Source organism: Actinomadura sp. WAC 06369 (genome assembly GCF_003947565.1).
Lineage (GTDB): Bacteria > Actinomycetota > Actinomycetes > Streptosporangiales > Streptosporangiaceae > Spirillospora > Spirillospora rifamycini.
On sequence record NZ_QHJN01000001.1, the window covers coordinates 1 to 57,163 of the forward strand.

Genomic DNA, 57,163 nt, shown 5'->3' on the forward strand with positions numbered 1-57,163 from the left:
CCCCCACCCATTCGGCCGCGTAGCCCAGCGCCGCCGCCGCGCCCACGGCCCCCGCCGCGCGCCCGGCGCCCAGGCGGGACGCGGCGAAGCATCCCGCGCCCGCCGTCAGCAGGCCCACCACCGGTCCCGTCCAGCGCACCGGATCCGGCCGCACCCCCGACGCGACCTGCGCCGCCACCATCGACGCCAGGCAACCGGCGCCCGCCGCCGCGAAGCGGCGCCCCCCTCCCCCGGGACCTGCGGCCCGAACACGACGCCGCGCCACCACCTCCGCGCCTCCCCTCCGGAGCGAACCGCCGCGGCGCCGCCCGTCCCGCCGCGGGCTCCGCACCGGCGCGCGTTCGCGTTGGCCCAGGCGAACGGTCCGCACGATCGTCGCGCTACCCACAGCGACGCATCCCACACGGAGGGCGCCGGGCGTGCCGGGCCGAGCAGGCCGATCGCGCTTCGACCGATCGCGCGGACCGGACGTTCTCGCTGCTCACGGCGTTGGAGCGGGGCCCGATAAATCGCTGGCACCCGCCGGGAGGCCGTTGGTACCGTGGCGGCCGTTCGTCCGATCCGCCACCGGGCCCGCCGGCCCTAGAAAAGAGACTTTGTGTCCCGGCCAGCGCCGAGCGCGCTTCGCTGCACCGCCTGACCAGGCGTCCGTCCCGTCCCGCCGTCCGTCCCGGACGGTGACCGGACCCGGACCTCAGGCGCTCTCACCCGGCCCGCACATGAACGGGGCCGGGTGCAATGTCGAGGCCGCTCGGCCTGCTCTTGCTGTCGTTCCAGACTTCTCAGCAAGGGGTATCCCGGGTGTCCAGAACCACTTCGCACAACAACCTGCTCGGCACTTTCACCTGCGTGCGGTGCGGCCTGACCGTGTCCTCCGCCGCCGCCGACGGCACGCGCCGCAACCACTGCCCGTCGTGCCTGCACTCACAGCACGTTCACGACCACGTCGAAGGCGGCCCCAGCGACTGCCGGGGCAGGATGTCGCCGATCGCCATCGCCGTGCTTCGCACCGGCGACTGGACGGTCATCCACCGGTGCGTGCTCTGCGACGAGCTGACCTCCACCCCCGTCTGCGCCGACGACAACCAGCTCATCCTGATGCGCATGGCCGTGCGGCCGCTGGCGCAGCCGCCGTTCCCCCTCGAAGTCTTCGCCGATCTGTGAAGCGGAGAGGAGCGGATCGACCATGCCGAGACGAGTACGCGACCACGGCGAGCGCGCGGGGACCGCACGGCGTCCGCAGCGGCGCAAGGACGTCCTGCACCGCCGGGGCGGGCACCGGGCGAACGCCTTCCGGTGCGCGGGCTGCCGGCTGGAGGTGCCGCCGGACGCGCCCGGCACCACGCACCGCAACCACTGCCCGAACTGCCTCGCCAGCCTGCACGTCGACCGGCGGGTCCCCGGCGACCGGGACGCGGACTGCCGCGGCCGGATGGACGCGCTGGGCGTGTCGGTGCGGCCGGACGGCGAATGGATGATCATCCACCAGTGCGCGTCCTGCGGGGAGCTGAGCGCCAACCGGATCGCCGGCGACGACAACGCCCTGGCCCTGGTGCGCCTGGCCCTCAGGCCGCTGCGGGACACCGGCGTCGCCCACCGCGCGCTGCTCGCGCTGTGAGCCGGCGGCCGTCCCGGCCGCCGGGGGCGCCGCGGGCCGTGAGCGGCCCGCCCTAGCGGGAAGGCCGGCGGGCCGGACTCCACGAACCCGGGGTCCGGCCCGCCGCGTCCTCACCCACGACGACTTCCACCCCGTCGATCTCCTCCATGCGGGCCAGGCCGATCCGGACCGGTAGACCGCCCGCAACACGCGTGGCCGCCGCTCCGGCTGGGAAGGTGATCGTTATGACCTCCGGAGATGCGCCCGACGGGAAAGCCGCCAAGAAATTCGCCCGGATGCTCCTGCGCGCCTGCCACGACGCCAGGATGGCCGACCCCACCGCCGAGGTGGCCGCTCAGATGCTCGGGGTCAACGGCTGGACGAACCTGGTGATCCGCCCCGCGACCTCGGAGTTCACCCGATGGCTGACGGCCCAGGGGCTGGCCGGCGACGGCCCGAACGGCACGGTGGTCATGCCCTTCAACGGCAGCCGGGCCCAGGCGGCCGCCCTCGCCCGCACTCTCACCGGCCGGATGCCCGGCGTGACCAACGTGCGCGTCACCGACGGCACCCCGCCCTGGCCGTCCTCCTACCACGCCCGCCTCGCGCAACTCCAGGACGCGAACGGCACCCAGCACCAGACCGGCGACCCGATCAACAATCACGGGTGATCGGGCGGGACGCACGGGGGCCGCCGGCGCGGGGTTCCGCGCGTCAGCCCCGGCCGAGGACGCAGAACTCGTTGCCCTCCGGGTCGGCCAGCACCGTCCACGGGACCTCGCCCTGACCGAGGTCGACGTCGCTCGCGCCGAGGGTCCGCAGCCGGTCCACCTCCGCCGCCTTGCCGTCGATCGGGTCCGGCAGGAGGTCCACGTGGATGCGGGACCGCGCGGACGGGCCGCCGTCCGTGCGGCGGAACTCCAGGTACGGCCCGACCCCTTCGGCGGAACGCAGTACCGCGCGGTCGTCGGTCACCTCGTGCGGCGTCCAGTCGAGCGCCCGGTTCCAGAATTCGGACACGGCCCGCGGGTCGGCGCAGTCGACGACCACCGCGGCGACCGGGCCGGTGTCCCGGTAGGTCTCCCGGGGCTCCGCCACGGTGAACACGTTGCCCTCCGGGTCGGCCAGCACCGTCCACGGGACGTCGCCCTGACCGAGGTCGACGTCGGTCGCGCCGAGCTCCCGGAAGCGCGCGACCAGCTCCTCCTGGTGGGCGGCGGAGGCGGTGGCGAATTCCAGGTGCACGCGGTACTTCACCGCTTCGGGGTCGGGCACTTTGACGAAGTCGATGTAGAAGGCCGCTGGGTCCGGCCACTCGAAGCCCTCGGGCTCGAGATTGGTCACGCCGGGGCCCTCGCTGGAGACCTTCCAGCCGAGGGCCTCCGCCCAGAACCCGCCGAGGGCCGAGTCGTCTCCTGCCTTGAAGTTCACCTGAACGAGTCGCAGCATGCCGATGATCATAAGCCCAGGTAGGAGGGCTCCGGGCACGGCGCGAAGGGCTGGGAGCCCGGACCGGGACCGATGCACGTGGTGGCCGCGCCCATGAGGAGCAGGATCAGGACGAGCATGCGCCTGCGACTCAGCCGGCGCCCGCTGAGCCGCCGCGTGGCGCGCACGAGGCCGCGCGGGCCCGCCCGTCCAGAGGACGGGCGGGCCCGCGGTGAGCTCCGGCGGCCTCCCCTACAGGTGGTCGCGCGGGATGCGGAGGTTCCAGTCGTCCGAGTGGATCCGGCGGTCGTTCTCGTAGCCGTCGAGCTGCGCGTGGACGTGGAACTCGTCCTCGGTGCAGGTCAGGACCGTGCGGGTGACCGTCCGCGTGTCCCAGTCCCCGCGGCGGAACGTCATGGTGGAGACGACTTCGCCCTCGGCGGACGTGAAGTCGTCGGCCACCCAGCCGTACCGCTGGTCGACGCGCCGGCCGACCTCCAGGTCGAGGGAGTCGAACCGCTGGACGCCGCCGTCCTTGACGACCTCCAGCGCCGACTCGTAGCCCACCAGGTCACGCGAGACCCGCCACTGCTGGTCGCCCGGGCTCACCTGCGCGGTGCGCAGCGGCGGCGCGCCTTCCGGCTCGTCGAACGGCCGCATCGACACCTCGTCGGACTCGGCGACCGGCCGCACCGGCAGGATCAGCCGGCTGCCGCCGGTGAACACCGAGAGCCTGGCCTGGCGCGGCGGCGGCCACGCCAGCGGCCAGTACGAGGTGGACAGCGACAGCCGGACGCGGTGGCCCGGCGGGAACGCCTGGGCGACGCCGTTGAGCCGGACGCGCACCCGGTAGCGGCGGCCCGGTTCCACGGGCTCGGGGTCGTCGTCGCCGTCCCGGTGCGTGAGGTTGAGCAGCCCGTAGGTGACGCGGGTGGCGCGGCCGTCCGGCGCCACGTCGGAGAGCCGCGCGGCGATCATGGCGACCGGTTCCGAGGCGGCCACGTCGAGTTCGACGACGGGACCGCCGAGGATCTCGCAGCGCTCGGTGAGCACGTCGCTGTCGAAGACGAGCGAGCCGCCGTCCTCCTCACGCTGGTCGTAGGGCAGGTCGGGCGGCGCGCTGTAGGAGCACCACTTGCCGGCGAACTGCCCCACCGACAGCGGCGACTGGATCGTCAGCTCCTCCACGGGCGCCTCCTCCCCCGGACGGGCGATCCGGTGCGGGGCCAGCGGCAGCGCGTCGCGCCGGACGTGCGGCGACGGCCACGAGGGCTCCCCGACCCAGCGGCCGGGGCGCTCCTCGTAGGAGGTGGACGGCGGCACGCTGTCCTGCATCCAGGTGCGCAGCATCGGCTCGTCCATCACGTCGTTGTCCTCGTCCTTCAGCCACCGGTCCCACCAGCGCACGACCTCCTGGAGGAAGCCGATGGCCGGGCCCGGCTCGCCCAGGTGCGGGTACCGGTGCGACCACGGGCCGATCAGCCCCTTGCGGGGGACGTCGAGGTGCTCCATCAGCCGGAACACCGCGTTCGAGTACCCGTCGGCCCAGCCGCATACCGCGAACACCGGGCACCGGACGGCCGGGTAGTCCTCGCAGACCGACGCGCGGCGCCAGTAGCCGTCGCGGCGCTGGTGGCCGAGCCAGTTCTCCAGCCACAGGCCGCTTCCCTCCAGGCGCTCCTTCCACATGTCCCGCCAGCGGTCGCCGACCAGCGCGGGGTCGGGCGGGCAGGTGGTGTAGGCGAACATCGTGGACGCCTCGGCCAGGTTGTCCGACAGCAGGCAGCCGCCCATGTAGTGCATGTCGTCGGCGTACCGGTCGTCGGTGAAGGAGGCGATCACGATGGCCCGCAGGCTCGGCGGCCTGCGGGCCGCCACCTGGAGTGAGTTGAACCCGCCCCAGGAGATGCCCATCATCCCGGTGCGCCCGTCGCACCAGGGCTGGTCGGCGAGCCAGGCCAGCACCTCCTCGGCGTCGCGGTGCTCCTGGTCGAGGTACTCGTCGGTGAGCACCCCCTCCGACTCCCCCGTGCCGCGGATGTCGACGCGCACGCAGGCGTAGCCGTGCCCCGCCATGTACGGATGGTGGATCGAGTCCCGCACCGCCGTGAGGTCGCGCTTGCGGTACGGGATGTACTCCAGGACCGCCGGCACCGGTTCGTCGTCGGAAACCACGGGACGCCAGAGCCTGGCCGCCAGGCGGGTCCCGTCCGACATCGGGATCCACAGGTGCTCCTCTTCCTTCACCGCCCACGGCAGTGCGGTGACCTCACGCATCGCTCCCCCCAGGTCGCTTCGTTCCCTCGGTCGTGCCTTGTCTCATCCGTCGTCCGGACCGCCGTCGTCGAAGACGAACCCCAGCGCCTTGACGCACCGGTCGTACTTGTCCTGGAGCTCCTCCTCGTCGGCCGCGGCCACGCTGATGTGCGCGAGCTCGTGGCTGTAGCTGTCCTCCGCCTGCGGCGCGTCCGACAGCCGCTGCCCCACGTCCACCAGGGGGTGGATGCTCACCCCCGCGATCTCCCGCTCGGCCCGCGCGATCTCCTCCGCGCCCGCCCGGTCGCGGACCACGCCGTCGGAGAAGCGCCGCAGGTACCACTTGGCGGCCAGCGCGTAGGGGCCCTTCCGGTCCGGCAGGCTCGGATCCCTTCCCAGCGCGAGGCTGAGCATGCAGTGGTGGTTGGGCATCCCGTCGACCTCCTCGAACAGCCGGGCGTGCGACTGGGAGTGGCGCGGGTTGATTTCCAGCAGGCCGACCTCGCCCGTCTCCGGGTCGCAGAAGTACTCGATGCTGAACGTGGAGTTGTCCAGCCCGACCTGCGCGATCACCCGCGTGGAGACGTCCTCCAGCTTGCGCTGCATCTCGGCCGGCAGCCGGGACGGGTACTGGTGGCGCAGGAAGCTGGACCTGCCGGGGTAGGTGATGGAGTCGAGCAGGCCGTAGACCTCGATCTCCCCGTCGCGGACGTACCCCTCGACGGCGGCGCGGGCGCCCGACATCGCCTCCTCCGCGAGGCACGCCTCCCCGCCGGCCTCCGCGATCTCCGGCGGCAGGTCGAGCAGGCGCAGCACGTGGTCGAAGGGCCTGCCCAGCCGGCCGATGCCCTCGCGGATCCGCGCGACCGCGTCCCGGAACTGGGCGTCGTCCGCCACGTGGAAGGCCAGTTCCGAGGACACCGACTTCACCGGCTTCAGCCACATCGGGTACCGCATGCCCTCCGGCGGCCGCTCGGCGTCCTCGAGGTCCAGCAGCGCGAACCGCGGGTACGCGTCGGTCACCTTCCGCTGCTCGAGACGGCTCCAGTACTTGTGCTCGCACTTGACCACCGCCTCCAGATCCGGCCCGCGCAGCCCGAACCGGCGGGTCAGGATCGGCACCATGGTGCTGACCGGGAAGTCCCAGTAGCCCACGATCGCGTCGACGCTCCCGTCGAACTCCTCCAGCCGCCGCTGCGCCTTGTCGAGCAGAGCGGCGATGTCGATGTCGCCGTGCAGCAGCTCCTCCGGGCCGAGCAGGGGGTGGAACCGGTACTGCTCGGCGTCCGGGACGTCGAGCAGGGTGTCGAAGTTGTCCTCTTCCAGGCCGAGCACAAAGACGTTGACGGCTTCCATCCAGGGGGACCTCCTCGCTTTCGTCATGGCGAAGTTGCCTCCAGGCAAAGACCCAAACGTGGGCGGCGCCACCCACCGCCGTCCGAGCCCGGCGCATGGAGCGCTCGGCCGCGACGCGCGCACCCGGCAAGTCCGATCCCCCGGACGGACGCGAAAGATCGAAATCGGCGCCCCTTTCCCGATATCGTCGGGCGATGCAGCGGGCCGGGGGGATCGAATTGGTGGCGGCCGGAACGCTCGTGGGGGCGATCGGCCTCGGCCTGGTCGCCGCGGGGACGGGGACCTTCCTGGAGACCCGGACGTTCACCCGGATCGAGTGCGGTTCCGTCTCGGTGGAGAGCGGTACCGTCCGGCACTGCACGGGCGAGAGCCCCGCTCAGGCGACCGCGAACGACGCGGCCCGGCGGGACGCCGCGACGGCCGCGCTGCGCGCCCAGCGGGACGGAGAACCGCGGCGGCGCACCCGGTTGGCGTTCGTCGACCGGGACGGGCGGCGCGACCCGCAACAGGTCACCGCGTCGCGGGTGGGCGGCCAGTGGATCGCCCACTCCGACGGCCTGGTGCGCACGGGCACGGTGGTGGCGATCGCCGGGTGCCTCGTCCTCCTCGTGGGCCTCTACCGCGTGCGCCGAGGCTGACCGGCGCGTCCGCCCCGCCGGGGAGCGGACCCCGTCCGCACGCCTGACCTGCGCCGTAACGGGAACGGTCACCGGCATGGACATCGACCTCAGCGGACGGACCGCGTTCGTCAGCGGCTCGACCAAGGGCATCGGCCGCGCCATCGCCGCGGGGCTGGCACGGGCCGGAGCGACCACCGTCGTCAACGGACGATCGGAGCGGAGCGTCACCGAGGCCCTCGACGCGCTGCGTTCGGAACTGCCGGGCGCCGACCTGCGCGGCGCGGCGGCCGACGTCGCGACGGCCGAGGGCGCCCAGGCGGTGCGTGACCAGGTGCCCGACGTCGACATCCTGGTGAACAACCTCGGAATCCTCGGCGCGCATCCCGTCCTCGAGATCGACGACGACGAGTGGCGGCGCTACTTCGAGACCAACGTGCTGTCGGGGGTGCGCCTCGCCCGCCTCTACCTCCCCGGCATGATGTCGCGGGGCTGGGGACGGGTGCAGTTCATCGCGAGCGACTCGGCGGTGGCGATCCCCGAGGAGATGGTGCACTACGGCGTGTCGAAGACGGCGCTGCTCGCCGTGTCGCGCGGTTACGCCAAGGCCGTCGCGGGCACGGGCGTCACGGTCAACACCGTCCTCGCGGGCCCGACCCACACCGAGGGCGTGGAGGACTTCGTCTCGCAGATGGTCGGGGACGACCTGCCCTGGGACGACGCGCAGCGCCGGTTCATGGTCGAGCACCGCCCGAACTCGCTGCTCGAGCGCCTCATCGAGCCCGCGGAGATCGCCAACATGGTCGTCTACCTCGGCTCCGCGCACGCCTCCGCCACCACGGGTGCGGCGGTACGCGTCGACGGCGGCTACGTCGACTCGATCCTGCCCTAAGGCGTCTCCACCGGAAGGCGGTGCGGTCGGCTCGTCCCCATCCGCACGGCGGCCGGTTTCGTCCTCACCGCCACCGCCCTCGTCTTCGCCGGAACCGCCGCCACGGCGGCGGGCTCGTTCCCCGACCCCGCGCCCGGTGGCCCGATGCGGCCCCACGAGCCGGACGTCACCGGCCCCCGCAACCTGGACGGGATCACGGCCCGGGCCACCCGGAACGCGGGACGCAGCGTCACCGTCGCGTTCGACCGCCGCAGCCGGACGGCCCAGGACACGGTGCCCGCCGCCGCGCGCCGGTTCGTGTTCCTGTTCGACCGCTCGATCACCTTCACCCCCGAAGCGTTCCCGACCTGCGCGCGGACGACCATCGACGCCGAGGGCGTCCAGGCGTGCCCGCCGGGCTCCCGGGTCGGCTCCGGCCGTTCGACCGCGTTCGACGGATCCGGACAGGACGTCCTACTGTTCAACAGCCGGGTCGACGGTGTGCCCGGCGCCCTGGTCGTGATCCCGGAAGCCGGCATGATTCTGGAGCAGACCTTCGCACGGGCCTCGGCGCCCTACCGCCGGACCCACCGCTGGACACTGGACGAGATCGTGCCGCCCACGCCCGTCCCACCGGGGTCGGCACGCGGGAACGGCCCGCTTCGAGCTCTCCTTCGACGCCACCCGCATGGTCGGCGGCCGCCCGGTCGGCTTCGCCGAGACCACGGCACGCCCCGGCGCACGCCTCCGCTTCGGCCTATGGAGCGGCGCTGGCCCGGGCGGACAAACCGGGCCACCATGTTCTCGCGGTGGGGTTCGCTGCAGCGGACGTGGCCGAACTGCTGACCGAAATTTCCGACGGCGGTGGCGGTGCGGCAACCGGCGGCGTCTCGGAAGTGCTGGCCCGGAGGGAGCCGTTCCCGCACGACGGCGACCTGCGTCTCGGCTTCGAACCGGTCGGCTACGACCATCGCTGGCACACCTGGACCTGTCTGGGCGGCCTCGTCGACGACGTCCGACGGGCCACCGGCGTCCGGCCCGGGCGATGGGGGCTCATCCAGGACGAGGCTGAAGCGCACCGGGCCGCTCAATGGCTCACCTGGTCGGGCAACGGCGCCCCCAAGGTGTACGTCTGGACGGCCGCGCTGCTCGCGGACGTCCGGTGAACCCCGGTATCGGCGGGTTCGTGACCTGTTCGCGTCGGCTGAAGCGGTAGGGGCGCTCCATCATCAAGGGCCTCCCCCACTCCCGAGCCCGCCTTCGCCGTCTCCCTGCGCAGGGGCGGAGGTGCGGAGTGCGCGGGTGCGGTTCACTTCGGCGAGCCGGTGGACGACCGAGGCCACGGCGCGCGGCTCCTGCGGCTCACCGAATCCAGGACCGCGACCGCGTCCTCGCGAACCGGGTTCCAGATCTCGGCGCGGAGTTCGGCGTGCCGGTCGGACACGCCGATGATCTGGGCGCGGCGGTCGTCGGTGCTCGGCCTGCGGGTCGCGACCGCGTCGAACAGGGCCTCGGTCTCCGTGTGCAGCTCACGGATCGCGCGCAGGACACCGGGCACGCCGGGCCGACGTCTCACCTTGCCGCGTGCCCCCTTCGCGGTGATCAGTCGCGGTGATCAGGCGTTTGTCTCGCGGGTGAGGCCGAGCAGGCGGGCGGCGTTGCGCTTGAGGATCTTGGGACGGACGCCGGGTTTGATGTCGAGCGCCGCGAAGTCGGCGAGCCACCGGTCGGGGGTGATGACGGGGTAGTCGGACCCGAACAGGACCTTGTCCTGCAGCAGGCTGTTGGCGTACCGGACGAGCTGGGGCGGGAAGTACTTGGGCGACCAGCCCGACAGGTCGATGTACACGTGCGGTTTGTGGACGGCGACGGCGAGGGCCTCGTCCTGCCAGGGGAACGAGGGGTGCGCCAGGATGATGCGCAGGTCGGGGAAGTCGACCGCGACGTCGTCGACGAGCATGGGGTCGGAGTACTTCAGCCGGATGCCGCCGCCGCCCGGGACGCCGGCGCCGATGCCGGTCTGGCCGGTGTGGAACAGCGCCGGGACGCCCAGCTCCTCGATGGCCTCGTACAGCGGGTAGGCCATCGGGTCGTCGGGGGCGAACGCCTGGATGCTGGGGTGGAACTTGAACCCGCGCACCCCGTGCTCGGCCACCAGGCGGCGGGCCTCGCGCACCCCGGCCGCGCCCTTGTGCGGGTCGATGCTGGCGAAGGGGATCAGGACGTCGGGGTGTTCGGCGCAGCTTTCGGCGACCTCTTCGTTGGCGATGCGGGGCCGGCCGGTGGCGTGCTCGGCGTCCACGGTGAACACCACCGCGGCCATCTTCCGCTCCCGGTAGTGGGCGGCCGTCTCGCCGATGGACGGCTGCCGGTGGCCGTGGGCCTTGAAGTGCTTCTCGGAGGCGCCGAGCAGCTCGGGGCCGAGCGAGCGGTGCCCGGTCTTGGAGATCTCGGCGTGGGTGTGGACGTCGATCGCGACCAGCCCGTCGACATCGATGTCGGGCATCTCAGCCTCCCGGGGCCGCGTCGACGATCGTCCTGCTGCCGTCCGGCCGCATGCCGCACTCCCCGTGATCGACAGGAACCCTGCTGATCCGACAGTCTTCCGACGACCAGGTTTCCTGTCAATCGCCGGTGCGGGATCGATGGCAGGATCTGAGCGTGGACGACTTCGCGAAGGACGAGCGGACGACCGGCGGCCGGTCGGCGCCGTCACTGCTCTACATGGTCAAACGGCTGGAACTGGCCGTCCGGTCGAACCTGGACGACATCGTCCGCCCCGCCGGGGTGACCGCACTGCAGTACACGGCCCTCACCGTCCTGGAACGGCACGACGGCCTGTCCGCGGCCCGGCTGGCCCGCGACTCGTTCGTCACGGCCCAGTCGATGGCCGACATGGTGCGCATCCTGGAGCGCCGCGGGCTCATCCGGCGCGAGCGCAACCCCGCCAGCCGCCGGGAACTGCTCATCCGCCTCACCGACGCGGGACGCGCGCTGCTGGCGGAGCTCGCCGAACCGGTCCGCCTGCTGGAGCGGCGCATGCTCGACGACCTGACCGCACGGCAGGAGGAGCAGTTCCGGCTGGCTCTGTCGCGGGCCTGGCGCGCCCTCTCCTGAACCGCGGACCGCCTTCTGGCGCTCGGCGACGGTCGCGCCCGGCCCGCCCGGCCGTCCGTTCCGGCGCCGCATGCCCGGCGAGCGGCGCTCGACACGGCCGCGCGACCTCTACAATCCCGAAGGTGACCGGATACGACGATCTCGAAGCGTTCGAGGGCCTGGGCGCCTCCGCACTGCCCGCACGCCAGCAGCGGATCCTGGTCGCGATCCGGGACTGGGTGGTCAGGTACGGGTATCCCCCGAGCACGCGCCAGATCGGTGACGCCGTCGGCCTGCGGTCCGCCTCGTCCGTCTCGCGGCACCTCGCGAGCCTGGAGGAGAAGGGCTTCCTGCGGCGCGGCGCCTCGGCGTCCCGCCCGATCGACGTGCGGGCGTTCCTTCGCGAGGGCCCGGGCCACGAGCCCGACGAGGCGGTGACCGTCCCCGTGGTCGGCCACATCGCCGCCGGCGCCCCCATCACGGCCGAGGAGCACGTCGACGACACGCTGTCGCTTCCCCAGGAGCTCACCGGGCGCGGCACCGTGTTCGGCCTGCGCGTGCGCGGTGACTCGATGGTCGACGCCGCGATCTGCGACGGCGACCTCGTCGTGGTCCGGCAGCAGCCCGAGGCCCACTCGGGGCAGATCGTCGCCGCGATGCTCGACGGCGAGGCCACGGTCAAGGTCTACCGGCGCCGCAACGGCCACGTCCTCCTCGAACCGCGCAACCCCACCTACGAGGCCATCGACGGGGACGACGCCGTCATCCTGGGCATCGTCGTCTCGGTGCTCCGCAGCATCTGAGCGTCCTCCCCCCACGATCCCATCGCCGGGGAAAAATAAATCCGGTGGTGCGTCGATCCGCCGAGACGCCGTTCGACCTTTGGACGACACACCCGTCCGGGGCGGCCGTCCCGGACGCATCAAAAGGAGCATCGCGATGGGATTCATCAAGTCCAGCCTCTTCATCTCCCTCGACGGCGTGATCGAAGCCCCGGAGACCTGGCACTTCCCCTACTTCGACGACCAGATGGGCGCCGTCGTCGGCGGACTGATGAACGAGGCGGAAGCGACCCTTCTCGGCCGCCGCACCTACGAAGGGTTCGCGTCCTACTGGCCGAACGCCGACCCCGCCGACCCGATGACCGAGGCCATGAACAGCGCGCGCAAGTTCGTGGTGTCCGACACCCTGACCGAGGCGACCTGGCGGAACTCCTCGCTCATCAGCGGCGACGTCGCCGCGAAGCTGACGGCGCTCAAGGCCGACACCCGGCTCGGCACCACCGGCAGCGCCGCGCTGGTGCGGTGGATGCTGGGGCAGGGACTGATCGACGAACTGCACCTGCTCGTGCACCCGATCGTCGTCGGACACGGCGCGAAGCTGTTCGGCGACGGCCCGACCGTCCCGCTGAAGCTGCTGTCCTCGACGACCTTCGACGCCACCGGCGTCGTGCACCTCGTCTACACCAACGGCGACGCTCCCAAGGAGGAGTCGGCCGCCTCCTGAACCGGGACCCGTCGCGCTTCGCACCGCCGATCGCCGGAAGCCATCGCCTGGCGATCGGCAGCGCCCGCCTTTACGTTGTAGATCACGATCGGGCGAGACGGGCGGCGGAACCCGGAACCTCGCCGGAGGCCGTCAGGAGATGGGGGCGTTGTAGCTCATCAGAGCAGCGCTCTGCGCCGTCACCGCGAGTTCGGTCACGGCGCATGCGCGGACCCGGGGGAACACGGTCCGGTAGCGGGACGGGTCGATGCCGAGCAGTCCGCACAAGGTCAGCCGCAGCAACGTGTCGTGCGCAACGATCAGCACTCGCTCGCCCCTGTGACGGGACGCGGCGCGCCGCAGTGCCGCCGTTCCCCGTTCGACGGCCTTGCGCGGATCTTCGGCGCCCGGGAACGCACCGTGCACGGGGTCGGCGAGGAACGCCTCGACGTCCGCCGGCGGCAGCTCGGCGAGGGTGCGGCCCTCGGCCGAGCCGAAGTCCAGTTCGGTCAGGCCGCCGTCGATCAGGATCGGACGGTGCAACGCGGACGCGGCGGGCGCGGCCGTCGCGCGGGCCCGGTTCAGCGGCGACGCCCAGACCGCGTCCACGCGTTCCCCCGCCGCCCAGCGCCCGAGGCGTTCGGCCTGGTCGCGGCCCGCATCGGTGAGCGCGATGTCGCTCACCCCCGCGTAGCGGTTCTCCGCCCGCCACTCGGTGTCGCCGTGCCGGACCAGGTAGAGGGTGCTGCTCATCGGTCGTCACCCTTGCTTCCGTGCATCCGCGGCCGCCTCGCGGGCGACCGTTTCTCCGCCGTCCCGCCGCGGGCCGGATCGAACGGACACCCTCGCACGGTATGACCCCTCTAAAATATCATCAATAGACGTGAAATTATAATATCAAGACACCATACCGAGCTTGGGAACGCGGCCCGCGGGACACGGTGACCACGGCGACGCCGGGCCGGTGCCCCTCATCCGGCTGTTAGAAGGCGCTCGGCACCGGCACGATTTTTGTTAACATCGCGGTGCCCAATTGCCGTTCGGTGCAGCCGGTCACCCGTCCTGGAGTGCGCGGCGACGAGAGGATCGCAGCATGACCAAGGACAACAGCGGCCGCCGCGGGCCCGAGGCGCGGCGGCGGGCGATCGCCGACCACGTGCTGTCGGTGGGTTCGGCCGGCGCGGGCGACCTGGCCGAGCGCTTCGGCGTGAGCCTGATGACGGTCCACCGCGACCTGGACGAGCTGGAGCGGCAGGGCATCGTCCGCAAGTACCGGGGCGGCGTGACGGCGCAGCCGTCGGGGGTGTTCGAGAGCAACGTCGCCTACCGGATGAAGTCCATGCAGGCGGCCAAGAACGCGGTCGCCGCCAAGGCCGCCGCACTGGTGGAGCCGGGCATGTCGGTCATGCTCGACGACTCCACCACCACGCTCGCGCTGGCCCGCAGACTGGGCGGCGTCACCCCGCTGACGGTGATCACCAACTTCCTGGAGACCACCAACCTGCTGGCGCGCGAGCGCGACGTCAGGCTGGTGGCCCTCGGCGGCGAGTACGACGCGCTGCACGACTCCTTCCTCGGCGTCTCCTGCGTGGACGCGATCAGCGCGCTGAACGTCGACCTCTGCTTCGTGTCGACCTCGGCCGTCTCCGCCGGGTTCACCTACCACCAGGAGCAGCACATCGTGTCGGTCAAACGGGCCATGCTGGAGTCCGCGCAGCGCAACGTCCTGCTGATCGACCACTCCAAGCTCGGCCGCGTCGCGCTGCACCGGGTCGCGCCGCTGTCGGTGTTCGACCGCGTCATCGTCGACGACGGCGCGGACGCCGAGGCGCTGCGCGAACTGGACGAGCACAAGGTCGCCTACGAGGTGGCCGTCACCAGGTAGGCGAGGCGCCGCGCGTCCGCCTTCCCGAGGCGAGGTCGGCGGGTCGGCGGGGACGCCCCCGGGCTCGGAACGACGTTCCGGCGCGTGGCGCGTGTGCGGGCCGGCGGCGCGAGGTCGGGATGTTCGCCGGGCGGCGGAGCGGAGACGCCTGCGAACGGTGACCGTCGCAGCACACATAACACATGATCTTGTTGTTTTCGCATCTCCTTGTACCGCTCCAGGTCGCGGCCCGTGCGAGTACCGGGGACGGGCTCGGGCATGCGGCCGCAACCGTCGGTCCTGACCAGTGTGGACCTGACCAGCAACATGCCCCTGGAGCGGGCCGGGAGCGGTCGCGCCCGCCGCTTCCCGAGGGCCCAGGTCATACGCGCAGAACGGCAGGTATGCGATGTCTTGACACCTATCAGCCGCATCTCTACGCTCAACCTCACACTTCTTGATGTTAAATACCAAGAACTTGATTCAGGATCGAGGGCGGCGTCATGACCGGCCATTCCCACGAGGCGCTGGCTCCGTACGGCCTCCGTTGCGAGCACCTGGCCGAGCCGCTGGGGATCGACGAGCGCTCCCCGCTGCTGTCGTGGCGGCTCGCCTCCGGTCGCCGGGGCGACACGCCCGCCTCGTGCCGCGTCCTCGTCCGGGACGAGGACGGCGCGACGGTCTGGGAGAGCGGCGAGATCGCCGACCCGGCCGCCGTGGCCGTCCGCTACGCGGGCGCGCCGCTCGAGCCGCGCACGCGGTACCGCTGGCAGGTGGCCGTGACGGCCGCGGACGGCGCGCGCGGCGAGGCGTCCTCGTGGTTCGAGACCGGCCGGTTCGGCGCGGCGGACTGGCGGGCGTCCTGGATCGCCCACGACCCGGACGCCCTCGACGTCGTGGACGCGCCCGAGGAGGGCGAGCTGGCGCTCGCCGACCACGGCCTGTCCCCCGCCGTCCGGCTGCGCCGCCCCTTCGACGCGCCGGACGCGCCGCCCGTCCGCGCCCGCCTCTACGTCACCGCGCGCGGCCTGTACGAGATGCGGATCAACGGCCGGCGCGTCGGCGACCACGAGCTCGCGCCGGGCTGGACCGACTACCGCGACCGCGTCGACTACCAGACCTACGACGTCACCGAGCTGATCGGGGCGGGCGAGAACGTCCTGGCGGCCACCCTCGCCGACGGCTGGTGGAGCGGCTTCGTCGGGTTCGATCCGCGCCGCCTCGGCGCCCACTACGGGAGCTTCCCGCAACTGCTGGCCGAGCTGCATCTGGACCACGCCGACGGCCGCCGCGAAGTCATCGGCACCGACACGTCCTGGTGGACCCGCCGCTCCCCCCTGCGGTACGCCGACCTGCTGAAGGGCGAGTGCCTCGACCTGCGCCGCGAGACCCCCGGCTGGGACCGTCCGGGCTTCGCCGCCGCGGACTGGCTGCCCGCGCTGGTCACCGGCACCGACCGCGACCTGCTCACCGCGTCGGTCGCGCCGCCGGTCCGCGCCGTCCGGGAACTGGCGCCCCGCGGCGTCACCCGCGTCGGCGACGAGCGCCATCTGGTCGACTTCGGGCAGAACTTCGCCGGCCGGGTGCGGCTCACCCTCCGCGATCCGGCCCCCGGCGCCCGCGTCGTGGTCCGGCACGCCGAGGTCCTGGACGAGAACGGCGCCCTCTACACCGACAACCTGCGCACCGCCGAAGCCACCGACGTCCTCATCGGGGGCGGCAGCGGCGGCGAGGTCGTCTTCGAGCCGCGCTTCACCTACCACGGCTTCCGCTACGCCGAGGTGACCGGGCTCGCCGAGTTGCGCAGCACCGACATCACCGGCGTCGTCCTGCACAGCGACACCCCCTGGACGGGCGACTTCGCCTGCTCCGATCCCGACGTCGAACGGCTGCACGCCAACATCGCGTGGGGCCAGCGGTCGAACTTCGTCAGCGTCCCGACCGACTGCCCCCAGCGCGACGAGCGGCTGGGCTGGCTCGCCGACGCGCAGGTGTTCCTGCCGACCGCGTGCCTGAACGCCGATGTCGCCGCGTTCTTCGAGGGCTGGCTGCGCGAGGTGCGCGGCGCCCAGTCCCCCGACGGCTGCTTCACCAACGTGGCCCCGCGGCTGGCCGGGGTGGCCGACCAGGGCGCGCCGGGCTGGGGCGACGCGGGCGTCCTGCTCCCGTGGCACCTGTACCGGACGTACGGGGACGAGCGGTTCCTGGAGCGCAACCTCGACGCGATGTGCGCCTGGGTCGACTTCGTCCACCGCCACAACCCCGACCTGGTGTGGCGGAACCGCGTGGGCCCGCACTTCGCCGACTGGCTCGCGCCGACCCCCACGCCGCGCGACGTGGTGGCCTGCGCCTACTTCGCCCGCAGCGCCGAGCTGACGGCGCGCGCGGCCGGCGTGCTGGGCAGGGACGGCCTCGCGACGAAGTACCGGACGCTCGCCGCGCACATCCGCAAGACGTTCAACGAGCGCTTCGTCTCCCCCGACGGCGGGATCGAAGGCGACACCCAGACGGGCTACCTGCTGGCGCTGGCGTTCGACCTGCTGCCCGAGGACCTGGTGCCGCGCGCCGCGGGACGCCTGGCCGAGCTGGTCGAGGCCGCCGGCCCCGGCCCCCGCACCGGATTCCTCGGTGTCGGGCTGCTGGCCCCGGTGCTGGACGGCATCGGCCGTCCCGACCTCGCGCACGCGCTGCTGCGCCGCACCGACCCGCCGTCCTGGCTGTACCCGCTGCGGCAGGGGGCGACCACCGTGTGGGAGCGCTGGGACGGCTACACCCCGGAGCACGGGTTCCGGGCGGCGGCGATGAACTCGTTCAACCACTACGCGCTGGGCTCGGTCGGCGAATGGCTCTACCAGGGCGTCGCCGGGCTGGCCCAGGCGCCGGACTCCACCGGCTACCGCGAGCTGCTGATCCGGCCCCGTCCGGGCGGGCTGGAGTGGGCCCGGGCCGCCTACGAGTCGGTCCGCGGCACCGTCCGCGCCGCCTGGAGCCGGACGGACGGCGAGCTGCGGCTGGAGGTGGGCGTGCCGCCCGGCGCGACCGCGACCGTCCACGTGCCCACCGGTGATCCCGCGAGCGTGCGCGAGGGCGGGACGCCGGTGGCCGACGCCGCCGGGGTCACGGTCCTGGGCACCGGGCCTGGAACGCTCCTGTGCCGGGTGACCTCGGGGGACTACCGCTTCACCGCGGACGACCCGGCGGGCGCCGTCCCCTAGCCGACTCGGCGGGAACGGCCGCCGCGGCCCCGGCCGCGGCACCTGCGGCGGCCCGTGCGGGCCGCCGGATCCCTCGCGGCACAGGGCCGCGGGGTTCGAGGAGGACACATGACAACGTCGCTTCGGACAGCTTCTCTCACCCGCCGCGGCTTCCTCGGGCTGAGCGGCGGGGTCGCCGCCATGGGCGCGCTGGCGGCCTGCGGCGGGACCTCGGGCTCGGGCGGCGGCGCCGGAACGCTCCAGCTCGTCGGCGTCGCCGACCAGCAGAAGGCCATCGAGCTGCTGGTCAAGCAGTACACCGAGAGCAAGTTCAACACCTCGTTCGCGCCGACCGACCAGGTGCAGACCTCGGTGCGCACCCGGCTCGGCGCGGGCAACGCCCCGGACGTCCACGTGGTGTTCCCGGGCAACGGCTCGGCGATGAGCATGGTGCAGATCTCCCAGGCCGGGCTGCTGGCCGATCTCAGCGACCAGGCGTGGACCGGGCGCGTCCCGGAGACGCTCAAGCCCGCCTTCCAGAACGACGGGAAGACCTACGTCTACTCCGCCGGTTCGAGCGTCATCGGCGCCGTCTACAACAAGAAGGTGTTCGAGGACGCCGGGGTCGAGCCGCCCAAGACCTGGCGGGAGTTCCTGGACGTCTGCGAGAAGATCAAGGCCAAGGGCAAGGTCCCGATCGCGCTGGGCGCGCAGACCCCGTGGGTCACCCAGCTGATCACCTACGCGCTGGTCCCGTCCACCGTCTACGCGAAGAACCCGCGGTTCGACGAGCAGATGAAGGCGGGATCGGCCGGTTTCGCGGGCTCCGGCTGGGAGCAGGCGTTCGAGATGTACCTGGAGCTGCAGAAGCGCGGGTACTTCAACGACAACCCCAACGGCACCACCTTCGAGCAGCAGACGGCCATGGTCGCCACCGGCGAGGCCGGGATGGCGATCCAGGTGTCGGCGGTGCTGCCGGACTTCCGCAAGCAGGCCGCCGGCCCGGACGCCCTCGGCATGTTCCCGGTGCCGGGCGCCGACGCCGAGAAGGACTGCTGGATCCCCGCCGGCGTGGTGGTCGGGCTGGGCGTCAGCGCGCGCAGCAAGAACCTCGACGAGGCCAAGGCGTTCGTGGAGTTCCTCGGCGAGCAGAAGAACATGAACACCTGGGCCGAGGCCGTGGCCTGCATCCCGCTGACCCGCGACGGCTCCTCCAAGATCGACCCGGTGCTGGAGTCGTTCCTGCCGTTCGTCGACGGCGGCAAGGCCGTCCCGTTCATGGACCAGGGCTGGCCCAACGCCGAGGTGCAGCCGGCGCACTTCGCCGCCGTCCAGGAACTGCTGGGCGGGCGCACCACCATCGCCGAGGCGCTGGCCAAGCTGGACGAGACCTACCGGAAGAAGTCCTGAGCCGTGACCTCCACCCTCGGTTCCGCCCCGGCCGCGAAGGAGACCCGCCCCGCGAAGCGGCCGCCCGCCCGGCGCCGGCGCCGCGGCGGGTTCCTGAGCCCGCCGTGGTGGTTCGCCGCCCCCGCCCTGGCCGTGTACGCGCTCGTGGTGCTGTACCCGGCCGCGGCGGGCACGGTGTACGCCTTCACCGACTGGAACGGCCTCGGCGAGCGCAGCTTCATCGGCCTGGACAACTTCTCCCGGTTGTTCGACGACGAGGCGGCGCGCGGGTCCCTGGTCAACACGCTGCTGCTGACCGTGGCGATCGTGTTCGTGCAGAACGGCATCGGGCTGCTGCTCGCGCTCGGCGTGCACACCAAGATCAAGTCGCGGTCCGCGCTGCGAGTGATCTTCTTCGCCCCGGCCGTGGTCAGCCCGGTGATGGTGGCGTTCCTGTGGAAGTACATCTACAACCCCGCGCCCGAGGCGGGCGTCAACGGCATCCTCGGCGCGATCGGCCTCGGCGGGCTCCGGCAGGACTGGCTCGGCGACCCCGGGCTGGCGCTGTGGTCGGTGGCGGGCATGGTGGTCTGGCAGTTCGCCGGCTACTCGATGGTGATCTTCCTGGCCGGGCTGGAGGGCGTCCCGGAGGAGCTGCACGAGGCGGCGATGATCGACGGCGCGGGGCGGTGGCAGCGGTTCCGGCACGTCACCTGGCCGCTGCTGGCGCCCGCCGTCACCATCAACCTGATGCTGTCGACCATCGGCGGCCTGAAGCTGTTCGACCAGGTGTACGCCGCGACGAACGGCGGCCCGGGGTACGCCAGCGAGACGCTGTCCACGGTGCTCTACAAGCAGGCGTTCGTGTTCGGCAACTACGGCTACAGCACCGCGATCGCCCTGGTGCTCGCCCTGTTCGTCGCCGCGGTGTCGATGGTGCAGATCTACTACCTGCGCGGCCGGGAGGTCTCGGCATGAGCGGCGGACCCGCACGGACGGCCTGGGGGGCCGCCCTCGGAAAGGACTCAGCATGAACCCCAGGTACGGGCTGCGCACCTTCGGCCTGGAGCTGGTGATGATCGCCGCCGCCGTGGCCTTCCTGTTCCCGGTGTACGCGCTGATCACGATGTCGTTCAAGGATCCCCGGCAGATCGCCGAGTCGCCGCTGGCGCCGCCGTCCAGCCCCGCCCTGGACAACTACGCCAACGCCTGGACGCGCGCGGAGATCGGCCCCGCGCTGATGAACAGCACGGTCATCACGGTGGTCAGCCTGATCGCGCTGATCGCGATCGGCTCGCTGGCCGCCTACCACCTGTCGCGGCAGGTGACGCGGCTGGGCTACGCGATGTACATGCTGTTCCTGCTGGGCATCGTGCTGCCGTTCCAGCTCGGCATGATCCCGCTGTTCAAGATGGTGGACTCGGCCGGGCTGCTCGGCACCTATCCCGGGATCATCGTCTTCTACACCGGCATCCAGCTGCCCTTCACGATCTTCCTGTACACGGGGTTCGTCCGAGCGCTGCCGCGCGACTACGCCAACGCGGCCCTGATCGACGGCGCCGGGCACTTCCGCGCGTTCACCCAGGTGGTGTTCCCGCTGCTGCGGCCGATCACCGGCACGGTACTGATCCTCAACGCGGTGTTCATCTGGAACGACCTGCTGACGCCGCTGCTCTACCTGGGCGGCTCCACGCGGGAGACGGTCCCGGTGCGGATCTTCGCGTTCGTCGGCCAGTACGTCTCCGACAACGGGCTGGTGTTCGCGGGGCTCGTGCTGGCGTCGCTGCCGATCCTGGCGGTGTTCCTGGTGCTGCAGAAGTACGTCATCAAGGGCTTCGCCAGCGGGCTGAAAGGATGAGCACCGCGATCCCGCCGCGGCTGCGGGCCGTGCTGGACGCGCCGCCGCGCACCCACTCCCCCGCGCCGATCTGGTGGTGGAGCGGCGAGCGGCTGGACCGGCGGCGCCTGCGCGACCAGCTCGAGCGGTTCGCGTCCGGCGGCGTGTACAACCTCGTGGTCCTGAACCTGGCGCCGTCCGGTCCGATGTTCGGCGCGGACGCCGACGAGCCGGCGTTCTTCACCGACGCCTGGTGGGAGCTGCTCGACGGCGTCTGCGAGGACGCCCTGGAGCTGGGCGTCTCGCTCTGGTTCTACGACCAGCTCGGGTTCTCGGGCGCCGACCTGCAGGCGCGGCTGGTGCGGGACGCGCCCGCGTTCGCCGGGCAGTGGCTCGGCCGGGACGGCGGCGTCTCCGCGCGCGGTTTCGACTACCTGTCGGCGGAGGCGTGCGCCGCCCTGCTGGACCGCGTCCACGGCGAGTACGAGCGGCGGCTGGGGCATCGGCTCGGCACCGCCATCGTCGGCTCCTTCCAGGACGAGCTGCCGTCGATCCCCACCTGGACCCCGGGGTTCGCCGCGGAGTTCGCCGCCCGCCGCGGCTACGACCTCGCCCCCCACCTGCCGTCCCTGTGGCGGGGAGGGGACGAGGCGGACCTGCGGGTCCGGCGCGACTACCACCTGACCCGGGGGGAACTGGCCGAGGAGGCGTTCTTCCGCCCGCTGGCCGAATGGCACCGGCGGCACGGGCTGCTGCACGGCTGCGACCAGCAGGACCCCGCGCGCGCCGGGCATCCCGTGGACGGCGTCCGGCTGTACGCCGACTACGCCCGCACCCACCGCTGGTTCGGTGCCCCGGGCTCCGACCACCACGGCGACGCGCGGGTGCACTCGTCCCTGGCCCACCTGTACGGGCGCGACCGGGTGTGGATCGAGGCGTTCCACTCCAGCGGGTGGGGCGGGACGCTGGAAGAGACCTTCGACTGGCTCCTGCCGTGGCTGCGCGCGGGCGCCACCCTCTTCAACCCGCACGCCGCCTACTACACCACCAAGGCCGGCTGGTGGGAGTGGGCGCCGCCGTCCACGGACTGGCGCCAGCCCTACTGGCGGCACCACCGCGTCTTCGCCGAGGCCGTCACGCGTCTGTGCGCGGCCTTGTCCCTCGGACGGCACGTGTGCGACGTGGCCGTCCTGTTCCCCACGGCGACCGCGCAGGCCGGGTCCCGGCTGGACGGCGTCGACGCGTTCGCCGCCGAGGCCCAGGAGACCTACCGGGCGCTGGTCGGCGACATGGCGTGGTTCCAGATGGTTCCGGGCGTCCTGGACCGGTCGGGGGTCGACGCCGACGTCGTGGACGACGACTCGGTGCGGCGCGCCGCGGTCCGCGACGGGCGGCTGGCGGTGGCGGGCGAGTCCTACGGGACGGTGCTGCTGCCGGCGTGCACGGTGCTGGAGGGCGACACCGCCCGCCGCCTCCTCGAACTGGTCGAGGCCGGCGGGCGGGTCGTCGCGATCGGCCCGCCGCCCCGGCTCGGCGTCGGCGACCCCGGGGCCGGCGCGGCCGTGGCCCGGCTGGCGTCCCGCGTCGAGACCGTCGCCGACGCCGAATCCCTCGTGCCCGTCCTGCGGGGCGCGCGGCGGGTGGAGGCGCCCGTCCCCGCCCTGGTGCGCGAGGTGGACGGCGCGACGGTCGTGTTCGTGACGGCCAGCGCCGCGATGGCCAGCCGCGTGTCGGTGGGCCGCCCCGACGAACGCGGCATCGACCTGGGCTGGCTGGACGTCGCGTACGACTTCGACCCCGGCCGCTACCACCGGGACATGCCGGTGCGGGTCAACGGCGTCGCGGGACCGGCTTTCCTGGCCGGCCCCTTCGGCGGCGAGCCGCGGCCCCTCCCCACGGTGCAGGGGCCGTCGTGGGTCGACGTGGTCGTCCCGTTCGACGACGCGCCCGCCGCTCTGCTGATCTTCCCCGGCGGCGGCGGGGACGGCGCCACGCGGCCGCCGCCCGAGCGCCCCGGCCGCGAGATCGTCCTGGGCTCCGCCTGGGACATGGAGCTGGTGCCGACGCTCGACAACACGTGGGGCGACTTCGCCCGGCCCCGCGGCGGCATGCCCGTGCTGGAGAGCTGGCGGTTGTCGCACCGGGCCGGCGAGGAGCCGTCCGCGGAGGGCTGGAAGCCGGTCCACGCGACGTTCGGCCCCCACGCGGTCTGGACCGACACCGCATCGACCGACACCGCCTCGACCGGCGCCGGCCACGAGTGGCGGCCGATCGTCTACTCCGACACCAGGGGGATCCGCAAGGACCCGATCCACCGGGCGGTCCTCGGCCCCAAGGGGCACGTCCCCGAGGAGTTCCTCGACTTCGGCCGGATCGAGGCGGGACGGCAGGTGGTCGTGCGGACGCGCATGACCGTGCCGCCGCCGGGCGGCCACCTGGTGATCGGGGCTCCGGCCGCGAAGACCGCCGTCCTGGACGGCGAGGCCGTGCCGCTGGACGACCACGGGTACCTGGCGGTGTCCGAGGCCCGGCTCCCCGCGGGCGAGTACACGCTGGAAGTTCGGCTGGTGCCGGAGGAGGACCTGCGGCTGCGCGGCCACCTGTCCGTCACCGCCGACCCCGCCGCCTGCGCGCGTCCCGAGTGGATGACCGCGCACGGCGACCCGCGTCCGGGCGCGGAGGTCGCGTTCACGGCGCGGCTGCCGGACGGCGGTGCGGGGGTCCTCCAGGTGGCGTCCGCCGCCGCCTGCCGCGTCCTGGTCGACGGCGTGGAGATCGGCCGCCAGGGCGGCTTCGAACCGTACGCCGAGCAGGACACGCCCCGCGTGGGCCGCTACACGCTTCCCGGCGGGACCGGCTCGCGGCTCACCGTCGTCCTCACCGAGGACCGGGCGCCCGCGAGCGTCCTGGTGGACGGCCCGGTCGTCTCCGGCGCCGGCTGGCGGGCGTCCCGTGCGGGGACGGCGGTGCGGGTCGTCGCCGGGCGCGCCCAGCACGGCGACCCGGCGGCCCTGCACCTGCACCGGCGCCCGCATCCCCTCCCCGGCGCCGGCTGGCTGGACGGCCGGGACGGCGGCGGCGCCGTCCTGCCGGCGGTCTTCGCCGTCCCGGGCGCGGGCCCGCGCACCGAGTGGCTGCGCTGCACGGTCCCTCCGGGCGCGACCCGCATGCGGTTCACCGCCCGGGCCGAGGTCGCCGGCGTCGTCCTGGACGGCATCGCGCTGCGCCACACGCGGATCGGCGACGCCGTCGAGGTCGAGCTGCCCGGCGACCGCCGCCCGGCCGGGACCGCGGAGATGCGGCTGCGCACCGACCCGGGCCACCGGGAGGGCGCCGCCCTCGCCGGACCCGTCCGGTTCGAGGTCGGCCCCGGCACGATCGAGCCGGGCGACTGGGAGGACGCGGGCCTGGCGGGCTACAGCGGCGGCGTCCGCTACCGCCGGACCCTCGACCTGGACGCCGACCCCGGGCGGGCCGAACTCGACCTCGGCGGCGTCCGGGGCACCGCCGAGGTGGCGGTGAACGGGACCTCGGCGGGCGTCCGGATCTGCGCCCCGTACGTCTTCGACCTGGGCACCGCGCTGCGCGAGGGCCGCAACGAGATCGAGGTCGTCGTCTACGGCACCCTCGCCCCGTACCTGGACGACGCCAGTCCGACCCACTTCGTCTTCGAGGGCCAGCGGACCACCGGTCTGCTGGGGCCGGTGGTCCTTCGCGTGACCGAGAAGGTCTCCCCGCCGCCCGGCTGACGCCGCGCCCCCTGCACGTCTCCGGGAGGAGTGCCGCATGACCGGAGCCCGGCACCGCACGGCCCGTCCCCTTCACGAGCGCGCGAAGCGCACCGACAGAGGAGAAGCCCGATGAGTGAGGCGATCACCGACCGCACGCTGCTGCCGCCCTTCGTCCGCCGCAAGACCCGCATCGGTCTGGTGGCGGGCGGGCTGGGCACGTACTGGCCCCAGTTCCCCGGTCTCCTGCCGCAGCTCCAGGAATCCGCCCGGCGGGTCTCGGAGCGGTTCCGGGACATGGACGCCGAGGTCACCGACGTCGGCTTCATCTCCGACGCGCAGGAAGGCGCGGCGGCCGCCGAGCGGCTGCGGAAGGCCGACTGCGACCTGATCGTCATGTTCCTGACGACCTACCTCACCGCCTCGATGGTGCTCCCGATCGCCCAGCGGTCGAACACGCCCGTCCTGGTCATCGACCTGCAGCCGACCGAGAAGATGGACCACGCGACGTTCGGGACGGGCGACTGGCTGGCGTACTGCGGGCAGTGCGCCGTCCCCGAGGTCGGCAACGTGTTCCGCCGGGCGGGCATCCCCTTCCGCTCGGTGTCCGGCCACCTCGAGCAGGAGTCGGCGTGGACGCGCATCGAGCGGTGGATCCAGGCCGCGAAGATCCGCGCGGCCCTGCGGCACGCCCGCCACGGCCTCATGGGCCACCTGTACCCGGGCATGCTCGACGTCTCCACCGACCTGACCCTGCTGCCCGCCACGTTCGGCAGCCACGTCGAGGTCCTGGAGTTCGACGACCTGCGCCACCGGGTGGAGCAGGTCACCGACGCCGAGGCGGCGGCCAGGATGGACCTCGCGCGGCAGGTCTTCACGCTCGACCCGAGCGTGGACGACGACGACTTCGCCTGGGGCGCCCGCGTCTCGGTCGGCCTCGACCGGCTGGTCGAGGACTTCGAGCTGGACAGCCTCGCCTACTACCACCGGGGCCTGGACGGCGAGCTGCACGAGCGCCTCGGCGCCGGGATGATCCTCGGCGCGTCGCTGCTGACCGCCCGCGGGCTGCCCGCGACCGGCGAGTACGAGCTGCGCACGTCCGTCGCCCAGCTCGCCACCCAGGTCGTCGGTGCGGGCGGGTCGTTCTGCGAGATCCAGTCCCTCAACTTCGAGGACGGCGTCGTGGAGATGGGCCACGACGGGCCCGCCCACCTCGCCGTCGCGAGCCGCGACCCGCTGCTGCGCGGCCTGGGCGTCTACCACGGCAAGCGGGGCTGGGGCGTGTCCGTCGAGTTCGACGTCCAGCACGGCCCCGTCACGCTGCTCGGCGTGGGACAGGACCGCGACGGGACGCTCGCGTTCATCGCCGCCGAGGGCGACGTCGTGCCGGGGCCGCTGCTCGAGATCGGCAACACCACCAGCCGCGTGGACTTCGGCCGCGACCCGGGCGAGTGGGTCGACGACTGGTCGGCCACCGGCATCGGCCACCACTGGTCCCTGTCGGTGGGGCACCGCGCCGGCGTCTACCGCGCCGCCGCGGACCTCCTCGGCGTCCCCTTCCGCGAGGTCTGACCGCGGCGCCGCCCGGAGGCGGGGGCCCGCGGGCCCCCGCCTCCGGCACGGCCGCTCACGTGCGCCGGGTCAGGCCGGCTGGACGCCCGGGGTGCGGTCCTCGACGACGAAGGACGCCCGGGTGGACACCGGCGCGCCCGGCCTGGTGACGTACGGCATCACGCGGAAGTCGCTGCGCCAGCGGTTCCGGTCGACGTTGACCCTGACGTAGCCGCGCTGGGCGTTGTAGAACCGCATGTGCGGGTTCGCCTCCAGGAACGTGCGGCCGAGGTCGTCGATGTCGGCGCCGTCGCCGCCGCTGGTGATGGACGTCGTGGTGAACTCGGTCGCGACGGTCGGCGAGCCGGGCTCGTCGAAGTCGCGCTTGAGGTCGACGGCGTAGTTCTGGTGGCGGTCGCCGCTCAGCACGACGAGGTTCCGCAGGCCGTGCTCGTGCGCGGCGGACAGCACCTTGTTGCGGTCGGCCACGTAGCCGTCCCACGGGTCGACCCACACGTCCTTGGCCGGCCCGGGAGCCCAGTCGGTCTCGGTCATCGGAACCTGGTTGCCGAGGATCTGCCAGCGCGCCCGCGAGCGGGCGAAGCCGTCCAGCAGCCAGCGGCGCTGCTCGTCGCCCAGGATCGTGCGGGAGGCGTCGAACCGCTCGTCGCAGGAGCTGGTGCGGCCCGTCCCGTTGCCGTACGAGCACGCCTGGATGTCGCGGTGGCTGCGCGTGTCGATCATCGTGAACTCGGCGAGCCTGCCGTAGGACAGCCTGCGGTGCAGCCGGATGTTCGGCCCCGACGGCAGCTGGGCGCGGCGCAGCGGCAGGTTCTCGTAGAACGCCTGGAACCCCGCGGCCTTGCGGGCGGCGAACTCGGCCGGGTCGGGGTTCGGGTCGCGCCCCATGATGACCGTGTCGTTCGCCCAGTCGTTCACGACCTCGTGGTCGTCCAGCGTGTGGATCCACGGGCACTGCGCATGCGCCCGCTGCAGCGGCTCCTCGGACTTGTACAGCGAGTACTGGAGGCGGTACCGGGCCAGGTCGAACGTCTCGCTGCCGAACTGCGGAGGCACGCTCACCCCGCGCCGGTTGTTGTCGGTGAGCTCGTACTCGTAGATGTAGTCGCCGAGATGGACGATGAGGTCGAAGTCCTCGTCGGCCATGTGGTCGAAGGCCGTGAAGTACCCGTCCTGCCATGCCTGGCAGGACGCGACGCCGAACGACAGCGCGGCCGGCATCGACCGGGCGGCGGGCATGGTGCGGGTGCGGCCGACCGGGGAGATCTCTCCGGCGGCGCGGAAGCGGTAGTAGTACTCGCGGCCGGGAGCGAGCCCGGAGATCTCCGGGTGCACCGAGTGCCCGAGCTCGGGCGAGGCCACGGCCGAGCCGCGCCGCGCGATCTGCTTGAACCGCTCGTCCCGCGCCACCTCGTACTCGACCTCGATGCGGCGGTCGGGCATCCCGGCCTTGCCGTCGGCGGCGAACGGCTCGGGGGCCAGCCGCGTCCAGAGGACGAAGCCGTCCGGTGACGGGTCGCCGGACGCGACGCCCAGCGTGAACAGCCCGGACTTGCGCAGCGTGTAGGCGTGCGCGGCGGTCGCGCCCAGTGCGCCGGTGCCGAGCAGGACGGTGGCCGCACCGGCCCCGCCCCATCCAAGGAATCTGCGCCGGGACAGCGGGACGGCATGCGAAGACATTCGGACCTCCTGCGCTTCGGGGGTGGAGCAAGGGGCCCTTCCGTCGGGGGACGGGAGGGTGGCGGCGGCCGGCCAGCGATGATCGTATGACAGAACGACCACAAATATAACGACTTGTTTTGCTAACATCCCAGTGCTAGATGTGAACAAGCCATGAACGGATCAGTCGCCGGTTCCACACGTCCCGTGACGGCCGCACCGCCGCGCCGCCCGCCCGCTCACCGCCCGTCCGGCGGCCGTCGCGACCGGCCCGCCGATCACGGGCGGTCGCGCCGGAGGGCGAAGGCTTGACCTTCGAGTCGGGTCGAAGGTCTACCGTCGGCCCATGAGCACGATGCGGATCTCCCGGCTCGCCGAGCGCTCCGGCGTCCCGGCCACCACCCTGCGTTTCTACGAGTCGGCCGGCCTGCTGCCCGCCGAGCGGTCCCCGGCCGGCCACCGGCTGTACGGGGAGGACGCGGTGGACCGCCTGGCGTTCATCGGCGCGGCCAAGCGTCTCGGGCTGCCGCTGGAAGAGGTCTCCGAGCTGCTCGGGGTGCGGGAGTCGGGCGCCTGCGCGGACGTGAAGGCCGATCTGCGGCCGCGCGTCGCCGCCCGGATCGCCGACGCCGAGGCGCGCGCCGCCGAGCTGGCCGCCTTCACCGCCGCCCTGCACCGGACGCTGCGGCACCTGGACTCGCTGCCCGACCGGCCCGGCCCCTGCGATGCCGGATGCGGGTTCCCCGCCGGCGAAGCCCGGGCCCCTCACCCGGTCGACGCCTCCTCCCGTCCCCGGCGGCGGGTCCCCGAGGGCGCGGGCGGACGCCGGCGGAGCGCCCAGGTCGCCTGTTCGCTGGACGGCGGCGACCTCGCCGCCCGCATCGCCCGGTGGCGGGGGCTGACCGACGGTGCGGCGCGGCGGGAGACCGACGGCGGGATCCGGTTCACCCTGCCCGCCGGCCGGGCCGCCGACGTCGCGGCGCTCGCCGCCGCCGAGCAGCGGTGCTGCCCGTTCATCGGGTTCCGCCTCGAACTCGACGGCCCCGAACTGCACCTGGAGGTCCGCGCGGAGGGCGAAGGCGCCGCCATGCTGACCGACCTGTTCGGCCCGGGAACCTGAACCGGTGACCGGGCCGGGTGCCCGCCCGGCGCCCGTCCCGTCGTCGCCGTGCCCGGCCTGGACGGCTCCGCCGGTCTTACCGGCCCCTGCGCTTGTACGTGCGGACGGACAGGGGGACGAACACCGCCAGCAGCCCGGCCGACCAGAGCAGGACGGCGGCCACCGGATGCGCGAGCGGCCAGGCCGCGTCCCCGGACGGGGCGCCCGGGTTGCCGAACAGCTCGCGGGCGGCCGCGGTGAGCGCGCTCACCGGGTTCCAGTCCGCCGCGAACCGCAGCCACGCGGGCATGCCGTCGGTCGGGACGAACGAGTTCGACAGCATCGTGAACGGCAGGAACAGCGGCACCAGCTGGTCGGCGACCTGGTCGTTCCGCACCACCAGCCCCACGTAGACGCCCACCCAGCTCAGCGCGTACCGCAGCACCAGCATCAGCAGGAACGCCTGCGCCGCCGGGAGCACGCCGCGGTGCGGCTGCCAGCCCACCAGCAGACCCGCCCCCACCATGATCGCCATGGTCGGCAGGCCCGTCGCCAGGTCGGCGCCGGTCTGCCCGAACGGCACCGCCGACCGCGCCATCGGCATGGCGCGGAACCGGTCCATCACCCCGCGGGAGGCGTCGGCGGCCACCCGCGCCGTGACGCCCATCACCGCCGCGAAGGTCACCATCGAGTACAGCCCGGGCATGAGGTACTCGCGGTAGTCGCCGCCGCCCGGCACCTGGATCGCGCTGCCGAACACGTACCCGAACAGCACCACCATGACGGCCGGGAAGATCAGCGCGGCGACGATCTCGCCCGGTTCGCGCCGAAGCCGGTCCAGCTCGCGGCCGATCAGGGTCAGCCCGTCGGCGACCGTCCAGCGCAGGCGGCCCGCGGGGGCGAGGACGCTCATCGGGCGGTCTCCTCGCGGTCGGTGAGGCGCAGGAACACCTCGTCGAGCGTGGGGCGGCGCAGGCTCACGTCGGCGGCCGCGACCCCGGCGCGGTCGAGTTCGCGGACGATGTCGGCGAGCCGGAGGCCGCCGGCGGGCAGGGCGACGCTGAGCCGGTCGGCGCCCGTCATCGCGGGGTCGGTCCCGGCCAGGGCGTTCAGGACGACCGCCGCCGGACGCAGCGCGCCAGGGTCGGCGAGGACGACGTCGAGCCGGTCCCCGATCGCGGCCTTCAGCTCGTCCGGCGTGCCCGTGGCGACCACCTTCCCCCCGTCGATGACGGCGATGTCGTCGGCCAGCCGGTCGGCCTCCTCCAGGTACTGCGTGGTGAGCAGCACCGTGGTGCCGTCCGCCACCAGTTCGCGGACCATGTCCCAGATCTCGCCGCGGCCGCGCGGGTCGAGGCCGGTGGTCGGCTCGTCCAGGAACAGCACCTCGGGGCGCAGGATGAGGCTGGCGACCAGGTCGAGGCGGCGCCGCATGCCGCCGGAGTAGCCGACCACCCGGCGGTCGGCGGCGTCCAGCAGGCCGAAGCGTTCGAGCAGCTCGTCGGCCCGCCGGCGCGCCTCGCGCCGCGGCAGGTGGTAGAGCCGCCCGAACATGCGCAGGTTGCCGCGGCCGGTGAGCTTCTCGTCGACGGCGGCGTACTGGCCCGCGAGCCCGATGCGCCGCCGCACCTCGTCGGCCTCGCGGACGACGTCGTGCCCGGCGATGCGGGCGTGCCCGGCGTCGGGGTCGGACAGGGTCGCCAGGATGCGCACCGCGGTCGTCTTCCCGGCGCCGTTCGGGCCGAGCACCCCGCAGACCGTCCCTCTCGGGACGCTCAGGTCCAGGCCGCGCAGCGCATGGGTGTCGCCGAAGGACTTGTGCAGCCCCTCGGCCACCACGATCGGATCCGCCATGAACCCTCCATTGGGTACAATGTAAGCAGTTATGGCGGGCAGCGTAAGATACTGGATACCGTGTACGCAACCGGGGAGGTGGCACGCGTGGCCGACGCCGAGTACGTGAGCATCTGGATGCGGCCGGAGCGCCCCGCCCGCGGGCCGCGGCCGGCCTACAGCCGCGCCCAGATCACCGAGGCCGCGATCCGCATCGCCGACGCCGAGGGGCTCGAGGCCGCCACCATGCGGCGGATCGCCGCCGAGATCGGCGCGGGCGCGATGTCGCTCTACCGGTACGTCCCGAGCCGCGACGACCTGGTCGAGCTCATGGCCGACCGGCTGCAGGGCGAGATCGACCTGGAGGGCGTGCCGTCCGGCGACTGGCGCGCCGACCTGGCGCGGTACGCCGGCGGGCTGCGCGCGATGTGGCTGCGGCACCCGTGGATCGCCACCGTGCACCGGTCGCTGCCCGGGTTCGGCCCCAACCAGCTGCGCCTGATCGAGCGGGTGATGGCGGTCCTGGACCCGTACATCTCCATCGACGAGAGCCTCAGCCTCCTGTCCATCCTGACCGGCTACGTCGAGAGCGCCGCCCGCGAGGAGGTCGGCCAGGCCGCGGAGGTCCGCCGCAGCGGCCTCACCGCGGCGGAGTGGATGGCCCGGTACTCCCCCTACGTCCGGCGGTTGCTGGAGAGCGGGGAGTACCCGATGTTCACCAAGATCGTCCTGGAGGCGCGCCAGCCGCACCTGGACCACGAGGACCGCTTCCGGTACGGCCTGGAGCGCGTCCTCGACTGCATGGCCCCCGCCCTTTCCGCCGCGGACGGGCCGCCTCCTTCCCGTGACGAAACTTTCGTCACAGCCTCGGAGTGTGACGAAACGGCGGACGCGCCCGCGCCGTCCGCCGTGTGCCCCGTGTGCGGCGACGCCGTCCCGGGAACCGCGACCGGACGTCCCCGCACGTACTGCTCACGGGCATGCCGGCAGCGCGCCTACCGCACCCGGAAGGGGTAGGGCGGCGGACCGGTCAGAACCCGATGGCTTCGCGGAGCAGCAGGACCGTGCCGCGTCCGGGCTCGTGTTCCGCGTTGAGGACGAGAAGGCGGTTGACGGCGCTGGGCCGCCCGTACGCCTCCAGGGCGCGGGCGTTCTCCAGCGGAAGGCAGTGCTCGTCGACGCGGCGCAGCGCGACGCCCAGGTCGGGCACCACCTTCTGCGCCCCGACGACCCAGATCGCGCGGGCGGCGCCGCCGGCGTAGGCGGGCAACTGGCTGCCGCTGCCCGAGGCGACCACGAGGGAGCCGGTCTCGGTGACCGCGTGGACGCTGCCCACGACGACGTCGGGGCAGGCGCGCAGCCGCCGGATGTCGTCCGCGTCGGCGGTGCGGTCCATGGCCAGGGTGCGCGGCTTGACGGCGGCGTAGCGCCCGCCGGCGTTGATGTCCTCATCGATGCCGGACAGGCTGAGGGTCTCGCTGGCGCCGGTGAATACGGCGGCCCCGTCGGGGATGAGCTCCCGGACCCGGGTGCGCGCTGCGGCGGCGTCATCGAGGATCTCGACGGTGAAACCGTGCGCGGTCAGCGCCGCGGCCGCCCGCTCCAGGCGCTGCCCGGACGCCGCGTCGGCGAACGGCGTCTGCGGAACCGAGGTGATCATGATGTCTTCCCACTCCTTGGTCGCTGGATGATGTGTCGGTCTCAGCGGTTCGACAACGCAGCCCGCGGAATTGTGAGGCCGGTCCGCCGCCTCACATTCCGGCGCCCTGTCTTGTCGGACCGGTGAGAACCGATGCGACCGAGGGAGCCGACCGGCGATGACCATCCGATCCGAGCCGGACCGAAGCCGCCGCGACCCCGGCCTGGACGCGATCGTGCGCGAGCGGCGCCACCTGATCAATCTCGCGTACCGGCTGCTGGGCTCGCTGGCCGAGGCCGAGGACGCCGTGCAGGAGACCTGCACCCGCTGGTACGCCATGTCCCGGCGGGAGCGGGACGCCATCGAGTCGCCCGGCGCCTGGCTGACGACGGTCGCCGGCCGGGTCTGCCTCAACCTGCTCGGCTCGGCCCGGGTCCGGCGGGAGACCTACGTGGGCGAATGGATCCCCGAGCCGCTCCCCGACGGCACCGCCGCCGACCCCGCCGACCGGGTCACCCTGGACGAGTCGGTCGGCATGGCCTTCCTGGTCGTGCTGGAATCGCTGACCCCCGCCGAACGCGTCGCGTTCGTCCTGCACGACGTCTTCTGCCACCCCTTCGCCGACGTGGCGGAGATCGTCGGCCGGACGCCGGCGGCGTGCCGCCAGCTGGCGTCCTCGGCCCGCCGCCGCATCCGGGCCGCGCGGCCTTCCCCGGCGGCCCCGGCGGGCCGGTCCGCCGGCGTCGTCCGGGACTTCAAGCGGGCCTGGGAGGCCAAGGACATCGGCGCCCTGATCGCCCTGCTCGACCCCGACGCCACGGCCGTCGCCGACGGCGGCGGCCTCGCCGCCACCTTCCCGCGCCCCATCGAGGGAGCGGAGCAGGTCGCGCGCGCATGGGTCGAACTCGCCCACCGCAGGCCCGGCACCACGGTGCTCCTGGAACGCACGGTCAACGGCCAGCCCGGACTGGTGGCCCGGCAGGACGGCGCCGTCGTCACGGTGTTCGCCTTCGACGTCGCGTTCGACGTCGCGGGCGACCGGATCAAGCGCATCTGGGTGATACGCAACCCCGACAAGCTACGCCACTGGGGGGCGGTCCCCTGACCTGGACGAACGCGCTCGGAGCGCTCGTCCGACACCGGCCGCCGCCGCATCTCCCGAACCGAAACACTCCCATTTCGTTACAAGGTCGTACGTAAGCCTCAACCGTCCCGCCGTAGCGTCTCCTGGCTCACCCCCATTTCGGGCGTATCGCCATCTTTTGCCAGGAGGTTGTGCGTTGCGGCGTACCTTGATCACCGCCGCCTGCGCCGTCGTCACCGCGACGACCGCGCTGGCGGTCCCAGCTTCGGCCGGGCCGAACCAGGCATCCGGCCAAGCCTCCGAGTACGTCGTCCTCTACAAGGACGGCGTCTCGCTCACCGATGCCCGCGCGGCCGTCAAGGCGGCCGGGGGCACGATCGTCCGCGAGAACGCCGACGTCGGCGTCGCGACCGTCCGGTCCACCGACGGCGGATTCGCCGCGCAGGCCCGGCAGCAGGGCGCCCTGGACGGCGCGGCCGCCAACCGGGTGATCGGCCGGGCGCCCAAGACCGGCAAGGTCGCCGACCAGTTCGCCGTGGAGAAGGAGGGCCGGGGCCAGACCACCGGCACCACCACCGCCAAGCGCGGGAAGAAGGGCGAGGAGCCCCTCGCCGACCTGCAGTGGGACATGAAGCAGATCCGCGCCACGGCCAAGGGCTCCTACCGGGTCGAGCCCGGTGACCGGCGCGTCACCGTCGGCATCATCGACACCGGCGTCGACGGCTCCCACCCCGACATCGCGCCCAACTTCGACCGGAAGCTGAGCCGCAACTTCACCACCGACATCCCGGTCGACGCCAACGGCGCGGAGATCGACGGCCCCTGCGAGGACGAACCGGACAAGTCCTGCAGCGACCCGGCGGACGTGGACGAGAACGAGCACGGCACCCACGTCGCGTCGACGATCGCCTCGCCCCGCAACGGGCTCGGCATGGCCGGCGTCGCCCCCAACGTCTCGATCGTCAACCTGCGCGCGGGCCAGGACTCCGGCTACTTCTTCCTGCAGGCCACGGTGGACGCGCTCACCTACGCGGGCAAGAACGGCATCGACGTGGTCAACATGAGCTACTACGTCGACCCGTGGCTGTTCAACTGCGCGAACAACCCGGCGGACTCCCCCGCCGACCAGGCCGAGCAGCGCACGATCATCGAGGCGACGAACCGGGCGCTGAACTTCGCGAACCGGCACGGCGTCACCCTGGTCGCCGCCGCGGGCAACGAGGCGATCGACTACACCGAGACCAACATCGACGCGGTCAGCCCGGGCTTCGCGTCCGAGCCCGGCGAGCAGCCCTACGAGCGCACGATCCCGCCGAGCTGCCTCTCCCTGCCCGGCGAGGGCGACCACGTCATCCCGGTCTCCTCGACCGGGATCAGCGAGCGCAAGTCGTACTACTCCAGCTACGGTGACGGCTACATCGCCGTCGCGGCGCCCGGCGGCGACAAGTACGACACCGCCGACCAGAAGATCGACGACAAGGCCGGCATCTGGGCCGCCTACCCCGAGTCGATCGCGCGCGAGCGGGGCGAGCTGAACGCCGACGGCACGCCCAACACCCCGCGGGTGGTGCGCAGCTGCAAGGGCGGCGTCTGCGGGTACTACCAGTCGATCCAGGGCACCTCGATGGCCTCGCCGCACGCGGCGGGCGTCGCGGCACTGATCGTCAGCAGGTACGGCAAGCGCGACCGGGCCAACGGCGGGCTCACCATGGCCCCGGCGGCCGTCCGGTCGGTCCTCACCCGCACCGCGACCGCGACCAAGTGCCCGGCCGGCGGCTCGTACACCTACACCCGGCAGGTCAAGCAGGCGGACGGCTCGTTCGAGGAAGTCGTCACGACCCACGCCTGCGAGGGTTCGAAGCGCCGTAACGGGTTCTACGGCGCGGGCATCGTCGACGCGTTCAGCGCCGTGCGGCGCTGACCCGTCCGTCCCGCACGTCCGCGGCCCCCGACCCCCGAGGTCGGGGGCCGCTTCCATGCCCGGCGGCCCGGTCTTCGTCCCGGCCGGGAGGTGAGCGCGGCGCTCCGGGGGAAAGAACGCCGCGAGCACGAGTCGGCGTTCGAGGTGTTCGGGGTGTGCGAGGTGTTCGGGGCGTCCTTCGGCACGGCGGCCCGCGAGCCCTGAAGGGCGCCGCGCGACCGGCAGGCAGGGAGGGACCGTGGTTCGCTTCATGGACCGCTTCCGTCGGGGTACGTCCACGACCGCGCAGGACGACGCGGAAGGCCCGAGACGGCTCCGCCCGTTCCGGCGCAGGGACCTGCTCCACCGGTCGCTGTACACCATCGCCCACGACGCGCCGGACGGTCCCGGCCGCACCTGGACGGTGGACGTCACCATGCGGGACGTCGGCTGGAAGGCCGAGTTGTACCTGGACGGCGTCTGGCGGGAGCAGAGCGACGTGCCGGCCGTGTTCGCGGTCCCGGACGGGACGATCGAGGTCGAAGCCTCGATGTACGGGGTCACGCGGGCGCACCTGGTCCTGGAGGACGGCGGGGAGCGGCCTCTCGTCCCGGTGGCCGGCACCGCCGAGGACCTGCGCGGCAGGCTGGCCCGCGAGCATCCGCGGCTGAGCCGGACGATCGGGGCCCTCGCGATCGCGGTCCTGGTGGTCAACCTCGTCCTGGCCGTCCCGCAGGCGCTCGAGATCGTCACCGGCCTCCCGCCGATCGCCGACCATGTCGGATCGTTCACGTCCCCGGTCGGCCTGCCGCCGTGGCTCAACGCCGTCCTGGTCGCCGCCGGCGTCCTCGCCGCCACGGAACGGGTCCTGATGCGGCGGAGCAACCGGGTGCTGGACATCGAGACCATCTGGTCGAGTTTCTGACACCGGACGGCCGGTTCTCCATGCGTCGTCCCGCGTACCCACCAAAAACCTGACAAGAGATGGCGGGTTTCCACGCGAGCATGAGTCCGCCGTCGGCGGATCCGTCCGCCCTGAGTGCCTTGCGGGAGAGGGAGAAGGTTGACTGCATTCGTCCGGGACGTCGCGAGTATGGGGCGCGAGACGATCGACGTGGTGGGGGCTCGTACCAACAACCTGCGGGACGTGTCGGTGAGCATCCCCAAAGGGAGCCTCGTCGCCTTCACCGGGGTGAGCGGCAGCGGCAAGACCTCGCTGGCCGTCGACACCCTGCACAGCGAGGCCCAGCTGCGGTATCTGGAGGGGCTCTCGCCGTTCGTCCGGCAGTACATCACCCAGCGCAATCGGCCGAAGGTCGACCGTGTCCTGGGGCTCGGTGCGACGCTCGCGGTCGACCAGCGCCGCCTGAACCGCAACCCCCGCTCGACGGTCGCGACGATCACCGGCATCGACGGGCACCTGGGGCTGCTGTACTCGCGCCTTCCGGGGCTCGACGCGGACCCGGCGGCGGAGGGCGGCGACGGGCATCTGTCGACGGCGCACTTCGACCGCGACACGCCGGAAGGGGGCTGTCCGGCCTGCCACGGGGCGGGCGGGCGCTGGCAGGCGCAGGAGGACCTGGTCATCACCCACCCGGAGCTTCCGCTCTTCGAGGGGGCCTCCCCCTGGTTCGCGAAGTGGCGGTCGGGAGAGCGGGCGTTCGTGCCCGCGCTCGCGGCGAAGCGGGGCGTGGACCTCGGCCGGCCGTGGCGGTCGCTGCCCGAGGAGTTCCGCCGCTGCGTGCTGTACGGCACGGGCGACGAGAAGGTCGAGGCGAGCGTCGAGATCTTGAACAAGAACGAGACGGCCGTGATGACCTACACCTCGGCGCAGCCGCTGCTGGGCGCGCTCGCCGACGTGGAGCGGGTGTTCGTGAACGCCCGGACGTCCAGTGCCAAGCAGCGCTACCTGCCCTACATGCGCAAGCGGCCCTGCGGCGCCTGCGGCGGCAGCGGGTACGGCCGGGCGGCCCGGTCCGTGCGGCTCGGCGGGCTCGCGTACCCGGACCTGCTCGAGGTGGACGTGCGGGAGGTGCGCGGCTGGGCGACGCGCGTGGCGGACGGCCTGGACCCTCGGCATCGCGAGGTGGGCGAGCCGCTGCTGCAGGACCTGGGCCGCCGGCTCGCCCTCCTCGACCGGCTCGGCCTGGCGCACCTCCGGCTGTCCCGGGGCGCGGCGACGCTGTCCGGTGGCGAGTTGCAGCGGACCCGGCTCGCCGCGCAGCTCGGCACCGAGCTGAGCGGCATCATCTTCGTCCTGGACGAGCCCGGCACCGGGCTGCACCCGGCGGACAAGGCGCACCTGCTCGACATCGCTCTGGAGCTGCGCGACGCCGGCAACACGGTGCTCCTGGTCGAGCACGACCCCGAGCTGATCGCGCGGGCCGACTGGGTGATCGACATGGGGCCCGGCGCCGGCCGGCTCGGCGGCGAGGTCCTCGTGTCGGGGCCGCCCGGCGACGCGGCCGCCCATCCGGAGTCGCTGACCGGCCGGTACCTGGCCGGTGAAGGACCGCGGCCGCGCCGGACCCGCCGCCGGGTCGGGGACGGCACCCGCTGGGTGGAGCTGCACGGTCTGCGCGCGCACAACGTGTCCGCGGAGCTGGTGCGTTTCCCTGTCGGCCGGCTCACCTGCCTGACCGGGGTGAGCGGCAGCGGCAAGAGCAGCCTGCTCGGCGCGCTCGGGGCGGGCGTCGAGGCGGCCCTGCACGGGACGGCCGACGGCGCGGTGCGGGAGGTGACCGGCCTCGACGGGTTCGGCTGGGTCGCCGTCGTCGACCAGGAACCGCTCGGCCGGACGCCGCGGTCCAACCCAGCGACCTACAGCAAGGCGTTCGACATCGTCCGCGGGCTGTTCGCCGGGACGGAGCGGGCGCGCGAGCGCGGAGTCGATGCCTCCTGGTTCAGCTTCAACACCGCGGGCGGCCGCTGCGAGACCTGCACCGGGTACGGCCGCAAGCTGGTCGACATGCACTTCCTCCCGGACGTGTGGGTGGTGTGCGACGCCTGCGAGGGCCGGCGCTACAAGCCGGAGGCGCTGGAGATCAGGTACGAGGGGCTGGCCGTCGACGAGGTGCTGGAGCTGACCGTCGCCGAGGCCGTGGAGCGGTTCCCCCGGCCCCGGCGGCTCGCGGAGATCCTGAGCGCCCTGGACCGGGTCGGGCTCGGCTATCTCCGGCTCGGCCAGAGCGCCACGGAGCTGTCCGGCGGCGAGGCGCAGCGGCTGAAGCTGGCGGCCGCGATCCGGCGCGGCGCCGCGGGCCGCGGGGCCGGCCTCGTCGTCCTCGACGAGCCGGTCTCGGGCCTGCACCCCTCCGACGTCCAGCGCGTGGTGGACGCGCTCGACGCCCTGCTCGACTCGGGCGGCACCGTCGTCGTGGCCGAACACGACGTCCCCGTCGCCGCGTCGGCGGACTGGGTCATCGACCTCGGGCCGGGAGCGGGGCCGGACGGGGGCGCGGTGGTGGCGGCGGGAACCCCGGACGCCGTCGCGGCGGCGCACACCCCGACCGCCGGTTTCCTGCGGCGGTACGCGGCGGGCCTGCCGCTCCTGGACGTACGGGACGGCGCTCGCCGCTGACCGGCCGGGCCCGCGGCGAACCGGGCGGGGACGGGCCGGACCCGGCGCGTCCCGCGCGCCGGGTTCACGGCGGGCACGCGGCGGCCGGCGCGGGCGCCCGCCGGCCGGGCGGGGCGGCGAGGTCGCGGAGAGGTCGCGGGCGCGGCGGCGCGGTCGGGGCCGACGGCGACGATGCCGGCCCAGATGTCGGTGGCTCCGGCGTCCAGCAGCGACTGCAGTTGCCTGCGGACGGACGTCTCGTCGCCGCCGAGAGCGGCTTCGGCGACGTCGTCGTGGACGGCGACGGGGGAACGCGGGCGTCCCCGATGGTCCGACGCCCGCCGCCGCGACCGTCCTGGCCGCAGCCCTCGCCCGCGTCCTGACCATGGACGCCGCGCTCGGCGTCACCGACGGCCACGACGAGGTGCTCGCCCTCGTCGAGGACTACCGGGCGGAGGGCGGTCACTCCGGCCAGGCGAACGCCTTCGCGGTACCGCCGACGATCCGGGCGGGCGCCGTCCCGTACTGGACGACCTGGAACCGCACCCGGTACCCGTCGCGGACGGTGTCGGCCGGGAGCGCGTAGTGGACGAACGTGTCGCCGTCGCTCGCGGTGTACTCGGCGATCGGGCCGGCCTCGTAGCCGGAGCCGTCCTCGGCGTTCTCGATCGCGCGGGCCTGCAGTTCGACGCCCTTCGGCAGCCCGCTGACCCGGACGTTCGCGGCCAGGGAGTACCGCGCGGGCCCGACCACGACCGACGGGCCGCCCCGGTTCCAGTGGTGGTGCGAACCGTCGGCGTACTCCTTGCCGAAGTCGACGGTGACCCACTGGTTCGGCGGGAGCTCCTGCGGGGTGTCGACGCCGACGCTGACGTACTCGGGCATGTCGTCCTCGCCCCGTCCCAGGGCGAGCGCCTTGAGCTCGGCGAGGCCGCCGCGGTGGGCGTTGACGTCGCAGGGGCCCGAGATCCCCCGGACGGTGCCGCTGGAGCTGAACTGCAGGACCGAGATCGGCTCTCCGCCGAACGACGTCCACCACGAGGCGGGCACCTTCGCGTACAGCGACTCCGGCGACCCCGACCCGTTCACGTAGTGCGACTGCCAGACCGTGTCGAAGAAGCCGAGGTCCGGGCGTCCGGTCTGCTCCCAGTACCAGCGCGGGTAGTACCCGATCACCGGGTGGCCGCCCGTGCGCTCCTTGAACTCCGCCACCCAGGCCCGGGCGGTCGCCGCGTCCGCGCCGGACGCCTCCACGTCCAGCGCGACGGCGAAGCTGGACACGTCGCCGGCCTTGTCGAGGAAGTATCGGGCCTGGGCGGCGCCGTCCCCGCCGTGCAGGAAGTGGTACGCGCCCGGCAGGAATTCCGAGCCGAGAGCGAGCATCCCGGCGCGGTTGTGGGCCCACGTCGGGTTCGTGTAACCGGTCGACTCGGTCACCTTGGAGAACGCGAACCGGATCCCGTCGCCGAAGACGGCCTTCCAGTCGGGCTCGCCCTGGTAGCTCGCGACGTCCACGCCGTAGATCAACGATGCCTCCAGAAGGTCGAAAGGGGGCCAGAACGGGCAGTATTCCGCCTACGGGGCATCGGCGGGTCCCGGTATCGCCAAAGCGGCGCGCGAAAGTGTGTCGAGTTATCTGTGGCGCCGGGCGTGCGTTTCGGAGGGCGCGTCACCGGCGTCCGCGTCCAGGCCGGCGAGCAGGCGCAGCCCGTCTTCGGCGGGGCTGCCGGGAGCCGCGGACAGCACGATCAGCTCCAGGCCCGAGCCGTCCGGGAGGGCGAAGTTCTCCTGGGTCAGTTCCAGCGGCCCGACCAGCGGGTGCCGGAAACTCTTGCGCCCGTGGGTGCGGGCGCGCACGTCGGCGCGGGCCCAGAGGCGGCGGAAGCGCTCGCTGCCCATCGCCAGTTCGCCGATGAGCGAGGCCAGCCGGGAATCGTCCGGGTACTTTCCGGCGGCCAGGCGCAGGTGCCCGACCACGTCGAGGGTGCACCGCTCCCACTCGGCGTACAGACCGCGCTCGGCCTCCTCGAGGAAGATGTGCCGGGCGGTGTTCACGCCCGGCATCGGCCGGCCGTAGAGCAGCCGCGCGAGGCGGTTCCCGGCGAGCACGTCCAGGCGGTGGTCCAGGATCATCGCCGGGGCGCCGGCGACCAGGTCGAGGACGCGCAGCGTCTCCGGCCGGGGCCGCCCGGCCGGGACCCTGGCGCGGCGGCGGCGCTGCCGGGCGAGCCGGTGCAGGTGGCCGCGCTCGGTCTCGTCGAGGCCGAGGACGCGGGCGAGCGCGTCGACGACCTGCTCGGAGGGCTGGGTCGCGCGTCCCTGCTCCAGGCGCACGTAGTAGTCGACGCTGACCCCGGACAGGTGCGCGACCTCTTCGCGGCGCAGCCCCTCGACCCTGCGGCGGCCGTCGACGGGGATGCCGACGGTGTCCGGGGCGACGCGGGCCCGCCGGGTCCGGAGGAAACCCGCGAGATCGTCCACGCCCCCAGTATGGCCTTGCCGGTGCGCGCGAAGGTGGTCCTGCCGTTACCAGGATTCCGCTTCCGACGGAAGCGGCGCCCCTGAACGCCGGGCGCCGCGGCCCGGAGGATCGGGGCACCCGATCCGAAGGAGTCCCCGTGAAGACGCTCATCGTCTACGCCCACCCGGAGCCGGAGTCGCTCAACGGCTCGCTGAAGGACCTCGCGGTGGCCACCCTGGAGGGCGCCGGGCACGAGGTACGGGTGAGCGACCTGTACGCGATGGGCTGGAAGGCCGCCGTGGACGCCGCGGACTACGGCCCCGACGCCTCGGTGCCGCTGAAGGTCGCCCGGGATTCGGGGCGCGCCTTCGACGCCGGGACGCTCACCCCGGACGTCCGCGCCGAGCAGGAGAAGCTGCTGTGGGCCGACACCATCGTCTTCCAGTTCCCGCTGTGGTGGTACGCGATGCCGGCGATCCTCAAAGGCTGGGTGGACCGGGTGTTCACCTACCGCTTCGCGTACGGCGTCGGCGAGCACAGCGCCACCAGGTACGGGGAGCGCTACGGCGAAGGGACGCTGGCGGGCAGGAGGGCCCTGCTGTCGGTGACCGTCGGCGGCCCGGAGGCGCACTACGCCGCGCGCGGGATCAACGGCCCCATCGACGACCTGCTGTTCCCGTTCCACCACGGCGTCCTCTTCTACCCGGGCATCGACGTGCTGCCGCCGTTCGTCCTGTACGGCGCCGACCGGATGACCGGCGAGGAGTACCGGGACGCCGCGAAGGCGTGGGAGCAGCGCCTGCTCACCCTGGAGTCGACCGAGCCGATCGCGTTCCGGCGGCAGAACTTCGGCGACTACGAGATCCCCTCGCTGAACCTGAAGGAGGGTCTGGAACCCGCGGGGCGCACGGGCTTCGGACTGCACGTGCGGGGATGACCGCGGACCGCGCGGCGCGTCCCGCGGACCGCGGGACGCGCCGCTCGGGGCGGGCGGCCGCCGGGTGCTCACCTGCCGCCGCGCCCGCCCCAGACCTGCGCCACCAGGGCGGTGCCGGAGCCCATCAGGGCGACGCCGAGCGGGACGTGGACGGCGGTCGCGCCGTTCTCCCCGAGACTGAACTGGACGACGGTGAACACGGCCGTCGCCAGGGCGGCGGCGAGCGGGCGCGCCGACCCGCCGCCGCGCCGCACCAGGATCGCCGCGGCGATGGTGACGAGGAGGGCGGCCACGAGGAAGCCGGACGCGTTCCGGTGGATCTCGCTCCCGTGCTCGGCGCCGTCCAGCAGCTGGCCGGCGGTGATCCCCTGGAGCAGCATGCAGGCGGCCACGAACGCGGTCGACGCTCTCAGCAGCCCGTGGAAGCGGGGCGGGACGGACGCCGCGGGTTCGCGGGCGGCGGCGGTGCGGGCGGACGACGACATCGTCTACTCCTCGGCTCTCGGCGCGTCGGTGGTCGCGGTTTCCCCGGGCCTCGCATGCCCGGGGAAACCGCGGTCACCTAAAGACGCCTCCAGCGCGTCGAGTGTGACATCCGCCCGCCGCGCTCACGCGGCGGGCGTGAAGTCGGGCAGGGTGAGGGCCGAATGGGCCGGGCGCCCCTCCGCGGCGGGCATGGCGCCGAGGGCGCGCAGCCGCGCGTTCCGCTGCTCCAGGGCCCGGGCGGTGGTCGGGAAGAGCGCGGCGCCGCCCTCGCCGACCAGACCCTGGTTCAGGGTGACGAACTCGCGGGTGCCGCGCTCGTAGGCGGCGAAGCCCGCGGCGGGGCCCCGGCCGGCCAGGGAACCGGCGAGCATGTACGCGCCGACGAGCGCGAGGCTGGTGCCCTGCCCGGTGAGGAACGAGGGGGCGTACGCGGCGTCGCCCACCAGCGCGACCCGGCCGGCGGACCAGCGGGGCATCCGGATCTGGCCGACACCGTCGAAGAACAGGTCGTCCGCGCCGCGCATGGCGGCCAGGATGCCCGGGACCTCCCATCCCGCGTCGGCGAAGACCTCGGCGACCAGTTCCCGCTGGGCTTCCGGGTCCGTGAACACGTCGGCCGGCGGTTCCCGCCGGGCGAAGTTCAGGAACGCGTGCACCTCGTCGTCGTCCCCGACGGCGTAGAGTGCCGCGGCCCTGCCCGGCGTGTTCCACATCACGGTCTCGTTGGAGAGCCCGAAGGTGTTGCGCATGGTGAACACGGCGAAGCAGTGGCCGAGGTACCGGTGGAACCGCTCCTCGGGGCCGAACAGCGCCTCGCGGGTGCGGGAGTGGGTGCCGTCCGCGCCGAACACCATGTCGAACGTCCGCTCGCCGCCGCTGCGGAAGGTGACGTCGACGCCGCTGCCGGACTGGTCGAGGGCGGCGATGGAGTCGTCGAACAGGAACTCGACGTCGTCCCGGACCGCCGTGTGCAGGACGTCGGTGAGGTCTCCGCGCCGCACCTCCAGGTCCCGTTCCGCGACGCCGCCGGTGACGGCGTGCGGGGCGACCGAGGCGACCTCGCCGCCGTCCCCGTCGAGGAAGGTCAGCCGGCGCAGGTCGACGTGTGCGTCCCGCAGCCGCGGCAGGACGCCCATCCGCCGGACGACTTCGAGCGCGGTGCCGCGCACGTCGACGGGGTAGCCGCCGCTGCGCGGCGCTCCCGACTTCTCCACCACCGTGACGGCGTGCCCGTGGCGGTTCAGCCAGAACGCGAGGGCGGGGCCCGCGATGCCCGCCCCCGAGATCAGGGCGGTGCGCCGCGGCGCGGTACGGGCGGCCGTCGGCCGATCGGTGCGGGTCATTCTTCGGCTCCTTTGCTCATGGTGCGGACGGCGAGAAGGGACAGCGCCGTGACGGCGGCGGCGATGACGAAGCCGGTGACGAAGGCCGATTCGGCCGGGACGTCCGACCCCGCGGGGGTTCCGGCGGTGAGGAAGGCGCCGCTGATCTGGGCGCCCGCGGCGAAGCCGACCACGCGCGTCACCAGGACCAGGCCGGTGGCGGTGCCGGTGTCGCCGTGCTCGACGGACGCGGCCGTCCGGACGACCATCGCCGTGACGCACACGCCGCCGGCCAGGGCGATCAGCGCCTTGGCGACGACGAGGTGCCACACCTCGGTGTGCAGGAGCGCCAGGCCGGCCAGCGCGGCCGCCATGACGCCGATGCCGGCGGTGACCGCGGCTCCCGGGCCGAAGCGCCGCGCCGCGAGCCCGCCGAGCGGCCCGCTGATCGCCGCCGTGACGGCGCCGGGCAGCAGGTACCGCCCGATGTCGGTGGAATCGGCCCCGAAGCCGTACCCGTCGCCGGACACCGCGAACAGCTGCGGGACGAGGTACATCGGTACCGCGGTGCCCACGCAGACGGCGAACGTGATCACGTAGGAGCTCCATACCGCGGGGTTCGCGAGCATGCGCGGATCGACCATCGGCGAGGCCGCGCGGCGTTCCACGGCCGTCCATCCGGCGACGAGGGCGGCCAGGAGCAGGACGAGCGCGCCGAGCGCGAGCGGCCGCGAGCCGAGGTCGGGCGCCATCGAGAGCCCGAGCATGAGCGTCACCAGGACGCCGCTCAGCAGGGCCAGGCCGGGCAGGTCGATCCGGGCGCCCGAACGGGCCGGCGGGTCGTCCGGCATCAGCGCGCGGACGAGCAGGGTCGCCGCGACGACCGCGAGGGTCGGTATCGCGAACATCCAGTGGCGCGACAGCCCTTCCGCGATGGGCCCGGCGACCAGGGTGCCGAGCATGCCGCCGCCCACGAACAGTCCGCTGACCGTCCCGATGGCCACCTGCGACTCGCCCGCCGGGAGGTGCTTGCGCACCAGGATGAACGAGAGCGGCATCGCGCCGACCATCGCGCCCTGCAGTACCTGGCCGAGCAGCAGCACCGGCAGGTTCGGCGCCAGCGCGGACACCAGGCCGCCGGCCGCGACCACCGCCATGAGCCGGGTCATGACGCGTTTCCCGCCGTGCCGGTCGCCGAGGCCGCCCGCGACGGGCGCGACGAGCGCGCCGGTGATGAGCATCGCGATGCTGAGCAGCGCCCCTTGGGCGGGGCTGATCGACAGTTCGCGCTGCAGCAGCGGGAGCGTCGGCGCCACCACCGATTCCAGGGTGCCGGTGGCGGCCGCCAGCAGGCCGAGCGCTCCGACGGCGGCCTTCCCGATGCGGACCGGGGGGCCGGGGGGAGCGAGAGTTGCGGTCATGGACGTCCATACCTCCTTCGTCGTCGGGAGAGGTCGTGCGGGGCGGGAGCGGGCGTGGCGCCGCTCCCGCCCGGACGCGTGCGCTACGGCCGGCGGCGCAGCGCCGCGCGCGCCGTCAGCGTGACCGCGAGCAGCGCCAGGCCGACGGCCGCGCCCGCGAAGGACGCGTAGACCGGCGGGGGCACGTGGGGCGCCCCGCCGATCGTGCCGCGCGTCATCGGGATCAGCGTGGCCGCGGCGATCGCGGTGCCGAGGACCACACCCGCCGCGGCGGCCAGCAGGGCCTCCCAGCGGAGCATCGCCAGCACCTGGCGGCGGGTGGAGCCGGCGAGGCGCAGCGCGTCCAGCTCGCGGCGGCGGTCGAGGACGGTCATCACCAGCGTGTTGACGGCGGCGACGGCGGCGAATCCGCCCAGCACCGCGGCCATCGCGCCGCCGGTCCACGCGCCCAGCTTCGCTTCGACGTTCCGCTCGGCGGCGTGGCCCGAGGCGTCGGTGACGTCGCCCAGGGCGGCGAGCGGCGCCGCCTCGCCGCCCCGGACCAGCAGCGTGTCGTCGAAGGCCGAGGTGACGTGCCCGTCCAGGGACGCCCGGTCCATCGTCACCGCGGCCAGGCCGAGCCCGCGGCCGTAGACCGCGACGATCTCGGGGCTGGCCTCGGTGCCGTCGGGCAGGTAGAGCGGGAGCCGGTCGCCGACGCCCGCGCCCGCCGAGGCCGCGAGGGTCCGGTCGACGGCGACGCGGCCCTCGCCGAGCCGGCCGAGGTCGCCGTCGCGGACGTCCAGGTCCTGCACCTTCGCGAGCTCGGCGCCGGAGCCGGTGACGCCCTGGGCCGCCGCGCCCTGCAGCGACGCGAACGCGCCCGAGCCGACCGGCACCAGCACCTGCGTGTTCAGCAGGGCGACGGCGGCGTCCACCCCCGGCGCGCGGGCGGCGCGCGCGGCCGCGTCCGCCGGGAGCCCGGCCGGGGCCGTGACCACGTGGTCGGCGACCATGCCCGCGCGCAGCTGCTCGTCGGCGGCGTGGTTCTGGCTCGTGTGCGTGAAGACGAGCGTCAAGGCGAACGCCATGCCGAGCACGATCGGGGTGATCGCGGAGGCGAGGCGGGCCGCGCCGGCGCGGGAGTGGGCGGCCGCGAGCTCGGCGGCCGGGCCCGCGCCGCGCAGCGGCAGGCCGAACAGGCCCGCGAACAGCCGCGCCACCGGCGGGCCGAGCAGCGCGACCGCGAGCATGAAGAGCATGACGACGCCGAGGGCGGCGCCCGCCGCGTCGTCCCCGGCGGAGTTCGCGGACACGCCGGTGAGGACGCCGCCGCCGGCGAGGGCGGCGACCCCCAGCGCGGTGCGGACCGCCCCGGGCCGCAGCCGCGCCACCGACGCCTCGGTCAGCGCCCGTCCGGGCCTGATCCGCGCGGGGCGGCGCCCGGCCGCCCAGCCCGCGGCGAGCGCGGTGAGCAGCCCCGCGCCGACGGCGGCCAGCAGCGGGACGCCGGAGACGTGCAACCGCACCGCCTCGGGGATCGCGCCGCGGTCCCGCAACTGCCCGAACCACCAGTGCGCCAGCCCGATGCCGGGCAGGCAGCCGACGGTCCCGGCGAGCGGCGCGACGAGCAGCGCCTCGGACGCGACCGCGCGGCGGATCTGCCGCGGGGTGGCGCCGACGGCGCGCAGCAGCGCGAACTCGCGGGCCCGCTGCGACACCGACAGGGCGACGGTCCCGGCCGCGGTGAGGATCGCGACGATGGCGGCGATGCCGCCGAAGGAGGCGCCGATCCCGAAGAGCGTCTCCCGGGCGCGGCCGAGGCCGGGGTCCTCGACGGCGCCGCGGTCGTCGCCGAGGCCGACCTGGGCGCCGGAGCCGGCCAGGGCCTTCCGCACTGAGCCCGCGAGCGCCGCGGCGCCGGTGCCGCGTTCCGCCAGCACGGCGATGGCGTCCGCTTCGCCGGGGTGGCCGGCGAGCGCGGGGGCCCGGGCGTCGTCGAACCAGGCGACGGCGCCCGCGGCACCGGCGTCCCGGGCCGTGTCCGCGGGTCCGGGTTCGGCGAGGCCCGCGACGCGGAAGTCCCGCCGCCCGGCGGCGGTCTCCAGCGCGACGGTGTCGCCGACGGCGACCCCCGCGGCGCGGGCCGTCCCGGCGTCGAGCACGACGTCGCCGTCGCGGGGCGCGGAGCCCGCGGTCAGCTCGGCGCCGGTGAAGAGGTGCGAGCCCCATCCGTGCGCGGTGAGCGCGCCGCCCGGGACGCGCAGTTCCCGGGCGCCGCGCCCCGCTCGTCCGTCCGCCGTGCGCACCGGGAAGGTGAAGTCGGGGACGGCGGCGGCCGCGCCCGGCGCCCGGGCGGCCTTCGCCGCCAGCCCGGCGTCCACCCGCGCCCGGTCGGGCAGCGGGACCGCCTCCTCCTCGCGGTCCTCGCCGTCGCCGGTGACCAGGCGCACGTGCTGGTCCGCCGCCGCGACCACCGGCGCGTCCGCGTACCGCTCCGGCGGCACCGACGCCCGCAACCCGGTCTCGAGCAGGATCCCGCAGGCCGAGACGATCAGCGCGGACATCAGCAGCGCCAGGAAGGTGCCCGCGAACGACGCGGGCCTGAACCGGACGGCTTCGCGGGCGAGCCCGTTGGTGAGCCTCACGCCGCCGCCCCCGCCGTCGCGCCCGTGCGGGAGGGACGGGCGGTGAGGGCCGCCATCCGCGCCGCGATGTCCGCCGCCGAGCCGCCCTCCAGGTCGCCGGCGAAGGCGCCGGCGGCGAGGAACAGCACGCGGTCGGCCCGGGCCGCCGCGGCCGGGTCGTGGGTGACCATGACGACGGTGGCGCCGAGGGCGTCCACCGCGTGCCGGAGCAGGCCGAGGACCTCGGCGGCGGTCCCGGTGTCGAGGGCGCCGGTGGGCTCGTCCGCGAAGATCACGTCGGGGCGGGCGACCAGGGCGCGGGCGACGGCCACGCGCTGCTGCTGGCCGCCGGAGAGCTCGCCGGGCCGGCGCTTCGCCGCGCCGGCGAGCCCGACCCGCGCGAGCGCCTCGGCCGCCCGCCGCGGGTCCCGGCGGCGCCCGGCGAGGCGCATGGGCAGCAGGACGTTCTGCTCCACGGTCAGCGACGGCAGCAGGTTGAACGCCTGGAAGACGAAGCCGAGGCGGGCGCGGCGGAGCTCGGTGAGCCTGTTCTCGCTCATCCCGGTGATCTCCGTGCCGCCCAGGCGCACCGACCCCGCCGACGGCCGGTCGAGCCCCGCGGCGCACTGCAGGAACGTCGACTTGCCCGACCCGGACGGCCCCATGACGGCGGTGAACGTGCCCGCCGGCAGCGCGAGGTCGATGCCCGCGAGGGCGTCGACCGCGCCCGCGCCGCGCCCGTACCGCCGCCGCACGCCGCGCAGTTCGACGGCGGGCGGTGCGACGGCGGGTCCGGGTGCGGCGGGCGGGGCCTCCGGCCTCTCGTCCGCTTTCCGCTTGCCGCTGCGTAGCCTCATCTTCCGCCCTTTCGCCGTTCTCCTGTACCGACCGGTGGAGTGTGCGAGGGCGGTCGCGGGCCGGGCGTCATACCCGGGAGCCGATGTGGGGGTGCTACGCCGGTGGGGGGTGGTGCAGAGGCGTCCTACTCGCCGGGGGTCACCAGCCCCGACTCGTACGCGAAGACCACCGCCTGGGCGCGGTCGCGCAGGTCGAGCTTGGTGAGGACGCGGCTCACGTGCGTCTTCACCGTCTGCTCGGCCAGCACCAGCGTCTCGGCGATCTCCGAGTTGGACATGCCGCGCGCCACCAGGCCGAGGACCTCGGTCTCGCGTTCGGTCAGGGCGTTGAGCCGCAGCGCGGGCTTGCCCCGGGCGGGGGGACGCTGCCGGGCGAAGTCCGCGATGAGGCGGCGCGTCACCGAGGGGGCGAGCAGCGCGTCGCCGGCGGCGACGACGCGCACCGCCGCGATGAGGTCGGCGGGCGGCGCGTCCTTCAGCAGGAAGCCGCTCGCGCCCGCCCGCAGCGCCTCGTAGACGTAGTCGTCGACGTCGAACGTGGTCAGCATCAGGACGCGCGGGCGGTGCGCCGCGCCCGGCGAGGGCGCGAGGAGGCGGCGCGTGCCCTCCAGGCCGTCCATCTCGGGCATGCGGACGTCCATCAGCACGACGTCGGGACGGGTGCGCCGGCTCAGCTCGACGCCCTGCGCGCCGTCGGGGGCCTCGCCCACCACTTCGATGTCGCTCTGGGCCGCCAGCAGTGCGGCGAAGCCGGCCCGCACCATGGCCTGGTCGTCGACGATGATGACGCGCGTCGTCACGTGGGATCCTTTTCGGTCAGGGGTAGGTGTGCGGCCACGCGGAACCCGCCGTCCGGCAGCGGTCCCGCCTCGAGGGTGCCGCCGACGAGCCGCACCCGTTCGCGCATGCCGACGAGGCCGTGGCCGGTGCCGCGCTCCTCCAGCGGCGCGGCGGGCGGTTCGGGCGGGGGCCCGTTGACGACGAGAACGGCCAGCCGCCGCCCGTCCTCGGCCACCGTCACCCGCGTCGGAGCGCCCGGCGCGTGCCGGACGACGTTCGCGAGGGCCTCCTGGACGATGCGGTACGCGGAGAGCCCGACCGCCTCGGGCACGTCGGCGTCGCACGCGGAGTACTCGACCGGCACGCCCGCCCGCACCGTCGCCTCGGCGATCTGCGCGATCCGCGTCAGGCCCGGCTGGGGGGCGAGCTCGCCGTGCGCCTCCTCGTTCCGCAGCACGCCGAGGAGCCGCCGCATCTCGCCGAGCGACTCCCGCGCGGTCGCCGCGATGGACGTGAACTCCTCCTGCGCGTCCGGCGGCAGCCCGTCGAGGCGGTACACCGAGGTGTCCGCCTGCACCGTGATGACGGACATGTGGTGCGCCACCACGTCGTGCAGCTCGCGCGCGATGCGGGCGCGCTCCTCCAGCAGCGTCCGCCGCTCGCGCTCGGCCTCGCTGATCGTCTCCTGCTCGGCCAGCCTGCGCTGCGCCTCGTACCGCTCGCGCAGCGCGCCGCCGAGGACGAGCGCGACGCCGCCGAGGATCGTGAGCAGCGTGTCCCGGGCGGTCGCGCCGTGGGGCGCGGCGAACCCGAGGCCGACGCTCGCGCCCGCCGTCGCCAGCCACACCAGCAGCAGCGTCCGGCGCGACTCGCGCAGGCCGAGGGCGAGGCAGAGGCCGACGTACCCGACGATCTCCATGGGCGGGAACGGCCAGAGGAGCCGCTCCTCGAAGTCGACGGTGAGCAGGACGAGCGCCCCGGCCACGTCCGCGGCGAAGACGATGCACCAGGCGCGCAGCGGACGGACGACGGCGAGCAGCAGCGGCGCCGCCTGCGCGACGGCGAGCGCCCCCGCGACGGCGCCGTCCAGGCCGTAGTCGGCGCTGAGCACCGTGATCGTCGTGGGCAGCAGGGCGACGCAGAGCAGGAACGCGACGCCCCACGGGAGCAGCCGCACCGACCGGCGCGACGCCCCGGCGAACAGCGCGCGCGGGGGTTCCTCGGACGTCATGGACGCCAGCCTATGGCCGGCCGCCGGCCCCCGGAGGGGGCCGCGTCGCGGCGGCCCTCACGGGGGTGCGGCGAAGCTGTGCCGGGGTGCATCCGTCCGTCTCCCTCGGTCTCGTCGGCGGTGGGAGGGAGGAGGGTAGGAAGCCAACGGGGGCGGACGCGTCACGCCGGGGAGCCGACTCGAAGCGCTACCCCGGTAGCGGGTCTCCTCCGCGAGGAGGAGACCGCCGGTACCTCGCTCTTGTATAAGGGTCCTCCCCGACGCCAAGGGGCGCGCCGGGACAAATTACCCCCTCCCCGTATGTTGCGTTTCATGTAAACCCCCTTTCGGCGGCTTCGCTCGAGCGAAGGCCGAAGGATCGTCGAGCGCGGCCGCGACGTGATATGCGTCACCGGCCCTGCTCGCCGCAGGACGGGCTCCTATATTCGGTCACCGTCCGTAGTCGGGTCGCGCGGCTCGGCGGAGAAGCGGCGGCTGCCGGGGACGAGCGCCGCGGCGGCGGGGGCCAGGAGGCAGACGGCCGCGCACGCGCCGAGGACGGGCTCGGGACCGAAGGCGTCCATGGCGGGCGCGATGAGGACGAGCCCGAGCGGGGCGAGCCCGTACGACAGCAGGAAGTCCAGGGACGAGACGCGGGCCAGCTTCCCCGGCTCGACCTCCCGCTGCGCGGCGGTGAACCAGGGCACGTTGAACAGCTCGATACCGATCCCGGTGACGGCGTAGGCGGCGATGACCACCCACGGGTGCACGGGCAGCAGCAGGGCGAGCGGCGCGAGGGCGTAGAGGGCCAGGCCGGCCAGTGCGTTCCAGCCCTCGGCGCGGGGGCGCCGGCGGGCGACGACCACGGCGCCGATCAGCGCGCCGACGATGTAGGCGGTCGCGGCGCCGGCCAGCACCGCCGCGCCGCCGTACCGGTCGCGGCTGATCAGCGGCAGCGCCACGCCGGTGGCCGAGTATCCGGTGGCGATGACCGCGGTCAGCGCGGCCAGGCCGGCCAGGAACCACGGATGCCGCCGCGCCTCGGCCACGCCCTCGGCGAACTCGGCGAGGAATCCCGCCCGGTCCCGCCCCGCGGCGCCCGGCGCCGGGCCGCCCGGCGGGGGCGCCAGCGCGGCCACCAGCCAGAGCAGGGCGATCCCGAGCAGCAGCCCGCGGGCGTCCAGGACCGTCGCGAGCAGGGCGGTCACGGCGGGGGCGACGAGCGTGGTCCCCCGGACGGCCAGGGTCATGGCGGCGTTGGCCCGCTGCCGCCGCGCCGCCTCCACCACCTCGGCCGTCAGCGCCTGGAACGCCGGACGGCACGCGCCCTGACCGGCTCCCGAGAGGGCGGCGGCGAGGGCCATGAGCACCGCCGAGCGCCCCAGCCCGAGCGCGATCAGCGGCGTCGCGGCGGCGGCGGACAGCCCCGCCCACAGCACCGTCTCGCGGCGCGAACGGCGGTCGGCAAGCACGCCGCCGACCGGCACCGCCGCCAGGAACCCGACCGTCCGGGCGGCGAGCACGAGGCCCAGCGCGGACGGGGACAGGGAGCGCTCCAGTACCGCGAGACCGAGCACGAACGGCAGCGCCCATGTCGCGAGACCCGAGGCCGTGTGCGCCGTCCAGAGACGCAGGAACGCCGGATCGCGCAGCACGGAGCGTCCGGGGGCGTCTCGTCCGGGGGCCGCCGGGGGCGGTGCCGTCGTCATGGCGCCTTCGTCATGGTGCCGTCTCCTGCCGCACGGCCCGCACTCCGTGCCGGGGCGGGGGCGATTTCGATAATGATTACCGTTATGACTACCACAGGCGCACCCCTTCCGGTCGGGGCGCCGCCGCCCGGACGACACCCGCCACGCGCTCCCGACGATCTCGACGTGGTACGTTCTGCAACGAAAATCGTTTTCATTGTCGAAAGGGTGGCATGTCCTCGACCGCTCTTTCCGTGGCCCCGGCGCGGACCGGGGCCCGCGAACGGATCGCCTCACGGACCGGGCTGATGGCGCTGTGCGGCGTCCTGGCCCTGGTCCTGGCGGCGTCGATCGTGGTCGCCGTCGGGCTCGGCGCCGCGGTGATCGGGCCCCTGGACACGGCGCGCTACCTGTGGGCGGCCCTCACCGGCGGGACGATCGAGGCCGAAGAGGCGGCGGCCTACCAGATCGTCTGGAGGATCCGGACGCCGCGCGTCCTGCTTGCGGCGCTCGTGGGGGCGGGCCTGAGCGCGGTCGGCGTCGCGATCCAGGCGATCGTCCGCAACGCGCTCGCCGACCCGTACGTGCTCGGCGTCTCGTCCGGAGCGTCCGTGGGCGCGGTGAGCGTCGGCGTCACGGGCGGCCTCGCCGGGCTCGGCGTGTACGCGGTGTCGGCCGGTGCGTTCGCCGGCGCCGCGGCGGCCGCGCTGCTGGTCTACCTCGCCGCGCTCGGCCGGGGCGGGCTCTCGCCGCTGCGGCTCGTCCTGACGGGCGTGGCGATGTCCCTCGGGTTCCAGGCGCTGATGAGCGTGATCGTCTACTTCGCCCCGGACGGCGAGGCCAGCAGCATGATCCTGTACTGGACGATGGGCGGCTTCGGCGCCGCGTCCTGGGGCTCCCTGCCGGTGGTGGCCGCGGTGGTCCTGCCGACCGTGTTCGTCCTCCACCGGTACGGGCGCGTGCTGGACGCGCTGGCGCTCGGCGACGAGACCGCCGCGAGCCTCGGCGTCGGCCCCGACCGGCACCGCCGGGTCCTCCTGCTGCTCGTCTCCCTGGCCACGGGCGCGATGGTCGCGGTGAGCGGCGCCATCGGGTTCGTGGGGCTGGTCATGCCGCACCTGGTGCGGATGGTCGTCGGCGCCGTCCACGCCCGCGTCCTCGCCGTGGCCCCGCTGACGGGCGCGATCTTCATGGTGTGGGTCGACCTGGCGTCGCGGACGGCGGCGGCCCCCCGCGAACTGCCGCTGGGCGCCATCACCGCGCTGGTCGGGGTGCCGGTGTTCATCGGCCTGCTGCGCCGCCGGGCCTACGCGTTCGGAGGGCGCTGATGGATCTCGTGCTGACCGGGCTGACGGTCGTGACCGACGGCCGGAGCCTGGTGGACGACCTGTCGCTGGACGTCCCGAGCGGGCGCGTCGTGGGTCTCGTCGGCCCCAACGGAAGCGGCAAGTCGACCGCGCTCCGCTGCGTCTACCGCGCCCTGCGGCCCACCCGCGGCACCGTCTTCCTCGGCCGGGACGACCTGGCGGGCCTGCCGCCGCGGCGGAGCGCCCGGATCGTCGCGGCGATGACCCAGGACGGCGCGGTCGAACTCGACTACACCGTCGAAGAGGTCGTCGCCCTGGGACGCGTTCCGCACGGGCGCGGCAACGCTCCCCTCACGCGCCGGGAGCGGGAGCTGTGCGAGAGGGCGATGGACCGCCTCGGCATCGCCCATCTCGCCCGGCGCGGGATCCTCGGCCTGTCCGGCGGCGAACGGCAGCGCGTCCTGCTGGCGCGGGCGCTGGTCCAGGAGCCGCGGATCCTCGTGCTGGACGAGCCGACCAACCACCTCGACGTACGGCACCAGATCGAACTGCTGGCGCTGCTGAAGGACGTCGGGCTCACCGTGCTCGTCGTCCTGCACGACCTCAATCTCGCCGCCGCGGTCTGCGACCGGATCGGCGTCCTGTCGCGGGGACGGCTCGTCAGGGCCGGAACGCCCTGGAACGTTCTCACCCCCGAAACGGTCGCCGACGTCTTCGGCGTCGAGGTCACCGTCGTCCCGCACCCGCTGTCGGGCTCCCCGCAACTCCTGTACTCCCTCCCTGTCGAAAGGTCCCGGCCATGAAACGAGCAATCGCGACCGCGATCGGTGCCGTGCTGGTCCTCGGCGCCTGCGGCGCCGAAGTGGAATCGGACGCCGCCGCCGAGAAGCGGAAGGTGAAAAGGTGCGGGGAGACGGTCGAGTACGCGGTTCCGAAGAGGGCGGTCGCCTACGAGGGCGGCAGTGCCGACAAGCTCTTCAGCCTGGGGCTCACCGAGCACGTCCGCGGCTACGTCATGCCGCCCGCCAACCCTCCGGTCGGCGAGTCCCCCTGGGCCGCCGAGTACGCGAAGGTCGAGATGCTGAGCGACGACCTGCTGAACAAGGAGATCGTCGTCCAGGCCGAGGCGGACTTCGTCGTGGCCGGATGGAACTCGGGGTTCAGCCCGCAGCGCGGCATCACGCCGGAGATCCTCGACGGGCTCGGGATCCAGAGCTTCATGCACGCCGAGAGCTGCTTCAACTACCCGGGGCACCCCGAGCGGCTCGCGCCCTTCGACGCGCTGTACACCGACCTGGAGCGGCTCGGCCGGATCTTCCGCGTCGAGGACAGGGCGGCCGAGCTCGTCGCCGGCCTGAAGCGGCGGGCCGAGGCGGTGCGGGCGGCCGCGCCCGAGGGCGACCCGGTACCGGTGTTCCTCTACGACTCCGGCACCGACCGGCCGCTCACCGCGGGCGGCCAGGTGCCGCCCAACGACATCATCGAGACCGCGGGCGGGCGCAACATCTTCGACGGCCTCCGGCAGCGCTGGACGCAGGTGGGCTGGGAGGCGGTCGCGGAGGCCCGGCCGGAGGTCGTCATGGTCCTGGACTACGGCGACCGGCCCGCCGCCGAGAAGATCGAGTTCCTCCGGAACTCGCCGCACACCCGCGACCTGCCCGCGATCGAGAAGGACAACATCTTCATCCTCGACTACAACGAGGGCATCAGCGGACCGCGCAACATCGACGGCCTGGAGAAGTTCGGGAAGTACCTGCGGTCGCTCGACCGATGACCCCGCCGCCCGCACCCCGGACGGCACGCGCGTCCGGGGGCGCCGGCGGGCCGGACGACCGGGCGGTCACGCCGTCATGTGGTGCGCCAGCGCGAGGTGCGGGTCGGGGCCGTCCGCCGCCGGGGCCGGGTCGGCGTGCACGAGAGCCGCGGACAGCTTGGGGACGGCGTGCAGCAGGGCGTGTTCGGCGTCGACGGCGATGTCGTGGGCCTGCCGGACGGTGAGGTCTGCGTCGACGACGACGGCGACCTCGGCCCGCAGCCGGTGGCCGATCCACCGCATGCGCAGCTCGCCGACCTCCCGCACGCCCCGCACCCGCCGCAGCGACTCCTCGGCGCGGTCGAGGAGGGCGGGGTCGACGGCGTCCATGATCCGGCGGAACACCTCGCCCGCGGCGTCCCGCAGCACCAGCAGGATCGCCGCGGTGATCAGCAGGCCGACGACCGGGTCGGCGTACCGCCAGCCGAGGGCGGCGCCGGCGGCGCCGAGCAGCACGGCCAGCGAGGTGAACCCGTCGGTCCGGGCGTGCAGCCCGTCGGCGACCAGGGCCGCCGACCCGATCCGGCGGCCGACGCGGATCCGGTAGCGGGCCACCCACTCGTTGCCGAGGAACCCGACGACGGCGGCCGCGGCCACGGCGCCGACGTGGTCGACGTCGCGGGGGTCGAGCAGGCGGTCCACGGCCGTCCACCCGGCGAACGCGGCGGAGGCGGCGATCGTCAGCACGATGACGATGCCCGCCAGGTCCTCCGCGCGTCCGTACCCGTAGGTGAACCCGCGGGACGCCGCGCGCCGCCCGAGGACGAACGCCACGCCGAGCGGCACGGCGGTCAGGGCGTCCGCGGCGTTGTGCACGGTGTCGCCCAGCAGCGCGACCGAACCGGACACCGCGACGATCCCCGCCTGCGCGACCGCCGTCACGCCCAGCACGGCCAGCGAGATCCACAGAGCGCGGATGCCCCGCGCCGACGACTCCAGCGCCGTGTCGACCTTGTCGGACGAGTCATGGGAGTGCGGCGCCCTCCGATGCCGCCACCGGGCGGGACGTCCGCCCGCACCGCGGTCGTGCCGGTGCGCGCGGACGCCGTGCGGGTGCGCCTCGTGTGCGTGCGGACGCCGGTGCTCGTGATGCTCGCTCATCTGCATGCCTCCAAGGAGGGACGACGCACGACCGCGGCGAGGCGCCGGGTGGACACGGGCCTCCCCTCACCTCATTATGTGCATATGAGCGCACGCATGCATCTATCACCT

Annotated in this window: 49 protein-coding genes and 1 pseudogene (1 of these 50 cut by a window edge); 28 read left to right on the plus strand and 22 right to left on the minus strand. The window is 73.9% G+C overall.

What is annotated here, in order from left to right; genetic code table 11:
* Window positions 1-181: pseudogene (locus tag DMH08_RS00005) on the minus strand (carotenoid biosynthesis protein); the annotation flags it as partial.
* Window positions 182-801: 620 nt separating this feature from the next.
* Here DMH08_RS00005 and DMH08_RS00010 point away from each other — a divergent pair.
* The 3 genes from DMH08_RS00010 to DMH08_RS00020 all read left to right on the plus strand — a co-directional run bounded on the left by DMH08_RS00010 (window position 802) and on the right by DMH08_RS00020 (window position 2,268).
* Window positions 802-1,164 (plus strand): RNHCP domain-containing protein, encoded by a 363-nt coding sequence (locus tag DMH08_RS00010; protein ID WP_026401480.1) that lies wholly within the window; start codon window positions 802-804, stop codon window positions 1,162-1,164.
* A gap of 22 nt (window positions 1,165-1,186) precedes the next feature.
* Window positions 1,187-1,618 (plus strand): RNHCP domain-containing protein, encoded by a 432-nt coding sequence (locus tag DMH08_RS00015; protein ID WP_125610704.1) that lies wholly within the window; start codon window positions 1,187-1,189, stop codon window positions 1,616-1,618.
* Window positions 1,619-1,842: 224 nt separating this feature from the next.
* Window positions 1,843-2,268, plus strand: a complete 426-nt coding sequence (locus tag DMH08_RS00020) for a hypothetical protein (protein WP_125610706.1) — start codon at window positions 1,843-1,845, stop codon at window positions 2,266-2,268.
* Window positions 2,269-2,311: 43 nt separating this feature from the next.
* On the opposite strand, the gene DMH08_RS00025 is transcribed toward DMH08_RS00020, so the two are convergent.
* The 3 genes from DMH08_RS00025 to DMH08_RS00035 form a co-directional block, all read right to left on the minus strand.
* Entirely contained in the window at window positions 2,312-3,046 is a 735-nt protein-coding gene (locus tag DMH08_RS00025) for a VOC family protein (RefSeq protein WP_125610708.1), read from the minus strand.
* A 231-nt stretch (window positions 3,047-3,277) separates the two neighbouring features.
* A complete protein-coding gene (locus DMH08_RS00030; RefSeq protein WP_125610710.1) occupies window positions 3,278-5,302 on the minus strand; it encodes a CocE/NonD family hydrolase in 2,025 nt (674 codons plus the stop codon).
* 42 nt (window positions 5,303-5,344) lie between these two features.
* Complete coding sequence (locus tag DMH08_RS00035; protein WP_125610712.1) at window positions 5,345-6,637, minus strand: ATP-grasp domain-containing protein; 1,293 nt, start codon at window positions 6,635-6,637, stop codon at window positions 5,345-5,347.
* 194 nt (window positions 6,638-6,831) lie between these two features.
* Here DMH08_RS00035 and DMH08_RS00040 point away from each other — a divergent pair, with 194 nt between their 5' ends.
* The 4 genes from DMH08_RS00040 to DMH08_RS00055 all read left to right on the plus strand — a co-directional run bounded on the left by DMH08_RS00040 (window position 6,832) and on the right by DMH08_RS00055 (window position 9,291).
* Entirely contained in the window at window positions 6,832-7,275 is a 444-nt protein-coding gene (locus DMH08_RS00040; protein WP_125610714.1) for a hypothetical protein, read from the plus strand.
* A 76-nt stretch (window positions 7,276-7,351) separates the two neighbouring features.
* Window positions 7,352-8,146 carry an SDR family NAD(P)-dependent oxidoreductase gene (locus tag DMH08_RS00045; RefSeq protein WP_125610717.1) on the plus strand — a complete coding sequence of 265 codons (795 nt, stop codon included), beginning with the start codon at window positions 7,352-7,354 and terminating at the stop codon, window positions 8,144-8,146.
* Window positions 8,147-8,290: 144 nt separating this feature from the next.
* A complete protein-coding gene (locus DMH08_RS00050; RefSeq protein ID WP_199747527.1) occupies window positions 8,291-8,971 on the plus strand; it encodes a hypothetical protein in 681 nt (226 codons plus the stop codon).
* Window positions 8,956-9,291: a hypothetical protein gene (locus DMH08_RS00055; protein ID WP_199747528.1), complete on the plus strand. Its 336-nt coding sequence runs from the start codon at window positions 8,956-8,958 to the stop codon at window positions 9,289-9,291. Before DMH08_RS00050 ends, DMH08_RS00055 begins: the two co-directional genes overlap by 16 nt.
* A 143-nt stretch (window positions 9,292-9,434) precedes the next feature.
* Here the strand turns inward: DMH08_RS00055 and DMH08_RS00060 are convergent, their stop codons facing one another.
* Together DMH08_RS00060 and DMH08_RS00065 are read right to left on the minus strand one after the other, a co-directional pair.
* Window positions 9,435-9,701, minus strand: a complete 267-nt coding sequence (locus tag DMH08_RS00060; RefSeq protein WP_125610719.1) for a hypothetical protein — start codon at window positions 9,699-9,701, stop codon at window positions 9,435-9,437.
* 39 nt (window positions 9,702-9,740) lie between these two features.
* Window positions 9,741-10,631 carry an amidohydrolase family protein gene (locus DMH08_RS00065; RefSeq protein ID WP_026401469.1) on the minus strand — a complete coding sequence of 297 codons (891 nt, stop codon included), beginning with the start codon at window positions 10,629-10,631 and terminating at the stop codon, window positions 9,741-9,743.
* 155 nt (window positions 10,632-10,786) lie between these two features.
* Here DMH08_RS00065 and DMH08_RS00070 point away from each other — a divergent pair, with 155 nt between their 5' ends.
* From DMH08_RS00070 to DMH08_RS00080, 3 genes are all read left to right on the plus strand, one after another.
* Window positions 10,787-11,242: a MarR family winged helix-turn-helix transcriptional regulator gene (locus DMH08_RS00070; protein WP_026401468.1), complete on the plus strand. Its 456-nt coding sequence runs from the start codon at window positions 10,787-10,789 to the stop codon at window positions 11,240-11,242.
* Between the two features lie 122 nt (window positions 11,243-11,364).
* Entirely contained in the window at window positions 11,365-12,024 is a 660-nt protein-coding gene (lexA, locus tag DMH08_RS00075; protein ID WP_125610721.1) for a transcriptional repressor LexA, read from the plus strand.
* 136 nt (window positions 12,025-12,160) lie between these two features.
* A complete protein-coding gene (locus tag DMH08_RS00080) occupies window positions 12,161-12,727 on the plus strand; it encodes a dihydrofolate reductase family protein (protein ID WP_125610723.1) in 567 nt (188 codons plus the stop codon).
* Between the two features lie 132 nt (window positions 12,728-12,859).
* On the opposite strand, the gene DMH08_RS00085 is transcribed toward DMH08_RS00080, so the two are convergent.
* On the minus strand, window positions 12,860-13,459 hold the full coding sequence (locus tag DMH08_RS00085) for a histidine phosphatase family protein (RefSeq protein ID WP_026401465.1): 600 nt from the start codon (window positions 13,457-13,459) through the stop codon (window positions 12,860-12,862).
* Window positions 13,460-13,799: 340 nt separating this feature from the next.
* Here DMH08_RS00085 and DMH08_RS00090 point away from each other — a divergent pair, with 340 nt between their 5' ends.
* The 7 genes from DMH08_RS00090 to DMH08_RS00120 all read left to right on the plus strand — a co-directional run bounded on the left by DMH08_RS00090 (window position 13,800) and on the right by DMH08_RS00120 (window position 26,290).
* Window positions 13,800-14,591 (plus strand): DeoR/GlpR family DNA-binding transcription regulator, encoded by a 792-nt coding sequence (locus DMH08_RS00090; RefSeq protein ID WP_026401464.1) that lies wholly within the window; start codon window positions 13,800-13,802, stop codon window positions 14,589-14,591.
* 482 nt (window positions 14,592-15,073) lie between these two features.
* On the plus strand, window positions 15,074-17,785 hold the full coding sequence (locus DMH08_RS00095) for an alpha-L-rhamnosidase (protein ID WP_125610725.1): 2,712 nt from the start codon (window positions 15,074-15,076) through the stop codon (window positions 17,783-17,785).
* Between the two features lie 108 nt (window positions 17,786-17,893).
* Window positions 17,894-19,174, plus strand: coding sequence for an ABC transporter substrate-binding protein (locus DMH08_RS00100; protein ID WP_026401462.1), 1,281 nt, complete (start codon window positions 17,894-17,896; stop codon window positions 19,172-19,174).
* 3 nt (window positions 19,175-19,177) lie between these two features.
* Window positions 19,178-20,131, plus strand: coding sequence for a carbohydrate ABC transporter permease (locus DMH08_RS00105; protein ID WP_026401461.1), 954 nt, complete (start codon window positions 19,178-19,180; stop codon window positions 20,129-20,131).
* Window positions 20,132-20,183: 52 nt separating this feature from the next.
* The gene (locus tag DMH08_RS00110; RefSeq protein ID WP_026401460.1) at window positions 20,184-21,011 is read left to right on the plus strand and encodes a carbohydrate ABC transporter permease; all 828 of its coding nucleotides are present in this window, start codon (window positions 20,184-20,186) and stop codon (window positions 21,009-21,011) included.
* Window positions 21,008-24,739, plus strand: a complete 3,732-nt coding sequence (locus DMH08_RS00115) for a glycosyl hydrolase (protein WP_125610727.1) — start codon at window positions 21,008-21,010, stop codon at window positions 24,737-24,739. The genes DMH08_RS00110 and DMH08_RS00115 overlap by 4 nt, the downstream gene beginning before the upstream one ends.
* Window positions 24,740-24,850: 111 nt before the next feature.
* Window positions 24,851-26,290, plus strand: coding sequence for an L-fucose/L-arabinose isomerase family protein (locus tag DMH08_RS00120; RefSeq protein WP_026401458.1), 1,440 nt, complete (start codon window positions 24,851-24,853; stop codon window positions 26,288-26,290).
* A gap of 69 nt (window positions 26,291-26,359) precedes the next feature.
* On the opposite strand, the gene DMH08_RS00125 is transcribed toward DMH08_RS00120, so the two are convergent.
* A complete protein-coding gene (locus DMH08_RS00125) occupies window positions 26,360-27,970 on the minus strand; it encodes an alkaline phosphatase D family protein (protein ID WP_026401457.1) in 1,611 nt (536 codons plus the stop codon).
* Window positions 27,971-28,295: 325 nt separating this feature from the next.
* Between DMH08_RS00125 and DMH08_RS00130 the strand changes: the two genes are divergently transcribed.
* Entirely contained in the window at window positions 28,296-29,069 is a 774-nt protein-coding gene (locus DMH08_RS00130) for a MerR family transcriptional regulator (protein ID WP_125610729.1), read from the plus strand.
* A 76-nt stretch (window positions 29,070-29,145) separates the two neighbouring features.
* Here DMH08_RS00130 and DMH08_RS00135 read toward each other — a convergent pair whose 3' ends face one another.
* Window positions 29,146-29,961, minus strand: coding sequence for an ABC transporter permease (locus DMH08_RS00135; protein ID WP_125610731.1), 816 nt, complete (start codon window positions 29,959-29,961; stop codon window positions 29,146-29,148).
* A complete protein-coding gene (locus DMH08_RS00140; RefSeq protein ID WP_125610733.1) occupies window positions 29,958-30,902 on the minus strand; it encodes an ATP-binding cassette domain-containing protein in 945 nt (314 codons plus the stop codon). Before DMH08_RS00140 ends, DMH08_RS00135 begins: the two co-directional genes overlap by 4 nt.
* A gap of 87 nt (window positions 30,903-30,989) precedes the next feature.
* Here DMH08_RS00140 and DMH08_RS00145 point away from each other — a divergent pair, with 87 nt between their 5' ends.
* Complete coding sequence (locus DMH08_RS00145; RefSeq protein ID WP_125610735.1) at window positions 30,990-31,898, plus strand: TetR/AcrR family transcriptional regulator; 909 nt, start codon at window positions 30,990-30,992, stop codon at window positions 31,896-31,898.
* A gap of 13 nt (window positions 31,899-31,911) precedes the next feature.
* Here DMH08_RS00145 and DMH08_RS00150 read toward each other — a convergent pair whose 3' ends face one another.
* Window positions 31,912-32,541, minus strand: a complete 630-nt coding sequence (locus DMH08_RS00150; RefSeq protein WP_125610736.1) for an LUD domain-containing protein — start codon at window positions 32,539-32,541, stop codon at window positions 31,912-31,914.
* Window positions 32,542-32,698: 157 nt separating this feature from the next.
* On the opposite strand from DMH08_RS00150, the gene sigJ reads away from it, so the two are divergent.
* From sigJ to DMH08_RS00170, 4 genes are all read left to right on the plus strand, one after another.
* Window positions 32,699-33,625: an RNA polymerase sigma factor SigJ gene (gene sigJ / locus DMH08_RS00155; protein ID WP_125610738.1), complete on the plus strand. Its 927-nt coding sequence runs from the start codon at window positions 32,699-32,701 to the stop codon at window positions 33,623-33,625.
* 175 nt (window positions 33,626-33,800) lie between these two features.
* Window positions 33,801-35,525, plus strand: coding sequence for a S8 family serine peptidase (locus tag DMH08_RS00160; RefSeq protein WP_026401451.1), 1,725 nt, complete (start codon window positions 33,801-33,803; stop codon window positions 35,523-35,525).
* 250 nt (window positions 35,526-35,775) lie between these two features.
* Complete coding sequence (locus DMH08_RS00165; RefSeq protein ID WP_125610740.1) at window positions 35,776-36,429, plus strand: hypothetical protein; 654 nt, start codon at window positions 35,776-35,778, stop codon at window positions 36,427-36,429.
* 138 nt (window positions 36,430-36,567) lie between these two features.
* Window positions 36,568-39,084, plus strand: coding sequence for an excinuclease ABC subunit UvrA (locus DMH08_RS00170; protein WP_233617319.1), 2,517 nt, complete (start codon window positions 36,568-36,570; stop codon window positions 39,082-39,084).
* A 441-nt stretch (window positions 39,085-39,525) separates the two neighbouring features.
* Here DMH08_RS00170 and DMH08_RS00180 read toward each other — a convergent pair whose 3' ends face one another.
* Both DMH08_RS00180 and DMH08_RS00185 read right to left on the minus strand, forming a co-directional pair.
* Window positions 39,526-40,590, minus strand: coding sequence for a glycoside hydrolase family 25 protein (locus DMH08_RS00180; RefSeq protein WP_158642218.1), 1,065 nt, complete (start codon window positions 40,588-40,590; stop codon window positions 39,526-39,528).
* Between the two features lie 105 nt (window positions 40,591-40,695).
* A complete protein-coding gene (locus DMH08_RS00185; protein ID WP_125610744.1) occupies window positions 40,696-41,544 on the minus strand; it encodes a helix-turn-helix transcriptional regulator in 849 nt (282 codons plus the stop codon).
* Between the two features lie 137 nt (window positions 41,545-41,681).
* Here DMH08_RS00185 and DMH08_RS00190 point away from each other — a divergent pair, with 137 nt between their 5' ends.
* Window positions 41,682-42,461, plus strand: a complete 780-nt coding sequence (locus DMH08_RS00190) for an NAD(P)H-dependent oxidoreductase (RefSeq protein ID WP_125610746.1) — start codon at window positions 41,682-41,684, stop codon at window positions 42,459-42,461.
* 68 nt (window positions 42,462-42,529) lie between these two features.
* On the opposite strand, the gene DMH08_RS00195 is transcribed toward DMH08_RS00190, so the two are convergent.
* The 8 genes from DMH08_RS00195 to DMH08_RS00230 all read right to left on the minus strand — a co-directional run bounded on the left by DMH08_RS00195 (window position 42,530) and on the right by DMH08_RS00230 (window position 52,852).
* A complete protein-coding gene (locus DMH08_RS00195; RefSeq protein WP_125610748.1) occupies window positions 42,530-42,946 on the minus strand; it encodes a hypothetical protein in 417 nt (138 codons plus the stop codon).
* Between the two features lie 123 nt (window positions 42,947-43,069).
* Window positions 43,070-44,290 carry an FAD-dependent monooxygenase gene (locus DMH08_RS00200; RefSeq protein WP_125610750.1) on the minus strand — a complete coding sequence of 407 codons (1,221 nt, stop codon included), beginning with the start codon at window positions 44,288-44,290 and terminating at the stop codon, window positions 43,070-43,072.
* Window positions 44,287-45,690, minus strand: a complete 1,404-nt coding sequence (locus DMH08_RS00205) for an MFS transporter (RefSeq protein WP_125610752.1) — start codon at window positions 45,688-45,690, stop codon at window positions 44,287-44,289. Before DMH08_RS00205 ends, DMH08_RS00200 begins: the two co-directional genes overlap by 4 nt.
* An 83-nt stretch (window positions 45,691-45,773) precedes the next feature.
* Entirely contained in the window at window positions 45,774-48,317 is a 2,544-nt protein-coding gene (locus DMH08_RS00210) for an ABC transporter permease (RefSeq protein WP_125610754.1), read from the minus strand.
* Window positions 48,314-49,153 carry an ABC transporter ATP-binding protein gene (locus tag DMH08_RS00215; protein ID WP_125610756.1) on the minus strand — a complete coding sequence of 280 codons (840 nt, stop codon included), beginning with the start codon at window positions 49,151-49,153 and terminating at the stop codon, window positions 48,314-48,316. The genes DMH08_RS00210 and DMH08_RS00215 overlap by 4 nt, the downstream gene beginning before the upstream one ends.
* Before the next feature lie 125 nt (window positions 49,154-49,278).
* A complete protein-coding gene (locus DMH08_RS00220; protein ID WP_026401442.1) occupies window positions 49,279-49,953 on the minus strand; it encodes a response regulator in 675 nt (224 codons plus the stop codon).
* A complete protein-coding gene (locus DMH08_RS00225) occupies window positions 49,950-51,164 on the minus strand; it encodes a sensor histidine kinase (protein WP_026401441.1) in 1,215 nt (404 codons plus the stop codon). The genes DMH08_RS00220 and DMH08_RS00225 overlap by 4 nt, the downstream gene beginning before the upstream one ends.
* 419 nt (window positions 51,165-51,583) lie before the next feature.
* Complete coding sequence (locus DMH08_RS00230; RefSeq protein ID WP_125610758.1) at window positions 51,584-52,852, minus strand: MFS transporter; 1,269 nt, start codon at window positions 52,850-52,852, stop codon at window positions 51,584-51,586.
* A 287-nt stretch (window positions 52,853-53,139) separates the two neighbouring features.
* On the opposite strand from DMH08_RS00230, the gene DMH08_RS00235 reads away from it, so the two are divergent.
* From DMH08_RS00235 to DMH08_RS00245, 3 genes are read left to right on the plus strand one after another with little or no spacing between them, the layout of a single operon-like run.
* Window positions 53,140-54,159: a FecCD family ABC transporter permease gene (locus DMH08_RS00235; RefSeq protein ID WP_125611053.1), complete on the plus strand. Its 1,020-nt coding sequence runs from the start codon at window positions 53,140-53,142 to the stop codon at window positions 54,157-54,159.
* On the plus strand, window positions 54,159-54,941 hold the full coding sequence (locus DMH08_RS00240; protein WP_026401438.1) for an ABC transporter ATP-binding protein: 783 nt from the start codon (window positions 54,159-54,161) through the stop codon (window positions 54,939-54,941). Before DMH08_RS00235 ends, DMH08_RS00240 begins: the two co-directional genes overlap by 1 nt.
* Window positions 54,938-55,912 carry an ABC transporter substrate-binding protein gene (locus DMH08_RS00245; protein WP_125610760.1) on the plus strand — a complete coding sequence of 325 codons (975 nt, stop codon included), beginning with the start codon at window positions 54,938-54,940 and terminating at the stop codon, window positions 55,910-55,912. The genes DMH08_RS00240 and DMH08_RS00245 overlap by 4 nt, the downstream gene beginning before the upstream one ends.
* A gap of 66 nt (window positions 55,913-55,978) precedes the next feature.
* Here DMH08_RS00245 and DMH08_RS00250 read toward each other — a convergent pair whose 3' ends face one another.
* Window positions 55,979-57,052, minus strand: a complete 1,074-nt coding sequence (locus DMH08_RS00250) for a cation diffusion facilitator family transporter (RefSeq protein ID WP_125610762.1) — start codon at window positions 57,050-57,052, stop codon at window positions 55,979-55,981.
* A gap of 84 nt (window positions 57,053-57,136) precedes the next feature.
* On the opposite strand from DMH08_RS00250, the gene DMH08_RS00255 reads away from it, so the two are divergent.
* Window positions 57,137-57,163: the 5' end (the start) of an ArsR/SmtB family transcription factor gene (locus DMH08_RS00255; RefSeq protein ID WP_034517008.1), read on the plus strand. 333 nt of this gene lie beyond the right edge of the window; 27 of the gene's 360 nt are visible here — the first part of the coding sequence; its start codon is at window positions 57,137-57,139; its stop codon lies off the right edge, out of view.

Coding starts and splice junctions, on each gene's coding strand:
- DMH08_RS00015 (WP_125610704.1), top strand. CDS start 1,187: ATGCCGAGACGAGTACGCGACCACGGCGAGCGCGCGGGGACCGCACGG.
- DMH08_RS00020 (WP_125610706.1), top strand. CDS start 1,843: ATGACCTCCGGAGATGCGCCCGACGGGAAAGCCGCCAAGAAATTCGCC.
- DMH08_RS00025 (WP_125610708.1), bottom strand. CDS start 3,046: ATGCTGCGACTCGTTCAGGTGAACTTCAAGGCAGGAGACGACTCGGCC.
- DMH08_RS00030 (WP_125610710.1), bottom strand. CDS start 5,302: ATGCGTGAGGTCACCGCACTGCCGTGGGCGGTGAAGGAAGAGGAGCAC.
- DMH08_RS00035 (WP_125610712.1), bottom strand. CDS start 6,637: ATGGAAGCCGTCAACGTCTTTGTGCTCGGCCTGGAAGAGGACAACTTC.
- DMH08_RS00040 (WP_125610714.1), top strand. CDS start 6,832: ATGCAGCGGGCCGGGGGGATCGAATTGGTGGCGGCCGGAACGCTCGTG.
- DMH08_RS00045 (WP_125610717.1), top strand. CDS start 7,352: ATGGACATCGACCTCAGCGGACGGACCGCGTTCGTCAGCGGCTCGACC.
- DMH08_RS00050 (WP_199747527.1), top strand. CDS start 8,291: ATGCGGCCCCACGAGCCGGACGTCACCGGCCCCCGCAACCTGGACGGG.
- DMH08_RS00065 (WP_026401469.1), bottom strand. CDS start 10,631: ATGCCCGACATCGATGTCGACGGGCTGGTCGCGATCGACGTCCACACC.
- DMH08_RS00080 (WP_125610723.1), top strand. CDS start 12,161: ATGGGATTCATCAAGTCCAGCCTCTTCATCTCCCTCGACGGCGTGATC.
- DMH08_RS00085 (WP_026401465.1), bottom strand. CDS start 13,459: ATGAGCAGCACCCTCTACCTGGTCCGGCACGGCGACACCGAGTGGCGG.
- DMH08_RS00090 (WP_026401464.1), top strand. CDS start 13,800: ATGACCAAGGACAACAGCGGCCGCCGCGGGCCCGAGGCGCGGCGGCGG.
- DMH08_RS00095 (WP_125610725.1), top strand. CDS start 15,074: ATGACCGGCCATTCCCACGAGGCGCTGGCTCCGTACGGCCTCCGTTGC.
- DMH08_RS00100 (WP_026401462.1), top strand. CDS start 17,894: ATGACAACGTCGCTTCGGACAGCTTCTCTCACCCGCCGCGGCTTCCTC.
- DMH08_RS00110 (WP_026401460.1), top strand. CDS start 20,184: ATGAACCCCAGGTACGGGCTGCGCACCTTCGGCCTGGAGCTGGTGATG.
- DMH08_RS00115 (WP_125610727.1), top strand. CDS start 21,008: ATGAGCACCGCGATCCCGCCGCGGCTGCGGGCCGTGCTGGACGCGCCG.
- DMH08_RS00120 (WP_026401458.1), top strand. CDS start 24,851: ATGAGTGAGGCGATCACCGACCGCACGCTGCTGCCGCCCTTCGTCCGC.
- DMH08_RS00125 (WP_026401457.1), bottom strand. CDS start 27,970: ATGTCTTCGCATGCCGTCCCGCTGTCCCGGCGCAGATTCCTTGGATGG.
- DMH08_RS00130 (WP_125610729.1), top strand. CDS start 28,296: ATGAGCACGATGCGGATCTCCCGGCTCGCCGAGCGCTCCGGCGTCCCG.
- DMH08_RS00135 (WP_125610731.1), bottom strand. CDS start 29,961: ATGAGCGTCCTCGCCCCCGCGGGCCGCCTGCGCTGGACGGTCGCCGAC.
- DMH08_RS00140 (WP_125610733.1), bottom strand. CDS start 30,902: ATGGCGGATCCGATCGTGGTGGCCGAGGGGCTGCACAAGTCCTTCGGC.
- DMH08_RS00150 (WP_125610736.1), bottom strand. CDS start 32,541: ATGATCACCTCGGTTCCGCAGACGCCGTTCGCCGACGCGGCGTCCGGG.
- sigJ (WP_125610738.1), top strand. CDS start 32,699: ATGACCATCCGATCCGAGCCGGACCGAAGCCGCCGCGACCCCGGCCTG.
- DMH08_RS00165 (WP_125610740.1), top strand. CDS start 35,776: ATGGACCGCTTCCGTCGGGGTACGTCCACGACCGCGCAGGACGACGCG.
- DMH08_RS00195 (WP_125610748.1), bottom strand. CDS start 42,946: ATGTCGTCGTCCGCCCGCACCGCCGCCGCCCGCGAACCCGCGGCGTCC.
- DMH08_RS00200 (WP_125610750.1), bottom strand. CDS start 44,290: ATGACCCGCACCGATCGGCCGACGGCCGCCCGTACCGCGCCGCGGCGC.
- DMH08_RS00205 (WP_125610752.1), bottom strand. CDS start 45,690: ATGACCGCAACTCTCGCTCCCCCCGGCCCCCCGGTCCGCATCGGGAAG.
- DMH08_RS00215 (WP_125610756.1), bottom strand. CDS start 49,153: ATGAGGCTACGCAGCGGCAAGCGGAAAGCGGACGAGAGGCCGGAGGCC.
- DMH08_RS00225 (WP_026401441.1), bottom strand. CDS start 51,164: ATGACGTCCGAGGAACCCCCGCGCGCGCTGTTCGCCGGGGCGTCGCGC.
- DMH08_RS00230 (WP_125610758.1), bottom strand. CDS start 52,852: ATGACGACGGCACCGCCCCCGGCGGCCCCCGGACGAGACGCCCCCGGA.
- DMH08_RS00235 (WP_125611053.1), top strand. CDS start 53,140: ATGGCGCTGTGCGGCGTCCTGGCCCTGGTCCTGGCGGCGTCGATCGTG.
- DMH08_RS00240 (WP_026401438.1), top strand. CDS start 54,159: ATGGATCTCGTGCTGACCGGGCTGACGGTCGTGACCGACGGCCGGAGC.
- DMH08_RS00245 (WP_125610760.1), top strand. CDS start 54,938: ATGAAACGAGCAATCGCGACCGCGATCGGTGCCGTGCTGGTCCTCGGC.
- DMH08_RS00250 (WP_125610762.1), bottom strand. CDS start 57,052: ATGAGCGAGCATCACGAGCACCGGCGTCCGCACGCACACGAGGCGCAC.